The sequence below is a fragment of the Nonomuraea longicatena genome, assembly GCF_039525605.1.
Classification (GTDB): domain Bacteria; phylum Actinomycetota; class Actinomycetes; order Streptosporangiales; family Streptosporangiaceae; genus Nonomuraea; species Nonomuraea longicatena.
On sequence record NZ_BAAAHQ010000008.1, the window covers coordinates 200,453 to 257,607 of the forward strand.

The following is a 57,155-nucleotide window of genomic DNA, read 5'->3' on the forward strand; positions in this document are numbered from 1 at the left end:
GCGGAGTGGCCAGGCGAAGCGGCGGTCGACGATCCAGGCCAGGTGCGATTCGATGTCGGCGCGGCGCTCGGGTGGCGCGATCGCCAGGTCCGGTTCGACGGGCAGGCACCAGGTGTGATCGTCGAGTGCGAGGATTCTGCCGTCGAAGTGGTCGTAGACGTCGTCGGGGTGGAGCGGGAGTTCGGCGTCCGCTTCCCGCAGGAACGTGTAGTCGCCGATGGTTTCGCCGGTGTCGGCTCGCACGAAGCGCAGGACGGTCTTGCCCACCGCGACGATCACGTCGTCAGCGCCCCACAGGATCCCCTGCGTCCCGGCAGGGGTGGTCAGTGTGCACAGTCGTCGTGGCTCGCCGTCACCGAGCGACCAGACCTCGATGTCCCCGGCTGCCGTGAGGACGGCTCCCCGGTCTCCGGACGGTGCCCAGGCCCACACCGCGAAGTCCTTGTTCTCAACGGCCAGGGCTGTCTTCGCAGGGGTGACGGCCAGTCGGTGGCTGAGCCGTCCGTCGTCGTAGACGTCGATGCCGGGGTCGGCTGCCTCCTCGTTCAGTACGGTGGCGAGCCGGGCGGTGGAATCGCGCATACCCCAGTGCAGCGACAACTCCCAGCGCGACCCGGCGGTCCTCACCGGCTCGCCGGTCGGGCGGCCGGTGGTCGCATCCCGGAAGTGCAGCAGCCCGCGATGGACATGCGCGAGGTATCTCCCGTCCGGGCTCCACTCGGCCAGCCACGAGACCCTGGTGTGCCAGAGCGGCACGCCCGTGGGGACGTCGACGACGAACGCCTCAGCGCGGTTGGCGACGTACAGCCGGTTTCCGTCGGAGGACCAGGTGGGTGACCGATCGACTGCCAGTTCCTCCCCGCAGGACTCCTGGATCTCCGTCGGCAGGGGCCCCTTGGCCAGGATGTGTTCGTGCGACATCTCGGCCTGCTCTGCCAGCCAGTAGAGGGCGCCGTGCTCCAGCGGGGGAACGCACCCGTGCACACCGATCCGGTGCTTCGTGCCTGTCGAGACGTAGGCGCTGCGCCCGCCGGGGTGCAATGCCCAGTGGGGTGGGCGGGAACCGCCGTTGGTCACCTGAGCCTCCGCGCGTGGCTCGAAGGACTCGCCGAACGGGTCCCACACGCCGACTGCGTTGGTGCGGAAGGCGATGCCCAGGTGCAGGCCGTCGGCGGACCACTGCATGGTGCGTGCATAGCGGTCCCAGCCGACGCCGCCGTCGATCCACTCCAGGACGTTGACGCACCGCCCGGTCGTGACCTCCCAGACCTGCGCGGTGCCACTCTCGCCGTTTCCCCAGTCTCCGGTGGCCAGATGGGTGCCGGAAGGGCTGAGCGCCAGTGCGGTGAGCCTCGTACGGTGTCCGTACGGGCGGCTGAGCATCGTGCCCCGGACGCGGATCCTGTTCGTGGCGAGCCGGTGCGCCGGGGTGAGGCCGTGGTCGCGTTCGATCGCGGCCAGCCGGGCCCGCAACGGGGGCAGGTCGCGGGCGGGAACGAAGGATGTCCAGTCCACGTCCGTCAGCAGGTTCTCCAGTTCGGCCGGGCCGGCCTCGGCGAGGGCGGCGGAGTCCGCGAAAAGGCCCGCCAAGGGAGCAGGCTGGGAGTCATCCCTGCTCGCCGGGCCCTCAAACTCCGAGAGCGCCGCGAGGAGCGCCGCCTCGTCGTACGTCGGTATGCTTTGGACGTACGCCTTGTTGCGCTTGTCGTTCGTCGCCTCCCGCCCCATGAAGAACGCGGTGGTCGAGGGCGTGAGCTCATCCGTTATGTTCACGCCTGCGGCTTCCAAACGCCGTTCGGCCTCGCCCGGCCCGAGGGCGCCGAAACTACCGGAGAGCGCGATCACACGGCCTTTCAAGTCCATGAGCGGCGAGACTATCGGCCGGCACCGACCTATCTGCGTCACCAGCGCATGGCCGGGCTGAGCACCTCGTGGCCGAATCGGGGCTCTCCCGTCTTGCGCCACTTGGCCCGGGCGGCGTACTCCGATCTGGTGCCGACGGGCCCGCGCATCCTGACGCGGATGAGCATGCGACTGGCCTTCACCCGGATGCACGCCTCCAGCTCCACGTTCTGTCCCGCGTCGGTCCAGGGGCTGCACCGCTCGCCGTCGCCTGCACCGGGAGCATTGGTCGGTACGGTCTCCGCCGTGGACACCCCGCCGCTCGCGCCGCCGACCACGAAACCGCCCCCCGCCAGCAGGAGCGCCACCAACGCTGTACGACATCAGGCACTGGTCGGAGTTCGAGCGCGGGCGCCAGTCGTAGCCGGTGCGCCAGTGTTCGGCCAGCTCCCTGAGTCGCGCCAGCGGGTGCGCGAGAGCCGGTCGGTCAGGTCGTCGAGGTCGGCCTGGGGGACGTCGATGCGAAACGGTTCGATCATGGTCGTTGCACCTTTCGGGATGCGCTGCTGCCTGGACCCTAGATTTCCACTTCTCCAACTGTCAACATCACAACTATTTCCATATCAACCATCAGCCTGCTAACATCAGGTCAGGAGGTGGGGATCGTGCCCGATCAGGTGGTCGACGACGAGTCCGGTCCGCTGCATGCGTCCACCGGCCACCTGCTGCGCCGCGTGTTCACGGCCGTCACCGCCGATGCCGTGCAGGACGGGCCCCAGGCGCGCGAATTCGTGGTCCTCGACGTCCTGGCCGACGAGGACGCCTCGTCCCAGCAGGACCTCGCCCACCGGCTGGGCATCAACCGCACCATCATGGTCAGGCTGCTCGACCGGCTCCAGGAGGCGGGCTACGTCACCCGCACCCGCAACCCGGCCAACCGCCGTACCTATGTGCTGTCGCTGACCGAGGCGGGCCGCGACGCCCTGGACGGCATGCGCCGCGCCGTCGCCGACCGCGACGCCCGGCTGACCGGCGTCCTCACCACACCGGAACAGCGGCGACTCACCGTACTGCTGACCAAGCTCGTCGCCGGAGACGAGCCGTCGGCCATCCACAGCTTCGAGCACCTGGTCGCCCAGGCCCACTACCGGCTGCGCCGCCTCGGAGATCACCGGCTGGCGGCGTACGGCCTGCGCACCCGCCACTTCGCCCTGCTGCCCGCCCTGGAGCGGCTCGGCCCCTGCCCGCAAGAGCAACTGGCACGCTACCTGCACCTCACCGAACCGGCCACCGCGTCACTCATCGAGGAACTGGTGCAGGCCGGCGCCGTATCCCGGGGCCAGGACCCTCACGACCGGCGCCGCTACGCCCTGCGGCTCACCGACCTGGGCCGCGCCCGCATCCCCGTGGTGCGTGAGACGCTGGACAGCGTGGAGCGCGATGTCGACGACATCCTCGGCCCCGACGGCGCCGAAGAGCTTCGCACCCTTCTCGCCAAACTCCTGGCATAAGCGGAAAAATCCTGGCATAAGTGGACCGATGTGCCCGCGGGTCGGAGAATCATGGCCACGCGGCGTGCATCGCGCGGACTCCCGACCCGCCAGACGTGTTCAAAGGCCGGATGCCGTCGTGTCCCTGGTCCTGAGCGAAGCCGAAGCGCGGTTCGGAGCGGGTGAGCGTCGCGGTGACCCGGATCTCACCGATCACACCCGCCGGCGAGGTGATGCCCCGACGTGCTCCGCACTTGCCCTGACGCCATCATCACGATCGCCCGGCGCGGCCTGATCGGATCCCTCGCCGCCCGGGTGGTTCACGACCCTCCTTCATCGGGAGTGGGGTTCACTGCGTGAACTGGGTCAGGGTGGGCGGTGGGACGGGGAGCGGGTGCGCGGCCTGCGGACGTAGGCCGTCGAAGATGACGCCCAGGTAGCGTCGCCACAGCCCCGGCGTGTCCTGGCCGACGCTGAGCACGGCCTGTGAGGCGGCGGTGAGCAGCAGCACGACGTCCAGGCCGGTGATGTCCTCGCGGACGGCTCCCGCCGTCCGCGCCCGCTCCACCAGTGTGTCGGCCACCTCCACCAGGCGTTCACGCCAGGCGCGGACGCTGGGCTCGCTGCGGGACAGGACGGCCGCCGCCTGGCAGAAGGAGCGGTCGTGCGCCTGGAGTTCCACGCCGATCGTCATGAACTCCAGCAGGGCGGCCTGCGCGTCGTCCGAGCCGGACAGGCGCACACCGGCGGTGACCAGTTCCTCCAGCCGGTCGCTGAAGACGGCGGCCAGGAGTTCGTCCTTCGTGTCGAAGTGGCGGAACACCGTGCCCTTGCCCACTCCGGCGCGCGCGGCGATGTGGGTGATCGACACGTCCATCCCGTTCTCGGCGAACTCCGCCGCGGCGGCTTCCATGAGCAAGCGCCTGTTGCGTGTCGCATCGGCTCTCATCGTGACTCCCATCACCCTAAGCGGACCGTACGGTCATATTATGCTATGGTCAGAACATGACCGCGTGGTCCGCTTGTTCGGCGGGCAGACGGGAACACCGTGTGATGGTGGCCCGCCTAGCTCGTTCGAGAGCCGCAACCGCAGCTTTTTGACCAGCGCCGGAACGGTATGGCGAGCAGCGGTTCGAGTTACGGGAATCGGCCTGAGCCGACCTGGGCCGTGGGGTGGCGGCCGTCCCAGCCCTCAGGGGCGACGGCGACGCAGACCCACGCCCCAGGCCCCGCGCTGCCAGGCGCCACGGCGCCCTGCGGACCGACCCGTGAGAACAGCAGAGCCGGACGCGTGAACCAGCGTGATCCGGTCCACCATAGAAAGGAAGACGACCATGGACGTCCGTGGTTACAGCACCGGCCCGATCCAGGCCGAAGCGGCATTCACCTCCGACTTCCCCCTGGACGGGCGCTACTCCACCCAGGACCTCGTCGACATGCTGGAGCACGAGCGTCCCAACATGGACATCCGCCCCGGCATGCGGCACAAGTACACGCCGCTGCGCTTCGACCCGGCCACCGGCACCATGTACATCGGCGGCCGGTACCTGTTCGACACCTGGGACAACGTCCTCGACTACAACCACTTCACCAACGAGGAGCTCTTCCCCGAGCCCGGCGTGAAGTTCTGGTCGCGCTTCCCCGGCGTCGACAAGCACTACTGGAAGGTCACCGGAGCGCACGACTTCCAGCCGATGGCCACCTCCCACCACGTCAACCGCTTCGAGCGCTACTCCTATACCGGAGCGGACGTCGCGGAGGCGCTGAAGCGGGGTGTGGCCGGCCGTCCGCGACGACGCCGAGGCTCACGGCCTGTCCAGCGTCTGGCTGATGTACCAGCCGGAGGAGAAGCAGATCGGCATCCTCACCGTCGCCGCCAAGACCGACGACGCCGACCCGGCCGTCGCCGTCTCCCGAGGTCTGGAGCGTCTGGAGCGCCTCGCGCCCTTCGGCCGATTCCTGCCCGAGCAGCTCGGCACCGAGCAGCTCATGGACCGGACCAGCCTGATCATCTCCTCGTGGCTGCCCGAGTCCCGCGCCCTCGGCGGAGCCCACTCGTCCTTCGACGTCTCCCCGCCGCACCCGCAGCCGCAGGTGTGACCACCGCCCAACGGCGCCCGGCCGTGACCCGACCGGTCACGGCCGGACACCGACGGGGGCACACCCGACCGCCCGCGCGACGCCACCCACGACACGGCCACCGCCCGAGGCGGCGGCCACCCTGACCCCACCACCGCGACCCTGCCCCCGCCCGAGGCGGTGGCCGTAAGGAGGACGATATGCGTGCCCTGACCATCGACCGCTCCGACCCGAGCGGCCTGCGCCTGGCCGACGCGCCCGACCCGGTGCCCACGTCCGGCCAGGCACTGATCCGGGTCCAGGCGATCTCCCTCAACCCCGCCGAGTTCCGCTACGTGCTGCCCGGCGCACCGGACGGCGCCGTCATCGGCTGGGACGCGGCCGGCGTGGTCGAGCGGGCCGCCGCCGACGGAACCGGGCCCGCCGTCGGCACCCCTGTCACCACGCTCGGGCTGAGCGGTGCCTGGGCGGAGCTGCGCGCCGTCGACACCGGCCTCATCGGTACGGTCCCCACCACCGCCGACCCCGGCGCGATGAGCACGCTCCCCGTCGCCGCCGGGACCGCGCTGCGCGCCCTGCGCGAGCTGGGCCCGATCCTCGGCAGGCGAATCCTCGTCACCGGCGCCTCGGGCGCGGTCGGTCGTTTCGCCGTCCAGCTCGGCCGGCGCGCCGGAGCCCACGTGATCGCCGTCGCCCGCGACCCGGCCGCCGCCGTGGAGCTGCGGGACCTCGGCGCCGCCGAGGTCGTCACCGACCCCGCCGAGGTCACCGCCCCCGTGCGCGGAGCCGTGGACCTGGTCGGAGATACCTGGCTGCCGTCCGCTTTCGCCGCGCTCGGCGAGGGCGGCACCCTGGTGACGGCCGGTGCCGCCGCCTCGGCCGCCGCCGCGTTCGATCCCGGTGCCCTGCTGGCCGACCCGCTGCGCCATACCCGCTCGATCGTCACGTTCTTCCTCATGGGCGGCGACGGCATCGACACCGACCTCACCTGGCTCGCCGGAGAACTCGCGGCCGGGCGGTTGCGGACCCGCATCGCCTGGCGAGGCGACTGGGCCGACGCCACCCCGGCAGTCGCTGCCGTACGCGACAGCCGCCTGCCGGGCAAGGCCGTCCTCGACCTGACCTGACGACTCGGCAGTCGCCTGCCGGGCCGACCTGAGCCGGTGGGACAGGTCGGTTGGCCGGCGGATCGTGAACGCAGGGGTTAACGCCGCTTTCATGAACCGCCGTTGCTCCATCCATGCGGTGGAGTGGAGGCTTGGAGCACGAGGACGGGCCCGGTCCACGCTCCAAGATCCAGCCATATCAGGAACGGTGTGATTCAGCATGACCAGCAACATCAGCGTGACCAGCCGGCAGGCCACGAAGGACCGCGCCGAAGACCTCGCCCGCTGGCAGACGCGGCTGAACGAGTTGCGCGCCGCCCACCATGTACCGGGCGCCACCTTGAGCATCCTGGTGGACGGTGAGATCCACGAACTCGCCTCGGGTGTGCTGCACCAGGGCACCGGCGTGGCGGTGACGCCCGACTCGGTGTTCCTGTCCGGATCCGTCGCCAAGATCTACACCGCCACTCTGGTCGTGAAGCTCGCCGGCGACGGCAAGATCGACCTGGACCGGCCGGTGGTCGAGGTGCTGCCGGAGTTCGCCACCCCCGACCCCGAGGCCACCCGGGTCATCACCCCGCGCCAGCTGCTGTCCCACACCGGCGGTGTCACCAACGACTTCAACTACGACTCCGGGCGCGGCGACGACTGCCTGGCGAAGTACGTCGAGGCCGCCAGGAAGGTGGCGCTGGACTGCCCGCCCGCCACCGCCGTCTCCTACGGGGGCCTGGGCTACGTCGTACTCGGCCGCCTCGTCGAGGTCGTCACCGGGCAGACCTGGGACGCGGCCCTGAAGACCCATCTGTTCACCCCGCTCGGGCTGGAGCGGTCGATGACGCTGCCCGAGGAGGCGCTCAGCTTCCGTACGGCCATGAGCCACCTGGGCGCCCCCGGCGGCTACCCCGACCCGGCGCCCGCCTGGGACCTCATGCCGCGCGCCATGGGCCCCGCGGGCCGGGTCATCGTCTCGGCGGGCGACATGGTGCGCCTGGCCCGCCTGCACCTGGACGGCGGACTCGCGCCCGACGGCACCCGCCTCATCCCCGCCGATCACGTCGCCCAGATGCAGCGGCGCGAGGTCGACGTCCCGGACAAGTGGACCGTCAGCGCCGACGGGTGGGGCCTGGGCTGGACCCTCTACGACTGGGACGGCATCGCGGGCTACGGCCACGACGGCGCCGCCGTCGGCCAGTACTCCTACCTGCGGGTCGTCCCGCAGGCGGGATTGGCGATCGCGCTGATGACCAACGGCGGCAGCGCCCGCATGCTCTACGCCGACCTGTTCCGCGAACTCCTCGCCGAACTGGCGGGTGTGACGATGCCCGCCCCCTTCGCCCCGGCGGCCGAGCCGCCCGCCGTCGACTACGGCCCGCTGCTCGGCACCTACCGCAGGGAAGGCGTCCTCATCACGGTCAGTCGCGACGGCGACGGACCGGCGCACATGCGCTACGAGTTCGTGGACGACATGGCGCACCTGTCCCCGCCGCTGGAGATGGACCTGCTGCCGGTCACCGACACGGTGTTCGCGGCCTCGGGTGCCGGCCCGTCGTTCAGCGAGGACTACATGCCGGTGGTCTTCGCCACGCTCACCGGCCGCCAGTACGTCTACGTGGGCATGCGGGCCACCCCCAAGTCCGCCTGACCCGGCCCGTCCGGCCCCCGGCCTCGGCCGGGGGCCGGTCCGGTGGGGCGGCAGGGGCACGGTCGCAAGCTTTCCGGTGACTTGACCCGCTTGGCGGGGCGGTGCGGTGGGCGCGCGGGAAGGGGGATGACCATGGCGGTCGACAACATCGTGCTGGTCCACGGTGCCTGGGGGGACGGGTCGCACTGGCGTGGGGTGATCCCCGTGCTGGCGGCCGAGGGCTACAACGTCACCGCCGTGCAGAACCCGCTGACGTCGCTGGCCGACGACGTCCACCGGACCGCCACGCTCGTGGCCGCCCAGGGCGGCCCCACCCTGCTGGTGGGCCATTCCTACGGTGGGTCGGTCATCAGCGGCGCGGGCAACTCGCCCGACGTGGCCGGTCTGGTGTACATCGCGGCCTTCGCCCCGGACGAGGGCGAGAACCTCGCCGGACTGCTGGCGCGCGACGGCCAGGGCCTGCCGGAAGGGCTGGTCCGGCCGGACGCCGACGGCTTCCTGTGGCTGGACTTCGACGCCTACCAGCAGGGCTTCGCACAGGATCTCACCGGCACGGAGGCGCTGATCCTGGCGCGTACGCAGAAGCCGATCGCCGCCCGCTGCTTCGAGGACGCCGCCGGCCCGCCCGCCTGGCGGCGCAAGCCGACCTGGTACCAGGTGTCCGCCCAGGACCGGATGATCCCCCCGGCGACCGAGCGGTGGATGGCCGAGCGGATGGAACCGAGGGGCACGCTCACGCTGGAGGCGGGGCACGCGTCGCTCATCTCCCACCCCGACGAGGTCGCCGCCCTTGTCGTGGCAGCCGCGCAGGCCCTGTGAAAGCGGGGCCGTGTGAAAGCGGGGCCCTGAAGAAAGCGGGCCCTGAAGAAGGCGGCTCTGTGAAAGCAGGTCCCTGTGAAACGGAACAGACCTCGCCGGGGCGGATCCGGCGAGGTCTGCGCTCATTGCCCGGCCGCGGTCAGACGGCCGCCTTCCGGCGGGCCACGAGCCTGCGGAACAGCGGCGTCAGCAGCGCGAGCGCCGACAGCACCAGCAACGAGACCGCGATCGGGCTCTTGACCAGCACGGTGATGTCACCCGCGCCGATGGCCAGCGCCCGGCGCAACTGGATCTCGGCCATCGGGCCGAGGATCATGCCGATGACGGCGGGGGCGACCGGCAGGCCGAAGCGCCGCATCGCCCAGCCCAGCAGGCCGAGGACGAACAGGACGACCAGGTCGACGGTCGAGCCGTTGAGCGCGTAGACGCCGAGCGCGGCGAACATGACGATTCCGGCGTACAGGTACGGCCGGGGCACGTGCAGCACCTTCGCCCAGAGCGGGGCGAGGGGCAGGTTCAGCACGAGCAGCATCGCGTTGCCGACGAACAGCGAGGCGATCATCGCCCACACCAGCGCCGGGTTGTGGTCGAACAGTTGCGGTCCCGGCTGCAGGCCGTACTGCTGGAAGGCCGCGAGCAGGATCGCGGCCGTCGCGGAGGTCGGCAGGCCCAGGCTGAGCAGCGGCACCAGCGTGCCCGCCGCCGAGGCGTTGTTGGCGGCCTCGGGGCCGGCGACGCCCTCGATGGCGCCCTTGCCGTACTCCTCCTTGGCCACGCCCTTGGCCAGCTTCTTCTCGGTCGCGTACGACAGGAAGGTGGGGATCTCGGCGCCGCCGCCGGGCAGGGCACCGAACGGGAAACCGAGCGCGGTGCCGCGCAGCCACGGCTTCCACGAGCGGCCCCAGTCGGAGCGGCCGAGGTAGGCGCGGCCGACGGGGATGACCTCGGGCGGCGCGTGCCGCAGCCGGGAGGCCACGTAGAGGGACTCGCCGAGCGCGAACAGTCCCACGGCGACGATCACCACGTCGATGCCGTCGAGGAGTTGCGGCAGGCCGAGGGTGAGCCGGGCCTGCCCGGTCTGCTGGTCGATGCCGACCAGGCCGATGGCCAGGCCGAAGCCGAGGGAGGCGAGACCGCGCACGACCGAGCGCGACATGACGGAGGAGACCGCGGTGAAGGCCAGGATGGCCAGCGCGAAGTAGTCCTCGGGGCCGAAGGCGATGGCGAAGGCGACGACGGCGGGCGCCGCGACGACCAGCAGGCCGGTCGCGATCGTGCCCGCGACGAACGAGCCGATGGCCGCCGTGGCGAGGGCCTGCGCGGCCCGGCCGCGTTTGGCCATCTTGTTGCCTTCGAGGGCGGTGATCATCGACGACGACTCGCCGGGCGTGTTCAGCAGGATCGAGGTGGTGGAACCGCCGTACATGCCGCCGTAGTAGATGCCGGCGAACATGATGAACGCGCTGGCAGGCGGCACCGTGAAGGTCACCGGCAGCAGCAGCGCCACGGTCATGGCCGGGCCGATGCCGGGCAGCACGCCGACGAGCGTGCCGAGGGTGACGCCGATCAGGGCGTACATCAGGTTGACCGGGGTGAGCGCCGAGGCGAAGCCGTCCATCAGCAACTGGAAGGAGTCCACGTCAGATCACCCCTTCCAGCAGCCCGGCGGGCAGGGTGACGCCCAGGCCCTTGACGAACGCGAGGTAGGTGCCGAGGCCGAGCACCACACTGATGATCGCGGCCCGGACGCGGTGCTCGGCGCCGAGTGCGAGGGAGAGCCCGAAGAACAGCAGGCTGCCCGCGATGACCCAGCCGAGCGTGGACAGCAGCGCGGCGAAGGCCAGGAAGACGCCGCCGACCAGGCCGACGCGCTTGAGGTCGGCGGGGGCGTCGGCGTCGATGTCCTCGCTCTCCTCCGGGTCGCCGCGCCCGCCGCGCAGTACGTCGGCGACGTAGAAGACGCCGACGACCGTGATGGCGCCGCCGACCAGCATCGGGAAGAAGCGGGGGCCGATACCGATCGCGGAGGAGGCGGCCGAGACGTCCAGGGTGCCGACGATGACGAGAACGCCGACGGCGAGCAGCGCCAGTGCCAGCCCGAGTTCGGGCCGCCACCAGCGATTCTTCTTCTTACCTGGGTGGTGCGGGGACGCCGGAACGGCGTCGCCAGTGGCGGCGCCGTTCGGACGTTCTTCGACGGACATCAGGAGACGAGCCCCATTTCGGCGATGATGGCCTTGACGCGGGTCTGCTCGGCGGTGAGGTAGTCGGCGAACTGCTGCCCGGTCTGGAAGGCGTCGATCCAGCCGTTCTTGGCGACCGCGTCCTTCCACGCCTGCGAGGCGTGCATCTTGGTGACCAGGTCGGTCAGCGACTGCTTGTCGGCGTCGGACAGGCCACCGGGGGCCACCATGCCGCGCCAGTTGGCGATCTCGACGTCGAGGCCGCCCTCCTTGATGGTGGGCGCGTCCACTGCGGGCAGGCGCTCCGGCGAGCTGACCGCGAGGGCGCGCAGCTTGCCCGCCTTCACCTGCTCGGCGAACTCGCCGACGCCGGAGATGCCGATCGTGGCCTTGTTGCCGAGCAGCAGGTTGAGGGCCTCGCCGCCGCCGGAGTTGGCGACGTAGTTGATCTGCTTGGGGTCGACGCCGGCGGCCTTGGCCATGAGGCCGGCCAGGATGTGGTCGGTGCCGCCGGCGGAGCCGCCCGCGATGGAGACGGTCTTGGGGTCGGCCTTCCAGGCGGCGACGAGGTCGGCGATGGTCTTGAGCTTGGACTCGGCGGGTACGACGACGATCTCGTACTCCTCGGTCAGCTTGGCGATCGGCGTGGTGTCGGCCAGCGTGACCTTGGACCGGTTCTGCTCGATGGCGCCGACCATGACCAGGCCCATGGTCATGAGCATGCCGCCGTTGCCCTTCTCGCCGGCGAGCTGGGCCAGGCCGATGGTGCCGCCCGCGCCGGGCACGTTGAACACCTCGACCTTGCGCGCGGGGTCGGCCTGCTTGATGGCCTGCTCGGCGGTGCGGGAGGTCTGGTCCCAGCCGCCGCCGGCGTTGGCCGGAGCCATGATCTTCAACGTGCCGGCCGAGGCGGTGCCGCCGCCGCCCGAGCCGTTGCTGCCACAGGCGGTCAGTGCCGCCATCGACAAGGCCGCCAGGGCGGCGAGTACGCGGACGCGCATGATCACTCCATATGGGGGGTTCACATCAGTGAAACTGGATGGTGAGCCGAGGCACCCCCTGCGGTCGAGCCTTCTGCCAGTTGCCGTCTTTTAGGTCGTATTGGTCGCGCAGGTGACCTGTCCGGCACGTCGCGACCCGGCCGTGACCTGCGCCTGTTTCCATGAGTCTGGTGAGGAGTGTGACGAACGCCTCGCTCGGCACCCAGTTGTTCGTCCTGCAGATGGTGATCGTGTTGCTCGCCGTCGGGGGCACGGCGGCCGTGTGGGCCGGGCACACGCGTACCCAGTTGAACCTGCGCTACCAGCAGCGTGCTTTGGCCATCGCCGAGTCGGTGGCCGGGATGCCACAGGTCCGCGCGGCCTTTAACACGAAAAATCCGGAAAAGGTGTTGCAGCCGCTGGCCGTCAGCGTCCAGCAGTCCACCGGCGCCGACTACGTGGTCATCGCCAACCGCGAGCAGACCCGATACGCCCACCCGAACTCCACCCTGATCGGCCGGAAGCTCTCGACCGACGGCAGCGGCGTCATCGAGTCCGGCCGCACCTGGGTCGGCACGGAGACCGGCACGGTCGGCACCACCGTGCGCGGCAAGGCTCCCATCTTCGACGAGTACGGCATCGTCATCGGCCTGACCTCGGTGGGCGTGCTGGAGGCCACCGTCCACGGGGAGCTGTCCGACGCGCTGCCGCCCCTGCTGTGGACGGCGTTCGCCGTCCTGCTGGCCGGGTCGGCCGCCGCCGCGCTGATCACCGCCCGGGTGCGCAGGCAGACCTTCGGCCTGGAACCCCGCGAGATCGCCGCGCTGCTCGAACAGCGCGAGGGGGTGCTGCACGGCGTGAAGGTGGGCGTGCTCGCCCTCGACCTGACCGGCCGGGTCACGCTGGTCAACGACGCCGCCCACGAACTGCTGGGCGAAGTGGGGGACGTGGGCACCGACCTCACGCAACTGCCGGTCTCCGAGCGGATGCGCGACGTGCTCGGCGGCGCCGACCCCGGCGAGGACCGCATCGTCCTGCACGGCGAACGGGTGCTGGTGCTCAACCGCACCCCGGTGTCCGTACGCGGCCAGCAGCGCGGCTGGGTGATCACCCTGCGCGACCGTACCGAACTGGTCCGCCTGGCCCGCGACCTCGACGACGCCAGCAGCGCGACCGACGCGCTGCGCGCCCAGGCCCACGAGTTCGCCAACCGGATGCACACGGTCGTCGGGCTGCTGGAGCTGGGCGAGCACGACGCGGCCGTCGCCTTCATCACCAGGACCACCCGCAGCACGTACGCGCTGGACATCCGGGACCGGGTGCAGGACCCGACGCTGGCGGCGCTGCTGCTGGCCAAGTCGGCGGAGGCGGCCGAGCGCGGCGCCACGCTGGTGCTGGCCGACGACTCGGACGTGCCGGACGGCCGGCTCGGCGACCCGCAGGACGCGGTGCTGGTGGTCGGCAACCTGGTCGCCAACGCGATCGACGCGCTCGACGGCGCGGCGGGCACGATCGAGGTGTCGGTGCGCGCCGACGAGAGCGGGCTGCACGTCCGCGTCGGCGACTCCGGCCCCGGCATCACCCCCGGCCTGGTGGAGGAGGTCTTCAGGGAGGGCTTCACCACCAAGGCCGCCCGTTCCGGGCAGCGCGGGCTGGGCCTGGCCCTGACCAGGCAGGCGTGCATGCGCCGGGGCGGCTGGGTCAACGTGCGCAACGAGGGGGGAGCGGTCTTCACCGCGCTACTGCCATGACCGCGAGAGAGCAGAACGTGCGCGTGCTCGTGGTGGACGACGACTTCATGGTCGCGCGCATCCACAGCGGGTACGTCGCCCGCGTGCCCGGCTTCGAGGTGGTCGCCACCGCGCACACGGGCGCCGACGCGCTGGAGGCAGTCCGGCGGCTGAGCCCCGACCTGGTGCTCCTGGACATCTACCTGCCCGACATCTCCGGCCTGGAGGTGCTGAAGAAGCTGCACGACGTGGACGTCCTGATGGTCAGCGCCGCCCGCGACCTGCCCACGGTGCGGGAGGCGATGCGCGGCGGGGCGGTCAACTACCTGCTCAAGCCGTTCACGGCGGTGGCGCTGGCGGAACGGCTGCAGCAGTACGCGCGCTCGCGCCGCAGCCTGACCGGGCTCGGCCCCGAGGTCGGCCAGGACGAGGTGGACCGCCTGTTCGGCACGACGAAGACACCACTGCCGAAGGGCCTGTCCACCGCGACCTGCGACCTGGTGGCCCAGACGCTGCGGGAGGCGGGCCGCGACCTGTCGGCGGGGGAGGCGGCGGAACTCGCCGGCCTGTCGCGGGTGAGCGCCCGCAGGTATCTGGAGCACCTGTGCGCGGTGGGCAAGGCGGAGCTGCGCCCCCGGTACGGCACAGCCGGCCGCCCCGAACACCGCTACCACTGGATCGAATAACTCGTTTCTCGTGACATATCCGATTGGCCGTGCCTTACTGTTGCCTGAGGAAAGGCAGCTGAGCAGGAGGAGACAGGGGCGTGCGGCGCGCCGGACCCATCGATTCACCGACCGACCCCTTCGCCTCGGTGCCCTTGCCGAAACGCGGCAAGAAACCGAAGGTGGACGGACTGCCCCCCGGTGTGTCCAGGGACATTTTCGGCCCGCAGGACAGACCCGACCCGGAACCCGCCCCGGCGAGCGGCGGCACCGCCGCGCTCCCGCCCGTGGCCCCGCCGCCCCAGCCGTGGCCGATGCAGGACCAGGCGCAGCCGCCCGGCCCTCCGGAGCCGCAACCCGCCCCCGCTTATGAACCGGACACCCCGCGCCGGGGGTTACTGCCGACGCTGCTGGTGGTGGCGGTCGTCCTCGGCCTGGCCGCCTACCTGGTTCCCGCCGTCGCCATGTCGGGGCAGGTGCTGCCGGGCACCCGCGTGTCCGGCATCGACATCGGCGGCCTGACCATCAACCAGGCGGCCGACAGACTCCGCGCCCAGCTCGCCTCCCGGCTCGAACGGCCCGTCACCGTGAACGTGGGCGGGCGCGAGGAGGTCATCCAGCCCGACGAGGCCGGGCTCGAACTCGACGTGGTGGCCACGCTCGGCGAGGCCTCCAGCGGCTTCCCCGGCCCCGGCCAGGTCTGGCAGGCGCTCACCGGCACCACCGAACTGGAACCCGCGCTCACCGTCGACTCCTCGCAGCTCACCAGGAGCGTCGAAGGGCTGGCCGAGATCGTGGACCGGCCGCCCAAGGAGGGCCGCGTCGCCTTCGTCGGGCTGCGCCCCCAGGCCCTCATGCCACAAGAGGGCGCCCTGCTCGACCGGCAGGCCGCCGTGGAGGCCATCGGCGCCGCGTTCCTGCGCTCCCACGACAACATCTCGCTCTCGCTGGCCCCGGCCGCGCCGAAGAGCTCGGAGGAGACCGTACGGCAGGCGCTGGCGGACGCGCGGCGGGCGGTGGCGGCGCCCCTCACCCTCACCCACGCCGGCCGCTCGGCCACGCTGACGCCCGCCGCCGTCGCCGCCAGCCTCTCGTACGTCTCCGACGCCTCCGGCGGGCTGCAACCCCGCTTCGACGCCGAGAAGGCCCTGAAATCCGTGGAAGGCGGACTCGTGGGCGCGGCCAACCGCCCGCGCGACGCCACCTACCAGATCGTCGGCGACCGCCCCGTGCTCGTGCCCGCCCGCCAGGGGCGCGGCGTCGACGCCGACCGGCTCTCCCGCGACGTGGTCGAGGCCCTCGGATCCCCCTCCGCCCGTACGGTCCCCGTCACCCTGGCCGCCGCCCGCCCCCGGCGTACCACCGGCGAGGTGAGCGGCCTCGGCATCAAGGAGAAGGTCGCCGAGTTCACCACCGCCTTCGCCTGCTGCCAGCCCCGCGCGGGCAACATCCGGCGGATGGCCCAGGCGCTCGACGGCCACCTGGTGCTGCCGAAGCAGACGTTCTCCTTCAACACCGCCGTGGGCGAGCCGACGGCGGAGGCGGGCTACGTCGAGGCGCCGCAGGTCGTCGGCGGACGCCTGGTCAACGTGGTCGGCGGCGGCGGCTCACAGTTCGCCACGACCCTGTACAACGCGGTGTTCGCGGGCGGGTACGAAGGGGTCGAGCACACGCCGATGGACTACCACACGCCGCACTACCCGATCGGCCGCGACGCCGCCGTGCTCTTCCCCGGCCGCGACTACAAGTGGCTCAACGACTCCGAGCACGGCGTGCTGATCAAGACCACGTCCACGGACACGTCGGTGTCGGTGACGCTGTGGAGCACCCGGCGCTACGACAAGGTCGAGACCGTCGTGTCGGATCGCCGGGAGGTGCGCTCGTTCCGGCGCGAGGTCAGCAAGGAGGCCGGATGCCTGCCCACGGAGGGGCAGGCGGGCTTCACCGTGGACGTGACCCGCGTCTTCTTCAAGGGCGGCGAAGAGGTCAAGCGGGACGAGAGGCAGGTCACGAAGTACCGCCCGCAGGCGCAGGTGACCTGCGCTAACGGCCAGGGATGACGGCCAGGATCCGGTCGTCGTCCTGGCTGGGCGAGCCTCTGCCGTCCTTGTTGCTGGTGCCGACCCACAGCGTGCCGTCGGGGGCGAGGGCGACCGCGCGCAGCCTGCCGTAGCCCTCCTCGAAGTGGGCGACCGGCGTGCCCGCCCGGCCCTGGGCGTCGAGCGGGATCTGCCACAGGCGGGCGCCGCGCAGCGCGCCCATCCAGAGCGAGCCCCGTGCGTAGGCCAGGCCGGACGGCGAGGCGTCGGCGGTGCTCCAGGTGGCGACCGGGTCGGTGAATCGGGGGTCGTCGCCCCGGCCCTCGACCTCCGGCCAGCCGTAGTTGCGGCCCTTCTCGATCAGGTTGACCTCGTCGCTGGTGTTCTGGCCGAACTCCGAGGCGTACATACGGCCCTGTTCGTCCCAGGCGATGCCCTGGACGTTGCGGTGGCCGAGCGAGTGGACCTCGGCGCCGCCGTCGGGGTTCACGCGCAGGATCTTCCCGGCCAGGGAGTCCGGGCGCTGGGCGAGGCCGGGGTCGCCGACCTCGCCCGTGGCGGCGTACAGGGAGCCGTCGGGGCCGAAGGCGAGGCGGCCGCCGTTGTGGATGGCGCCCTTGGGGATGCCCTCGACCAGCACCTTGGGCTGATCCAGCCGGCCGCCCGCCAGGCGGTAGCGCACGACCCGGTTGTCGGCCTCGGCCGTGTAGTACAGGAACACCAGATCGTCCCGGACGGCGACGCCCATCAGGCCGCCCTCGCCGTCCGGGCGGGCTTCGGCGATCTTCGCGACCTCGGTGACCCTGCCCTTCGGGGTGACGCGCAGCAGGCGGGCGCTGTCGCGCTCGGTCACGAGCGCATCGCCGCCGGGCAGGAAGGCGATGCCCCACGGCACGGCCAGCCCGGTCGCGACGACGCGTGGTGCGGGGGCCTCCGGCGCGGTCGGGGCCGTGGCGGGTCCGGTGGCCGCCACGTCGGCGGACGGGGGAGTCGTGTCTGCGGCCGAGCAGCCGGTCAGCACGAGCAGAGCGATCAGCCAGAGTCTCCTCATGACATCCATAGTGCCGCCCGAGTCGTAAGGTTCTCGGCATGAAGATCTGGGTCCCCTCGGATGCGATGGCGGATGTCCTGTCCGACCTTCCTCGTGTCGAGTGCGTGGTTTATGAAGGCAAGGGCGAGATGCCGGACGACGTGGACGAGGTGGAGGTCTGGGTGCCGCCGCTCGTCCCCGTGCCCGACACGCCCGGCCATCTGGCGCGGATGACCGCGTTGCGCCTGGTCCAGACCGTGACCGCGGGGGTGGAGCCGTACCAGCCGCACATGCCCGCCGAGGCGGTGCTGTGCAACGCGCGCGGCGTGCACGACGCGGGCACCGCCGAGTGGGTCGTCGGCGCGATGGTCGCGGTCCTGCGGGAGTTCCCCGGCTTCGTGGACGCCCAGCGCGCGGGCGAGTGGGCCTACCGTCACACCGGCGTGCTGGCCGACTCCCGGGTGCTGATCGTCGGCCACGGCTCCATCGGCCAGGCGCTGGAGCGCCGCCTGGACGGCTTCGAGGTCGAGGTCGTCCGGGTCGCCCGTACGGCCCGCGACGGCGTCCACGGCATCGGCGAACTGCCCGCCCTGCTGCCGGAGGCGGACGTGGTGGTGCTCCTCGTGCCCGCGACCCCGCAGACCACCGGACTGGTGGACGCGGAGTTCCTCGGCCGGATGAAGGACGGCGCCGTGCTCGTCAACGCCGCCAGGGGCTCGGTCGTGGACACCGGCGCGCTGGTGGCCGAACTCCGCACCGGCAGGCTGCGCGCCGCCCTGGACGTCACGGACCCCGAGCCGCTGCCGCCCGGCCACCCCCTGTGGGACTGCCCCAACCTGCTGCTCACCCCGCACGTCGCGGGCAGCACCCCCGCGTCGGGGCGCCGCATGCTGCGCCTGGTCAGATCACAGATGCTGCGCTACCTGGCGGGCGAGCGCCTCAACAATCTGATCTCCGACACGTATTGAGAGGAATCCGGAACGTGGCTGGCCCGTGACCTTCAGTGCGTACGGTTGTCGTCTACCGGGGTCTCTTGACTCCCAGTCAAGGTGAAACCGGGACCAACTGGTCTGTGTGGTTATCAGATCGGTGACGACATCGGGGTTGTCACCACCCGCGCACCCGACACCACACACACTGTCGATGTGAGGGCAAGCACTGTGATCCGCTGGCGAGACCCACGAACGCCGCTGGCAGCAGCCGCGGCGATCGGTGCTGTGGGTTTCGCCGGCGCTACGGCGGCCGGCTGGCCCGCCCTGACGACCGGCACGATCGCCGGGCTCAGCGCGGCGCTGCTGGCCTCGGTCTCCCTCTTCCTCACCGCCGGCCGCTTCGGCGGCACGGGCGCGCGCTGGCTCGGTTCGGGCGCGCTGGTGTGGTCGGCGGGTCTCGGGCTGCGCTCGGTCGCCGACAGCTCCGGCGTCTTCGTCAGCGTCTCCGACCTGCTCGTGCCCGCGGGCACCCTGCTCATGGCAGCGGGCGCGCTGATCTGCGCCGGGCGGGCGCCCACGCCCAGATCGGCCGTCCGCCACCTGCTCGACGCCTACCTGTGCACCGCCTCCCTGGTGCTGGTCGGCTGGGTGCTGGCGCTGCGCCAGCTCCTCGCCGACGCGGGCGGCTCCTCCTCCCTCGTCTTCACGCTGCTGCCACCGGCGATCTGCCTGCTGGCGACCTTCGCCGCCGCGCCCGCCGTCGCCGGCGGGGCCGTACGTACCTGGCCGCTCGGCCTGGCCGGGGTCGGGGTGCTGGCCGCCACGACCGTCGCGGAGGCCGCCTCCGCCGTCGCCAGGCTCGGCGAGAGCACCCCGCCGACCTGGAGCCTGGTGCTCGCCCCCGTGGCGTTCATGCTGCTGGCGGCCGCCGCCTGGAGCAGGCGGCGGGAGGAGGACGAGCGCCGCCTGCGCGGCGCCGCCTACGCCTCCCAGTTGCTGACGGTGATCCCGCTCGCCCTGGTCGTGGTCGCCACCCTGGTCTACGCGGGCTACTTCGCCGGAGGGCCCGAGCACCGGCCCGCCGGTGGCGTCGTGCTGATCGTCGCCTCCGTCGTCATGGTGCTCGTGCTGCGCCTGTTCGCGCTCGTGACCGCGTACGCGCGGATGCGCAGGCTGGTCCGCCTCGGCGACCGCCAGCTCCGCCAGCTCGCCGAGAGCACCGGCGACGTGGTCCTCATGTGCGACTACGACGGCGTGATCACCGAGATCGGCGCGGGCGTCGAGGTCATCTACGGCTACCGTCCCGAGGAGGTCGTCGGCCGCTCCCTGTTCGACTACCTCCACCCGGAGGACACCCCCGGTATCCAGGCCGCGCTGCACGCCATGGGCCCCGACGAGGTCGAGGACGACCCCGGCGCCTGCCTGGTCGAATGCCGGGTGCTGGCCAGCGACGGCACCTGGCGGCCGTCCGAGTCCGTCGCCACCCGCCACGTCGGCGGCGAGGACCTCCTGCTCATCACCACCCGCGACGTCAGCGACGAGCAGGCCCTGCGCGACCAGGTCGCCCACCTGACCTTCCACGACGGCGTCACCGGGCTGCCCAACCGCTCCTACTTCGCCGAGCGCACCCGCGAGGTGCTCGACGGGCGGGCCGTGGTCCAGGCTGCGGTGATCTTCCTCGATCTCGACGGTTTCACCTCCGTCAACGACTCCGTGGGCCACGCGAGCGGCGACTACCTTCTCGGCCAGGCCGCCAGGCGGCTGCGCGGCGCCGTACGGCCCGACGACACGCTCGCCCGCTGGGGCGGCGACGAGTTCGCCGTCCTGGTCGACACCGGCGGCGAGGCGCAGGTCGCGGTCGACCTGGCCGAGCGGCTGGTGCGCGCGGTCTCGCAGGAACCGTTCCGCGTCGCCGACCGCGACATTGCGCTGACCGCCAGCGTCGGCGTCGCCTTCGCCGAGGACGACACACCGGCCGGCGACCTGATGCGCAACGCCGATGTCGCGATGGCACGCGCCAAAGAGCTGGGCGGGCGGCGCGTCGAGGTGTTCGCCGCGCACATGCACGCCGACGTCGTACGCCGCCTGGAACTCGCCGCCGACCTGCAGCGGGCGCTCATCGAGCAGCAGTTCGCCATCGAGTACCAGCCGGTGGTCGACCTCGCCACCTCCCGGGTCACCGCCGTCGAGGCGCTGGTGCGCTGGTGGCGCGGATCGGTGTTCGTGCCGCCGGAGCAGTTCCTCGGCCCGGCCGAGGACACCGGCCTGATCGTGCCGCTCAGCGAGTGGATCCTGCGCGAGTCCTGCCGCGAGGTGGCCGCCTGGCGGGCCTCCTCCTGGGACATCGGCCTGTCGGTCAACCTGTCGGCCCGGCAGATCACCGCGCCGCGCTTCGTCGAGACCGTCGCGGAGGCGCTGGAGGACAGCGGGCTGCCCGCCTCCGCGCTCACCCTGGAGGTCATCGAGGAGATGCTGGTCGAGGACGCGGAGGAGACCATCTCGCGGCTGTCGGAGCTGCGGGCCCTCGGCGTACGGCTGGCCATCGACGACTTCGGCACCGGTTACGCGTCTCTGGCCTTCCTCAGGCAGTTGCCCGTGGACATGATCAAGATCGATCCGTCGTTCGTCGAGGGGCTCGGCCGCGACGACACCCTGACCCTCCTGACCCGCACCATCGTCCGGCTCGGACACGACCTGGGCCTCATCGTCGTGGCCGAGGGCATCGAACGCCCGGAGCAGCTGGAGCAACTGCGCGAGATGGGATGCACGCGCGGGCAGGGCTTCCTGGTGGCGCGGCCCATGGCGGCCAAGGGTGTGGACTCCCTCATGAGGACTAGTCTGCAGTCCGCACTCTGAGACGACTGTCCAGCAATTTGACACCCATGCCCTGAGAGCGGCTATGGTGTCAGCATGCTTCGCAGTGGGATTCTCGTAGTACTTCGCCGGCGCGCAGGCCGTTAGCGAAGCACGACGACCTGCGCGCCGCCCCAGACCCACCCCCGGTGGGCGGGGCATTTTTTATGTCCTTCAAGAGTCACTCTTTCGAGGAACGAGCCGATGACCGAACGGATGACAGGTGCACAGGCCCTGGTCAGGGCACTGGAGCACGTGGGAGTCGACACCGTTTTCGGGATTCCGGGCGGAGCCATCCTCCCCGCCTACGATCCCCTCTACGACTCGACCAAGGTCCGGCATGTGCTCGTACGCCACGAGCAGGGTGCCGGCCACGCCGCCGAGGGCTACGCCCAGGCGACGGGCAGGGTCGGCGTGTGCATGGCCACCAGCGGTCCCGGGGCGACCAACCTGGTGACCCCGATCGCCGACGCGTACATGGACTCCGTTCCGATCGTGGCCATCACCGGGCAGGTGGCGAGCGCGGCGATCGGCACCGACGCCTTCCAGGAAGCCGACATCTCCGGCATCACCATGCCGATCACCAAGCACAACTTCCTGGTGACCGACCCGGCCGACATCCCCCGCACGATCGTCGAGGCCTTCCACATCGCCTCGACCGGCCGTCCCGGCCCGGTCCTCGTGGACATCGCCAAGGACGCGCTCCAGTCCGACACCGAGTTCCACTGGCCGCCGGTCATGCAACTGCCGGGCTACCGCCCGGTCACGCGGCCGCACTCCAAGCAGATCCGCGAGGCGGCCAAGCTCATGGCCGAGGCCAGCCGCCCCGTCCTGTACGTCGGCGGCGGGGTCCACAAGGCCCGCGCCTCCGAGCAGTTGCTGGCGCTGGCCGAGCTGACCGGCATCCCGGTCGTCACCACGCTGATGGCCAGGGGCACCTTCCCCGACAGCCACCCGCTGAACCTCGGCATGCCCGGCATGCACGGCACCGTCGCCGCCGTCGGCGCCCTGCAGAAGGCCGACCTGCTCATCGGGCTCGGGGTCCGCTTCGACGACCGGGTGACCGGGAAGCTGTCGTCGTTCGCGCCCCACGCCAAGATCGTCCACGCGGACATCGACCCGGCCGAGATCTCCAAGAACCGCCACGCCGACGTGCCCATCGTCGGCGACTGCAAGGAGGTCATCGGCGACCTCATCACCGCCGTCAAGGCGGGCGGCACCGGTTCCTACGAGGAGTGGACCGAGCAGCTCTCCGACTACAAGCGGACCTACCCGCTCGGCTACGAGGAGTTCGCCGACGGGTCGCTGGCCCCGCAGTACGTCATGGAGCGCCTGAGCGCCATCGTCGGCCCCGACGCCTACTACGTGGCCGGGGTCGGCCAGCACCAGATGTGGGCCTCCCAGTTCATCGGCTACGAGAACCCGGGCAGCTTCATCAACTCCGGCGGCCTCGGCACGATGGGCTTCGCCGTACCGGCCGCCATGGGCGCCAAGATGGGCCGACCCGACGCCACCGTCTGGGCGATCGACGGCGACGGCTGCTTCCAGATGACCAACCAGGAACTGGCGACCTGCGCGATCGAGGGCGTGCCGGTGAAAATCGCGGTCATCAACAACGGTAACCTCGGGATGGTCCGCCAGTGGCAGACGCTCTTCTACGATGAGCGTTACTCCAACACCGACCTGAAGACCGCGCGCCGGATCCCGGACTTCGTGAAGCTCGCCGAGGCCTATGGTTGTGTCGGCCTGCGGTGCGAGCGTCCGGAGGACGTCGACGCGACCATCAAGAAGGCCATGGAGATCAACGACGTGCCCGTCGTGGTCGACTTCGTGGTCCATCAGGACGCGATGGTCTGGCCGATGGTCGCGGCGGGCACCAGCAACGACGACATCAAGATCGCCCGGGACATGGCCCCGGTCTGGGAGAGCGAGGACTAGGAGCAATGAGCAGGCACACGCTCTCCGTGCTGGTGGAGAACAAGCCCGGCGTACTCGCCCGCGTCTCCGCGCTGTTCAGCCGACGAGGATTCAACATCGACTCGCTGGCCGTCGGGCCCACAGAGCACGACGACATCTCCCGAATGACGATCGTGGTAAGCGTGGAAGAACTCCCGCTGGAGCAGGTCACCAAGCAGCTCAACAAGCTGGTCAACGTCCTGAAGATCGTCGAGCTGGACTCCTCGCAGTCCGTGCAGCGCGAGCTCATGCTCATCAAGGTCAAGGCCGACGCCGACAGCCGCTCGCACGTGCTCGAACTCGTCCAGCTCTTCCGCGCCCGCTGCGTGGACGTCGCGGCGGACGCCGTGACCATCGAGGTCACCGGCACACCGGACAAGCTCGAAGCCTTCGTGAAGGTCCTTGAGCCGTTCGGCATCAAAGAACTCGTCCAGTCGGGCATGGTGGCCATCGGCCGCGGCGCCCGCTCCATCACCGACCGGTCCCTCAGGGCACTGGACCGTACCGCCTGAAAGGTTTGCAACGCACGTGACCGAGATCTTCTACGACGACCAGGCCGACCTGTCGATCGTCCAGAACAGGGTCGTCGCCGTCATCGGGTACGGCTCCCAGGGCCACGCGCACGCCCTGTCCCTGCGCGACTCCGGCGTCGACGTCCGCGTCGGCCTGCCCGAGACCTCCAAGAGCCGCGAGCTCGCCCAGGCCGAGGGCCTGCGCGTGGTCACGCCCGCCGAGGCCGCCGCCGAGGCCGACCTGATCATGATCCTCGCGCCCGACCACCTGCAGCGCGACATCTTCGCCAACGACATCGCGCCCAACCTGCAGGAGGGCGACGCGCTCTTCTTCGGCCACGGCCTCAGCATCCGCTACGGCCTCATCGAGGCGCCCGAGGGCGTCGACGTCGCCATGGTCGCCCCCAAGGGCCCCGGCCACCTCGTGCGCCGCCAGTACCAGGCGGGTCGTGGCGTCCCGTGTCTGGTCGCCGTCGAGAAGGACGCCTCCGGCAAGGCCATGGACCTGGCCCTGTCGTACGCCAAGGGCATCGGCGGCACCCGCGCGGGCGCGCTGAAGACCACCTTCAAGGAGGAGACCGAGACCGACCTGTTCGGCGAGCAGGCCGTGCTGTGCGGCGGCGTCTCCGAGCTGATCAAGGCCGGGTTCGAGACCCTGATCGAGGCGGGCTACCAGCCCGAGGTCGCCTACTTCGAGTGCCTGCACGAGATGAAGCTGATCGTCGACCTCATGTACGAGGGCGGCGTGTCCAAGATGTACTGGTCGGTCTCCGACACCGCCGAGTACGGCGGCTACACGCGCGGCCCGCGCGTGGTGACAGAGGAGACCAAGAAGGAGATGAAGCGCATCCTGGCCGAGGTCCAGGACGGCACCTTCGCCCGGCAGCTCGTCGAGGAGTTCGACGGCGGCCAGAAGGAGTTCGGCAAGTACCGCGAGGACCTCGCCGAGCACCCGATCGAGAAGACCGGCGCCAAGCTGCGCCCGATGATGAGCTGGCTGAAGGCCTGAGCCGAGCCTGTGACGGGGTGATCGCCGAGCGCGGCGGTCACCCCGTCGGCGTCACGCGGTAGCCCACGCCCGGAGTCGTCGCGATGACCTGCGGTTCGCGAGCTTGCCGGGTCGCGCGGTCGTCATCGCCGGATGCTGGGGACGGGCTGGGCGGTCACCGTCTCCTCCTTCCGGCGGGGGTGCGAGGAGCCGAGCACGACCGCGCCGAGCACGGCGACGGCCCCGACGAGCTGGCCGAACGACAGCGACTGCCCGAGTACGGCCCAGCCGAGCACGGCGGCGACGACCGGGCTGAGCAGAGCGAGTACGGTCACCCGCGTCGGCGCCAGCGTGGTGACCCCACGGAACCAGAGAAGGTACGCGAAGGCCGTACCGATCAGCGTGAGGTATCCGAAGCCGCCCAGGTTGAGCACGGTGAGCTCCGGCGGCGCCCCCTCCACCACGAACATGATCGGGAGGATGACCAGGCCGCCCACCGTCAGCTGCCAACCGGTGAGCGCGAGCAGCGCGGTCGGCCGGCGATCGAAGCCCTCGGGGGTGCCCCAGCGACGTCCGAAGACGGTGCCGACCGACATCACCACCATGCCGCCGGCCGCTGCGGCCAGCCCGAGCGGATCCAGGGCGACCGTCGAACGCAGCACCAGCAGGGCCACGCCGACCACGCCGATGACCGCGCCGAGCAGCGCGCGTCCGCCCGGCCGTTCGCGCAGAAGGAGGAAGGCCAGCCCGGCGACCACGAACGGGCCGAGTGCGCCGAGCACCGCCGCCACCCCGCCGGGCAGCCGGTAGGCGCCGAGGAACAGCAGCGGGAAGAACAGTCCGATGTTGAGGGTTCCGAGCACCGCCGCCCGCCACCACCACTGGCCGGTGGGCAGCGCGGGCCGTCCGGCGAGCAGGGCGACCACACCGACGAGCAGCAGTCCTGCGGGCAACGCGCGCAGGACTCCGGCCAGGAGGGGACGGTCGGGCGGGAGGAACTCGGTGGTCACGAGGTAGGTGGTGCCCCACAGGGTGGGCGCGATGGCGCTGGTGGCGACAAGCCGAACATCTCTCATAGCTAAGTAGCTTACTGCTAAGCTAATTATATGCAAGGTAATATGAGGCCCGTGCAGACCGAGGACGCCGTCGACCGGATCATCCAGCAGTGGGCCCGAGAGCGGCCCGACCTGGAGACCGAGGCGATGGCGGTGTTCGGCCGCGTCTACCGCATCGCGGCGGCCATGGGCGCCAGGCAGCAGGAGGCGTACGCCGCCTTCGGTATCAGCAGGGGCGAGTTCGACGTGATCGGAACCCTGCGGCGCTCCGGCGAGCCGTTCCAGCTCTCGCCGAAGGAGCTCACCTCGATGCTGATGCTGACCTCCGGCGGGATGACCGGGCGCCTCGACCGGCTCGAACGCGCCGGGCTCGTCACCCGCTCACCCGACCCCGGCGACCGGCGGGCACTGGTCATCACGCTGACCGAGCGGGGTCGCGAACTGGCCGACGAGATGGTGGGGGCGGGCCTCGCCATCCAGCGTGAAGCGCTCGAACGGCTCCCCGAACCCGCCCGCCACCACCTCAACGGCCTCCTCCGCGAACTGCTCGCCGTCGTCGACTCCTGAGTCCGCCCCAACGCGAGCCGCTGCCCCTCTGCGAACTGCGGCCCGCCCTCTCGACGGGCTGTTCGCCGTCGTCGGCTGCTCAGAAGGCCCCTGCTGGACGACGCGCGGGAGCCGTGCTGCTGTCAGGCTTCGAGGGTCTTGCGCAGCAGCTCGTACGTCGGGGCCAGGCGGTGCAGGATCTCCACCAGGCTCCGGTCGTCGCCCTTGACCAGCGGGTACTGCATGCTGCCGAGGGTCCTGGCCAGGTCGCGGGCGACCGCGGCGGCGTCGGTCAGTCCGATCAGGTCCAGGCAGACGGCGGCGTCGGCGGCCCGCCTGGTGCCGACGCGCAGGGAGAAGAACTTCATCAGCTCCCGCACCTTCGGATCCAGGCCACCCTCCACCAGTGCGGCCAGCGCGGTCACCGCCTCCGCGCCGTTCAGCGTCCCGCGCGGCATCCGCCGGTCTTCGCGACCGGCCAGCCACCGAACGGCCCCCGGCACCGACGCCCGCAGCGCCTCCAGGGGGTCCACCACGCGGACCCGGCGGAACGCCCGGCGCATCCCGTAGCCCTCGGAGAAGTACTCGACGGTCTCGCCGCGCCACGCCGCCATGAACTCCGCCACCGGGAGCGTGGCGAACGGCTGCCCCTCCGGGTCGTGCATCAGCACGGTGTCGCCCTCGACGCCGAGCACCACGATGTAGTGGTCGCCGGCCGGCAGGTCCAGGTAGGTGAGCAGGCCCATGTCCACCGGCCCGATCAGCACCGGGCCGTCGGCCGCGCGCAGCCGGGCCAGCGCCTGCTCGGGGGTGCCGCCGGTGGTGTGCTCGCAGGTCCAGCCGAGGGCGGCGATGGCGTCGTCCAGGCCGATCTCGGGGTCCCAGCCGTACGGGTCGAACCAGGGCGTTCGACCCCGCACGAGCTGCACGCCGAACGGCGATCCGGTGAGTGTCTCGATGACGGCGGTGGGCGGCGCGGCGGCGCCGAGCATCATCGCCAGTGAGTTGCTGTAGCAGTACGGCCCTGAGCCGGTGTAGTCGACCATGTCCGGCAGTGAACGCGCTGACACGGTGTGAGAGTCAAGCGGTGTGAGAGTCAAGCGGTCCGCGCCGAGGCCGTCCGGAGGGGGTGTGGACGGACGTCGGCGCGGACCGCTTCTCGGCGGGCCGGCCCGGTGACCTCGGTGCGGACGAAGGTCGCCGGGCCCGGCTCGCCGGGAGGGAACGCCGTGGCGGGGTGGATCCGGCGCACTCGGCGCGCGGAGGAGGCCAGGCGTTCCGCGAGGTCAGCTGCGGGCGAACACCTGGGTCCAGTGCGGGCCCTTCGCGTCGTGGCCGACGCCGATGTGGGTGAAGCCGCAGTTCATGATGTTGGCCTTGTGCCCGGGGCTGTTCATCCAGCCGTCCACGACGGCGGCGGCGGTGCGCTGGCCCATGGCGATGTTCTCGCCCCAGGCGCTGACGGGGGAGAAGCCCGCGGCCCTGATGCGGTCGGCGGGGGAGCGGCCGTCCCTCCCGGTGTGGTCGAAGTAGCCCTTCGCGGCCATGTCGGCGGAGTGGCCCTCGGCGGCCTTGTGCAGCTTGGCGTCGTGGACGAGCGGCTTGCAGCCGCCGGAGGCCCGGGCCGCGTTGGTCAGCCGGACGACCTCGTCCTCGATGTCGGAGCCGGGACCGGCGGTGGGGGTGGCGCTGGAGGTGGGCGTCGGGGTGGCGGTCGAGGTCGGCGCCGGCGTCGGGACCGAGTCGCACGACAGGCGGACCGGCTGCGAGCGGTGGGTGTTGCCGGTGGAGTCGATCGCGACCGTGTAGTAGGTGCGGGGGGTCGGGCTGCACCGGGTCCAGGCCACGATGTCGCCGCTGGCGATGCGCTGGGAGCCGCTCTTGAGCGTGCGGTCGATGCCGGGGCCGGCCGCCTTGATGCGTACGCGCAGGAGGGCGGTCTCGTCGCAGTCCGCCCGCTTGGCAGCGCCGCGAACCAGGCCCTGGGAGTCGAGGTACGGCGCGGCCGCGATGACGCGGCACTGCTCGCGCTCTGTTGTCGCTTGGGCGGTGGCGGGGATGGCCAAAGCCGCCAGACCGCCGAGGCAGGAGAGTGCCAGGAGCTGTCTGCGCACGTTGTCCTCCGATGTGGTGAGACGCTGCTTTCGACCCCGAATTCTGGTGTGCCCACTCCCGGAATGTCACGAAAAATCGCCCGATATCTGGAGTACCAGGTGTCCCATTCGTAACACTCTTCTCTTTGATCTAGGTAAACCCGCACCGCCTCTCGTGCGTCGTGGATCATCCACAGCCCCTGTGGGGCCGGGCGATCCGCACCCCGCGCCCGACGTGCGGGCGGCCGTTTCGAGAGATCGACGGCGGCCGGTCGTCACCGGACCTGTTGTCCAGCATTTGAGACAGATTGCGCGGTCAGTTGCCGGGCGCGCGCTCCTGTCTGTGGCGGGCGAGCAACTGGCCGCCGACCTCGACGTAACCGCTGAACAGTCCGATCACGTCGTGCAGCCGTTCCCGCGCCGGACCGTCGGCCACCAGGGCCTCCCCCTCGCGGAGGGCGGCGATGAGGGTCCGGGCCTGCGCGTGGCCCGCCTCCAGGAGCGACTCGATCCCGGCCGCCGCCTCGACCAGCAGCCTGCGGCTGCCGGGCTGCGGGATCGTCCTGGCCAGCCCCCATGAGCCGAGCTGCCGTACGGCGGTGCTCACCGCGCCCTTGCTCAACGCGAGTTCGGCGGCGATGGCGTCCAGGGTGACCGGCTCCTCGCTCACCAGCAGCAGCCCGTAGACGCGGCCGGTGGCGTGCGGCAGGTGCCACGACGCCAGCAGGTCGCCCACCGAGCCGATGAACGCCCGCCGCCTGTCGTCGCTCATCGCAGCCCTCCCAGGAAGTTCTCGATCGCCGCGTTCACCGCGTGCGGAGCGTCCTGGGTGGACAGGTGCCCCGCATCGGGGACGACCACCTCCGCCACGCCCTCCGCCCGCGCCCACCGGGGCATGGCGGAGGCGATGTTGCCGGTTCTGTCGCGTTCACCGCGTATGAGGCACAGGGGCACCGGCGTACGGTATCCGGGATCGGGTGCGAGCAGGTCCAGGGTCGCCCGCCAGATCTGGACGAACTCCCGCTTCGGCACCTGCGCGAAAGCGCGCCGCGCGTCCGCCCGTGCCTCCGGGGTGACGGCGGAGGCGTCGGCCATCAGCGCGGGAAGCCGTCCGGCGGGGACCGCCGACAGCATGGGCGCGGCCGCCTTCAGCAGGAGCCGCTCCGTCCAGGACAGCGCGGCGGTGTTCCAGGTCGAGTCGATGACGATCAGGGCGCGGGCCAGATCCGGATGCCGTTTCACGACGGCCTGCCCGAGGTTGCCGCCGAGGGACTGGCCGACGAGCACCGGGCGTTCCAGGCCCAGCTGCCCGATGAGGGCGAGCAGGTCGGCGACCGCCCGCCGCGCGGTGAACGGCGCACCCGCTGGGCGCGACAGCCCGTGGCCGCGCAGATCCCAGCCGACGACGCGGTATCCACGCCCGGCCAGGTGCCGGAACTGGGCGTCGAACATCACGTGATCGGCCCCGGCGCCATGGGTGAACACCACCGGCACGCCATCGCCGCCGCTGTCGCCGTAGCGCAGGTCACAACCGTCGAGCGAGAGCACGGACGTCAGATTCAGCATATTCACAAAATACTAAATATCGCGCCTGTTGGCACCGGGAGTGCGGGCCCGATAGGCGACAGGGGCAGGCCCGGGAGCCGTACCGTCTTGTCTCATCAGGGCGGGTTACGCCCGCCGCCACGAGGCGGCGGGCGTCAGGCCGTCAGCAGGTGGCGGGCTTCAGCCACGAGCACTCCAGGTCGGAGCCCTCGATGGCAGGGGCCTCGGCGCGCAGGGCGGCCGACACCGGGTTCGTGCGCGAGAACTGCGCCAGCCGAACCGCGATCTTGTCCTCCAGGTCCTTGGGCGACCCGGACAGGTACTGGTTGAGCATGATCGAGAACACCAGCGGCTCGCCGTCGGCGCTGGTCACATACCCCGACAACGCGGTCACTCCGGTGAGGGAGCCGGTCTTGGCCCGGACGTTCCCGGCAGCGGGCGTGCCGCGCATCCGGCTCCGCAGTGTCCCGCCCACGAGCCGGTCGGGGTCGCCCGCGACCGGCAGCGAGTCGTACCACGCGGGGAACCACGGCTTGTCCCGCACCGCCACGAGCAACTGCGCGATCGACGCCGCCGTGAACCCGTCGCGCCGCGACAGCCCGGAGCCGTCGCGCATGTTCAGGACCTGCACCCCGTTGGCGCGCGCGAAGTCGGTGCTGACCTTGAGCCCGGCCGCCCAGGTGCCCTGTCCCGCGACCTTGCGGCCCATCGCCTTGGTGAGGATCTCGGCGTGGATGTTGTTGCTGAGCTTCATGAACGGCACCAGCAGCTCCTTGAGCGGCATCGACTGCCGCTCGGCGAGCCGGCTCGCCCCCTCGGGCGCGGCGCCGGTCGTGGTCCGTCCGACGACGCGCACGCCGTGCTTGGCCAGCGACTTCCGGAAGAGCGAGGCCGAGTACGCCGTGGGGTCGTCCACCGACACCCACTCCTGGTACGGCGTGGCCACCGTACCGGTGACGACCACGGTCCTGGTGCCGTGCTGTCGTTCGATGAGCACGTCGGTCTTCGCCCCGACGGTGGCCTTGTTGACGATCGTGAGGTAGTCGGTCTCCGGCTTGGTGGTGACCTTGACCTCGGACCCGGCGACGGCGGCCGACACGATCACAGAGCCGGCGTCGTAGTCGCGGTCGGGCGAGGCGGTCAGCGCCGAGATGGGCGCCGCGTAGTAGGCGCTCTCGTCGTCCCAGGCCCAGTCGAGCCCGAGGCGTACGTCGTCGAACCAGGTGTCGTCGGCGACGAGCCTGCCCGTGACGACCTTGACGCCCTGGGCGGCGACGTCGGCGGCCAGCCGGTCGTAGTCCTCGGCCAGCATGGTCGGGTCGCCGGTGCCGCGCAGGACGAGGTCGCCGCCCAGCACGTGGCCGGTCTTGCGCCCGGCGCCGAGGACGCTGGTGGTGAACCGGTAGTCGAGGCCGAGGGTCTCGGCGGCGGCCGCCCCGGTGAACAGCTTGGTGTTGGACGCCGGGAGCATGAGCTTGCCCGGCGAGGTGGCGTACAACTCCTCACCGCTCTCGGCGTTCCTCACCTGGACGCCCGCCTGGGCGATGGTGAGCCGCGAGTCTGACAGGATCCGGTCGAGGTCGGCGGCCAGGTCGGCGACCCCTGGGCTGGGGTCGAGCGCGTTGGCGGGGGTGGCCGGCCCGGACGCCCAGGCGAGGGCCGCGACGAGCGCGCCCGTGGCGAGGGTGGCGGTGGTGCGCCGCATGGGTTCTCCAAACAGAGCTGGGGGACTCGTTCGGATCATCGACCAGCAACCACACCCTGTAATCCGCAAATATCCGTATTTTTGGGACCTACTGGTGCAGGGGCTGGGAACTCACCATAAATCCACAGTCCCCGAACGAGACCTCGTCACCCGAGCGTACGCGCGCGGGCCCGACCAGCCGCCAGCCGTTCAGCCGGGTGCCGTTGAGCGAGCCCAGATCGACCAGCAGCCACTCGCCGTCGTCCTCGCGCCGCAGTTCGGCGTGCACCCGCGACACCGTCAGGTCCGACAGCACCAGGTCGCAGGCCGAGCCCCGGCCGACCACGAACCGGATCCGGCTGTCGTCCGGCAGCGCCAGCCGGGGCAGCCGAGGGCGCCGCCACGCCGACTGCAGGCGCGTGGTGAACTCCGACACCGCCGAGACGGCGTCCGTCAGCCGCTGCCTGACCGTGGGTTTGCGCGGGAAATCGGCGACCAGCTCGCTCAGCTCGTGGCTGTTCTGCGCGCGCAGCGCCTGATCCACCCGGCCGACGAAAGTGTCATGGGAGATGCGTCCTTCGGCGGCACGCTCACGGAGCTCGTCGATCGCGCGATCACGTTCCCCGTCGGACGCGCGAAACGGGGGATTCGTCGAGCTCATTCCCCGAGTATCTGCCGCAGGAGCGGGTCGTGTCCAGAATACGGTGATCTCTTGCGAAGGGCATACTCGGTATGCATACTCAGTACGCATGTCGATCAGACACGGAATGCTCGCCCTCCTGAGCCGAGGCCGACGGTACGGCTACCAGCTCCGCCAGGAGTTCGAGGCGTCGACGGGGGCGACCTGGCCTCTCAACATCGGCCAGGTCTACACGACGCTCTCCCGCATGGAACGCGACGGTCTCGTCGAGCCGGGAGCCGCCGACGAGCAGGGCCGTGTCGTCTACACGATCACCGAGGCCGGTCGGACCGAACTGGCGCGATGGTTCAGCACCCCCGTCGGCCAGTCCGACCGGCCTCGGGACGAGCTCGTCATCAAAGTCGCCATGGCCGTCGCCTCGGGCGAGGCGGACGTGCGCGCGGTCATCCAGGCCCAGCGCCGTGCCACGATGCGCGCCCTGCAGGAGCTGAACCGCGCCAAACGCGCGGAAGCGGCCGGAGCGGCGCAGCGGCTCGTCCTCGATTCCGCCATCTTCAAGGCCGAAGCGGAGCAGCGCTGGCTGGACCACTGCGAGGCCGTACTCAAGGAGAACAACGCATGACTGTGGTGGTGAGCCTGCACGACGCCGGACGCGTGCACGACGGAGTCCACGCCCTGAAGGGGGTGAACCTGGAGGTGTCGGCGGGAGAACTCGTCGCGGTGATGGGTCCTTCCGGCTCGGGGAAGTCCACGCTGCTCAACCTCGCGGGCGGGCTCGACCGGCCCACCTCGGGCACCGTCCGCATCGAGGGCGAGGACCTCGCCGGGGTGAAGGACCTCGCAGTGGTACGGCGCGGCCGCGTCGGCTACGTCTTCCAGGACCTCAACCTGATCCCGTCGCTGACGGCGGCCGAGAACGTGATGCTGCCCCGCGAACTCGACGGCGTCTCGGCGGGCAAGGCCAGGAAGGAGGCTCTGGCCGTCCTCGCCGAACTGTCGCTCGGCGACCTCGCCGACGACTTCCCCGAGGAGTTGTCCGGCGGCCAGCGCCAGCGGGTCGCCATCGCCCGCGCCCTGGTCGGCGAGCGGCGCCTGCTGCTGGCCGACGAGCCGACGGGCGCGCTCGACACGGCGACCGGCGACGGCATCCTCGGGTTACTGCGCGGTCGCTGCGACGCCGGTGCGGCGGTGTTGCTGGTCACCCACGAGCCCAGGTACGCGGCCTGGGCCGACCGGGTGGTGTTCCTGCGCGACGGCGAGATCGCCGACTCGACCGACGTACCGCTGGAGAGCGCCCGATGAGCGCCTTCCGGGCCGCGCTGCGCCTGTCCCGCAGGGACGCGCTGCGCGCCAAGGGCCGCACCGCCCTGATCCTGCTCATGATCGGGCTGCCGGTCCTGGTCGTCACCGGGGCGCTGACGCTCTTCGCGACCGCCCAGGTGGACTTGCGCGAAGAGCTGCCGTACCGCCTGGGCGCCGCTGACGCCCACATCGACGCCCTGCACAACGGCCGCCCCGTCAAACAGACCGTTGAGGGAGCGGGCGCAGGTCGCGTGCACATGAGTGACCCCCTGTGGACCACGGAGGCGGTCGCGGCGCTGGTGAAGGGCCGGGTGATCCCCAATAGCACAGTCTGGGTCGACCTGCTCGTCGATGGTGTGCTCAAGGCGGTCGTCGGTTTCGAGGTGGACCTGCGCGAGCCCATGACCAAGGGCATGCGCACCCTGGTCGAGGGCAGGTTCCCGGCGTCCACCGGCGAGATCGCCGTCTCCTCCTCCTTGGCCGAGGCGGGCGGCCGGATCGGTGAGACCTTGAAGGTCTCCCGCAAGGGCGTCCCGCTCAAGGTCGTCGGCATCACCGAGAATCCGGTACGCCCCACCGAGGACGAAGTCTTCGCCCTGCGCGGCGCGATGATGGACAACAACGGCAACGGCGGTGGTACCGGCTGGCTCCTCGACGCCACCGAACCGGTGACCTGGGAGCAGGTGCGGCGACTGAACGCCGTGGGGCTGGTCGTTCAGTCCCGTGCCCTCATCGAGAACCCGCCGGCCTCGGCGCCGGGGGCCCTCCGCTCGGACACTTCGATCACGGCAGATTACGTGGTCATCCTCGGCGTCATGGTGGTCATGGTCGTGATGGAGATCGTCCTGATGGCCGGGTCCGCCTTCGCTGTCGGGTTGCGCCGCCGCAGACACGAACTCGCCGTGCTCGCCGCGCAGGGCGCCTCACCGGCACATCTGCGGCTGGTCGTGGCGGCAGACGGCCTGGTACTCGGCGGGGCCGCCACCCTGGCCGGTACGGTGATCGGCGTACCTGCCGGCCTCGCCGTGCTTTCGCTGCTGAGCCCTTCCGGCCTCGCGCAGGGGCCCGCTGACGTGCCCTGGGGGCAGGTGGTGTCCGTGGCCGCCCTGGGTCTGGTCAGCGGTGTCGTCTCCGCGCTGATCCCCGCCTTCCAGGCGGGCAGGACCGCGCCGGCCCAGGTCCTCGCGGGGCGGGATCCCGCCGGCAGGGATCGTGCGGGGTGGCCCGTTCTCGGGCTGCTTCTCGTGGTCGCCGGAGTCGGCCTCATCGTGAAGCTGTTCGGTGGCAGAGTTCAGTTCGTCATCGCCGCGTGTGTTCTCGTCATCTTGGGGGTCGTCGTCCTCACACCGTGGCTGGTCCGGCGCACCGCCGGGCTCGCGAGCGGGCGGGCGCTGGCGGTCAGACTGGCGGTGCGCGACGCCGTGCGCCATCGGGGGCGCACGGCTTCGGCGGTGGCCGCCGTCATGGCCGCCGCTGCTGCGGTGGTCGCGCTCTCCATCACTCTGCACAGCAAGGGCCAGAACCTGGCCGCCGACGGCAACGACCTGCCCGACGGCGTCTTCACTGTCTCCGGCGCTCTGCTGGATGAGTCGTCGTGGACGCGGGCGCGCGCAGAGGTGGAGCGACGGCTCCCGACAGTCAGGACGGTCGGGGGGTACGCGGTGGTGAACGGCAAGGACGAGTTCACGCTCTCACTCATGCAGGGCCGGACCGGTTACGCGGTCGAGCTCAATCCGGTGGTCGGCGATGGGGAGGCGCTGGAGTTGGCCATGGGCGGGCAGGACGAGCGAGCCGTTCAGGCGTTGAGCGCGGGGAAGGCGGTGGTCTTCAGGCCCGGAGTCGTCAAGGACGGGCGGGTCGGGCTCGGCTACGCCGCCAAGCACACCGGGAAGGGCAAGGTCGTCGAAGTCGAGGCGGTGGAGATCCCGATCGAGGATTCCCATTGGATCTCCGTGATCCCGCCGTCCGCCGTGCGGAAGATCGGGCTCAGCGCGGTTCCCCGGGTGTTGTACGGCCTCCATGACGTGCCGGATCCCGAACGGTTCGCCGGGCAGATCAAGGCGGTCGTCTGGGACGCCGAAGTCCGCTTCCCCTGGGGCGACAACCGTTCCATGGCGATCTGGATCATGGTCGGCGCGGCCGCGTTCCTGATGCTGGGCGGCACCTTCGTCGCCACCGGTCTGGCCGCCGCCGACCTGCGCCGCGACCTGAACACGATGGCGGCGGTCGGCGCCGCACCCCGCACCAGGAGACGGATCGTCGCTGCCCAGGCCGGCTACATCTCCGGGCTCGGCGCGCTCATGGGACTGCTGGTCGGCCTGCCGATGGGACTCGCGCTCGCCTGGCCGGCGGGCGCCGTCACCATCCCAGGCCCGAGCGGGTTCCAGGTGATGTTGCAGGAGCCCACGATCGCGATTCCCTGGTTGCCGCTGGCGCTCGTCGTCGTCGGTCTGCCGCTGCTGGCCGCCCTGGTCGCGGGCCTGTTCGCCCCGACCAGGATGCGGCTGGCGCGCAGGCTCACCTGAGCGTGAGGCGGATCTTCGACTGCTTGTGCGGAAGCTGCTCCCAGTCGTCCATGAGGACCGCGTCCAGGCCATGGCGGTCGGCGAGGGCGAGGAGGGTGTCCGTCCGGTAGTAGAAGTCCTCACGCAGGACCTGGTGCTCCTTGCCCTCGGTCCTGTCGAAGGTGAAGTCGAACCACCCGCCCGGCTTCATCACCCGCCCGACGTGCGCGAAGCACTCCTCGATCACCCCGATCGGGGAGTGCGAGAAGACGCTGTGCGCGTGCACGACGTCGAAGTGCGCGTCGGGCAGGAACGCGAAACGCAGGTCGTGCACCGGCGTCAGGTGCGGCAGCCGCCCGCCCAGGTTGTAGCGGACGAGCGTGTCCTGGGCGGCCAGCAGGATGTCGGGGGAGATGTCCACCCCGTAGTAGTGGCCGCCGTGCAGGTACTCGATGAACAGCCGGCCCGCCCGCAGGTTGCCGCAGCCGATCTCCAGCATCCGGTGCTCGGGCTGCAGCCCGTGGGCCACCAGATAGTCGAACTGCATGCGGCCGACGGCCAGCCAGCGTTTGTGCGACTTGCTGCCGACGGCGGCGCGCGCGCCTCTGGCGGTGTCCGAACGCATGACGGCCCGGTAGTAGCCGACGTGGTCGCTGGTGCGCATGCGCAGCCAGCTGTCGCGGGCCAGCCGCCGCAGGTGCGGCAGCACCCTGCCCGGATGGTTCACGGCATAGCGGGCCTGGTGGATGAGGCTTGATCGGTCGTCCATGGGGTGTCCCTGGGTAGGCGGTACTGCAGCGTCATCAGCACCGACAACACGATGATGACGGCGGGCACGACGGTCTGCCCGACGAGGACGGCCGTCACCGCGCTGTCCGGTTGTCTCACCGGACTACTCGGGTCGGACTCCAGGAAGCCACCGATGGTCAGCACCGCGCCGAAGGCCAGGGCTCCGAAGGAGGAGACGGCGCTCTCGATCGCCGTCCACAACCCGGTGAAGACTCCGGCCCGCCGCTTTCCGGTCATGCCCGCATCCACAGCTATCACGTCGGCCAGCATCGAGAACTGCAGGAGCTGGACGCCGGCGATTCCCGCGCCTACCAGGAACATTGTGGCGTGAGCGTACAAGCTGCCCAGGAGGGGGGTGGCGGCGCCCAGAGCGGTGCCGCCGGCGTACACACAGGCGGCGATCACCATCGCGCCGCGCTTGTCGAAGCGGCGCGACAGCCGTACCCACAGCGGCATCGTCAGCAGCAGCGGGCCGACCAGGGCCGCGAACAGCGTGGACGTCGCGCCCGGGGTGTCCAGGGTGTAGGCGGCGAAGTAGGGGGCGGCGGCCAGCATCATGCCGACGGCCAGCATCTGCGTCGAGGACAGGACCAGCAGCCACCAGAACGGCTTGTTGTGCCGCACCTCCTTGATCTGGTCGAACAGCGTGCCGGGGTCGGGGTCGGGGGCGCCGGTCATGGGGGCGCGGGCCGTACCGAAGAAGGCGCCGAGCATCGAGGCGAGCATGATCAGCGCGATCGTGACGGCCATGAGGCGGTAGCTGCCCAGGGTGCCGTTGGCGCCTTCGGAGGCGACGATCGCGGGCGCGAGGATGCCGCTGATGCCGGTGGCGGCGCCGATGAAGACCATGCGCCACTGGAGCAGGGAGGTGCGCTCGTGGTAGTCGTCGGTCATCTCGGCGGGCATGGCCTTGTACGGGACCTCGAACAGGGCGTACGCGGTCGCGGCGAGCAGGAAGCAGACCCCCACGTAGATCGCGGCCGGTACGCCGCGCAGGGGCGGGCCGGCGAAGACGAGGGCGAAGGCGATCGGCAGCGTGCACGCGCCGGCCAGCAGCCAGGGGCGGCGGGGTCCCCAGCGGGAGGTGGTCCGGTCGGACCAGCGGCCGATGAGCGGGTTGACCAGCAGGTCCCAGACCTTGGGGGCGGCGACGATCGCGCCGGCCAGCCAGGGGGGGACGGCGAGGAAGTGGGTGAGGTAGTAGAGCAGGAGCAGACCGGGCACGGCGGCGAAGGTCGCCGTGCAGAAGGATCCGACTCCGTAGCCCAGCCGCACGCGTGCCGTCGGCGCGATCATGTCCTCATTGAACCCAGCCCGCAGTGGTTGGGGTAGGCCCAAGACTCTCCGCCACGGCCCCGGTGGTGGCTCTCTTCGGCACGCAGTGGTGGGTCGTCGAACTCTTCGCTACGGCAAGCCGCCCCCACGCCTCCAGCCGTACCGGGCGTAGGGCCTCCAGGGCGCCACTCGCCGCTCACGCTCCCCGCCGCGACGACGCCCTCTTTCCCGCCGAGCACGGCCGACGGAGCGCTGCCGTCAACCGATGGCGCCGGGCGGCGGTGTGTCGTCGGCGGTCAGTCGGCGACGCTGGCGCAGACCACGTGGGCGCCGATCTCGACCATGCGCTGCTCGCTGCGGGAGTCCGCCACGCGGGCCATCAGGATCGGGGCCCCGCTCGCCGCGAACTGCGGCAGGCGGGCGCGGGCGTCGCGATGGAGGTCGCGGACCACGTCCTCGGCGGCCGACATGTGGACCTTCACGTGCAGCATGATCCCCGGGGCGCCGGACGCCGTCCTGGCCTCGGAGATCCACACGTGGTGGACCAGCGGATAGTCGTCCAGGAGCAACGCGATCGCCCTTCTGAGCGCGGGCAGGATCGGGTGCGTGCAGCGCCGGTAGCCGGGATCGACCTGCTGCATCGGGCCCGACAGATGCGGACGCGGCGCGGGCACCCACGCCTGCGCCGGAGCCTGCGGCATCGCGGGCTGGGGCTCGGGGCGGTGGAACATGTCGCCGCCGTGCGACACGGTCGCCATCGCGCCGGTCGCGTACGCCGCCGGGATCGCCACCGACAACGCGGGCGTGGGGCCGGTGCGGGTGGTGGTGAGGAAGCGTTTGAGGTCGTCGATGGGCACGGCGGCCGCTGCGGGGCCGGCCGCGTCGATCACGATCTCGCGGACGCCGGTCACGCGCTGGATGTCCAGGATCGTGTCGGCGTCGCAGGCGGACAGCGAATGCGTGCCGCGATGGCGGGCATAGGTCATGGGGCTGGTGTAACCGAGCAGCACCCGGTCACCGGCTTGGGTCGTGCCGAGCACGACGGAACGGTCGGGGCGCACCGCGACCAGGACTCCGCTGTCGGCCAGGGCGGCCAGCAGACGGTGCGGGCCGCCGTGCTGGACGAGCACGTCGGCAAGGGCGGGGTTCCCGATGCTCATATGACGAACCATAGGTAGTCGGCCACGGCTTATCAGGCTAATAGCCAATAAACGTCCCGATCAAGACCGACTTTCCACGCCTTGAGGTAAGCGCCCTTACCCACCTCCGAACATAGGACCATCCCATGCGCGAGGGGCGCGAGGGGCGCGAGGGGCGCGAGGGGCGCGAGGGGCGCGAGGGGCGCGAGGGGCGCGAGGGGCGCGAGGGGCGCGAGGGGCGCGAGGGGCGCGAGGGGTGAGGCGCGTGGAGCGCCAGAGGCGCGAGGGTTGTGGCGGCGCCGGGCGGTCGGGAGTGGTGCGGCGAATGCGGCGCCGTCGTACGGCGGCCCGGCGTGGGCCGGGGCCGGGGGTAAGGGCGGAGTCGTAGCGGTGGGGAGCCGGCGGCGGGGAGGAGCGTGCCCCTGGAGGCCGGAGGGGAGGGCGGCGGATGGGGGGACGGCGGCCGGGCCGTAAGGGAGAGAAAGAATGAGACCCACATCTCAAATACCGACACCCTCGTGAACGCGTTCACAAGCGCGGATAGACTTCTCGGGTCTCAGCAGCCCGCCCTAAGGATCGCCAGTGAACAAGCCCGTCGTCCTGGTCGCAGAGGAGCTGTCGGCAGCCGGCCTCGCCGTGCTGGAAGCCGACTTCGAGGTCCGCCACACCGACGGCGCCGACCGTTCCCAGTTCCTGCCCGCCCTCGCCGGCGTCGACGCCCTGATCGTCCGCTCCGCCACGCAGGTCGACGCCGAGGCGATCGCCGCGGCACCCAAGCTGCGCGTCGTGGCCCGCGCCGGCGTCGGTCTCGACAACGTCGACGTCGAGGCCGCCACCAAGGCCGGCGTGATGGTCGTCAACGCCCCCACCTCCAACATCACCAGCGCCGCCGAGCAGACCGTCGCCCTCATCCTGGCCAGCGCCCGCAACACCGCGCAGGCCCACGCCGCCCTCAAGAACGGCGAGTGGAAGCGCTCCAAGTACACCGGTGTCGAACTCGACGAGAAGGTCGTCGCGATCCTCGGCCTCGGCAAGATCGGGCAGCTCGTCGCCCAGCGCCTGCAGCCGTTCGGTGTCGAGCTGATCGCCTACGACCCCTACCTGCCCCCGGCCCGCGCCGCGCAGATGGGCGTGCGCCTGGTCAGCCTGGAGGAGGCCCTCAAGCAGGGCGACTTCATCACCGTGCACCTGCCCAAGTCCAAGGAGACGCTCGGCCTCATCGGCGACAAGGAACTGCACGAGGTCAAGCCGAGCGTCCGCATCGTCAACGTGGCCAGGGGCGGCATCGTCGACGAGAGCGCGCTCTACTCCGCGATCAAGGAGGGCCGCGTCGCGGGCGCCGGCCTCGACGTGTTCGCCAAGGAGCCCTGCACCGACAGCCCGCTCTTCGAGCTCGACCAGGTCGTCGTCACCCCGCACCTCGGCGCCTCCACGCACGAGGCCCAGGAGAAGGCCGGCACCCAGGTCGCGCGCAGCGTGAAGCTGGCGCTCGCGGGCGAGTTCGTGCCCGACGCGGTCAACGTCCAGGGCGGCGCCGTCGCCGAGGACGTCAAGCCGGGCCTGCCGCTGGCCGAGAAGCTCGGCCGCGTCTTCACCGCGCTGGCCGGCGAGGTCGCCACCAAGCTCGACGTCGAGGTGCGCGGCGAGATCGCCGCCCAGGACGTGCGGGTCATCGAACTGGCCGCGCTCAAGGGCGTCTTCGCCGACGTCATCGAGGAGCAGGTCACCTACGTCAACGCCCCGCTGCTGGCCAAGGACCGGGGCATCACGGTCGAGCTGGTCACCAGCTCCGACAGCCCCGACTGGCGCAACGTGGTGACCGTGCGCGGCGTCCTCGCCGACGGCCGCCAGGTCTCGGTCTCCGGTACGCTCTCGGGCCCCCGCCAGGTCACGAAGATCGTCGAGGTCAACGGCTACGAGATGGAGATCGAGCCGACCGCCCACCTGTCGTTCTTCACCTACACCGACCGCCCCGGCATCGTGGGCGTCGTCGGCAGGCTGCTCGGCGAGCAGGGCATCAACATCGCCTCCATGCAGGTGGCCCGTGACGTCAAGGGCGGCAAGGCGCTGATCGCACTGACCGTCGACTCCGCGATCCCCGCCGACGTCGTCGAGCAGATCGTCCAGGAGATCGGCGCCGACAGCGGCCGCTCGGTGGACCTCGACGACTGACGTCTCGCCTGCGGATGTCCTGGCGTCTCATCATTTGAGATGCTAGGACATCCGAGGAAAACCTCGGGGTACCCTGACGAGTGATGCGCCAGGTTCTCGTACTCATTACCTGCCGCGGCGGGGCCTGTTAGGGCAGGTCGAGCTCCCGCCGCGGAGAGCGGTGTGGCGTCGGCCGGTAAGTCCCTTCTCGCCTGGTCCGCAACCCGGATCACGAGATCAGGCCCGGTCGGGTTCGCGACCGGGATCCGACACCTTCCATCGCCCGCTCATCCGAGACGAGAGATCACCATGTACGAGATGTATCCCTGGAACCGCGCCGACGAGCACGAGGACGAGGCCGCCGAGGCCGTCCAGTTCGCCCTCGACCGTCGCGACAACGGCGGCACGCCCGACCGCTGACCACTCACCAAAGCGCGCCGCGTCCATCACCACCGGCCACTACAGCGCCGCGTGCGCCAGCGCCAGCGCGCCCAGCAGGGGTGCGTCGTCGGTGAAGCGCGCCGGACGCACCTCGGGAGCGAACGGCACCGCCCGCTCCAACTCGGCCACCAGCCTCGGCATGATCAGGTCGGCGGCGCCCATCATGCCGCCGCCGACGACCAGGCGCTCAGGGTCGAGCATCACGCACAGGTTCGCCATGCTCATCGCCAGCGTCCGCAGCGCCGCGTCCACGAGCGGGCGCACCTGCGGCAGCGCGCCGTCGTAGCCCGACAGCACCTCGGCCGTGGTGACCTCCCTGCCGAGCAGCGCGCTCGCCCGCCGCGCCAGGCCCGAGCCGGAGATCCGCTCCTCCAGCGGCACGTGCCCGTCGGCGAAGGCCGGCTCGCCCGGCTCGATCTGCAGGTAGCCGATCTCGCCCGCTGCGCCGTGCGCGCCGGGCACCACCCGGCCGCCGACGACCAGCGCCGCCGCGAGCCCCGTCCCGAGATTCAGGTACAGGCCCGTGGAGACGCCGCGCAACGCGCCCCACCGCAACTCGGCCATGGCCGCGGCGTTCACGTCGTTGTCGATGGCCACCGGGATGTCGCCGAACTCCTCCGCCAGCAGCCTCGGCAGTTCGAGCCCGTCCCACCCCGGTACGTTCGGCGACAGCCGTACCGCGCCCTCCCAGATCACGCCCGTGGTGGAGAACCCCACGGCGGCCGGGGCCGGATCGAGCCGCCGCGCCACCGCGAGCGCCCGCGCCAGCGTGTCCGGCCCGGTGCTGAGCCGCTCCCGTACGGTCACCGTCGGCCCGTCGGAGTCGGAGACACCGATCGCTACCTTCGTGCCGCCGACGTCGATACCGAGGACCTGGCTCACCTGGTGGCGCCCTTTCTGGCGAGGGAGTCGATCGCGACCGCGAGGGCGAGCACCGCCGCGGTCACCATGAGGCGGACGGAGGAGTCCACGCTGAGCAGGAACATACCGTTGGTGATCGACTGGATCACCAACACCCCCAGCAGCGCCGCGTAGGCCCGCCCACGCCCGCCGAACAGCGAGGTGCCGCCGATGACGGCCGCCGCGATGGCCATGAGCAGGATGTCGCTGCCGCCCGACTGCTGGTTCACCGCCGACAGGCGGCTGGCCGCGAGGATCCCGCCCGCCGCGACGAGTGTCCCGCCGAGCGTGAACGCGAGGATCCGGATGCGGTTCACGCCGATGCCCGCCCGCCGCGCGGCCTCGGCGTTGCCGCCCACGGCGTACAGGTGCCTGCCGAAGGCGGTGTGCCGCAGTACGAGGTCGAACCCCACCACCAGCACACCGAAGATCACCAGCAGCAGCGGTACGCCCCGGTCGGCCGACATCACCACCACGGCCGCGCCGAGCACCACCGCGAGGCCCGCCGCCCTGGCGGGGGCCCACCACACCGGCGACACCGGCAACCCGGCCGAGGCCCGCGCCCGCCGTACGGCGAGGCCCGCCCCGGCCGTGCCCGCGACCAGCGCGAGCACGATCGCCCAGGCCAGCCAGCCGGGCAGCCAGGTGTCGCTGAGGCCGGAGACGAACCCCGAGAACGGCAGGTTGATCGTGCCGCCGTCGCGCAGCAGGAACAGCAGCAGTCCCAGCCAGCCGATGAACCCCGCCAGGGTGACCACGAACGACGGCATCCGCAGCCGGGTCAGCATCAGCCCGTGCAGCAGCCCGACAGCCGCGCCCGCCAGCAGCCCGGCGCCGATGGCGAGCACCGGCGGCCACGCCTGCTTCACGTGCAGGATGGTCATCACCGCCGCGCACAGGCCGCTCACCGACCCGGCCGACAGGTCGATCTCGCCCAGCAGCAGGACCATGATGATGCCGAGCGAGATGGTCCCGGTCGCGGCCATCTGCAGGGCCAGGTTCGTCAGGTTCTCCGGCGACAGGAAACGGTCGTTGAGTGTGCTGAACACGATCGCGATCACGACCAGCCCGCCGACGACGGGCCACGCACCGACGTCTCCCTGCCGCAGCCGGTCGAGCGCCACCCTCGGCGTGTACGGCACCAGCGTGTCCGCGCTCATCGGCGCCCTCCGATCGTCATGCCGCCGCACCCGTGATCGCGGCGACGATCTGCTCCTGCGTCGTCGTCGCCATGTCGAACTCCCCGGCGTTGCGGCCCAGCCGCAGCACCACGACCCGGTCGCCGACCGCGCGCACGTCGGCCAGGTTGTGCGAGATCACCAGGACGGCCAGCCCGCGTTCGCGCAGGCGCCGGATCAGCGCCAGCACCTGGGCGGTCTGCTCGACGCCGAGCGCCGCCGTCGGCTCGTCGAGGATCACCAGCCGGGGCGAGCCCAGCAGCGCCCGCGCGATGGCGACCGACTGCCGCTGCCCGCCCGACAGCATCGCGACCGGGACCCTGATGTCCCTGATGCGTACGTCGAGCTGGCTCAGCAGCTCACGGGCGGCGCGTTCCATCCGCACGTGCCGCAGGATCCGGCGTTCGGCGCCGAGGTGGAGGTTGGCCACCACGTCGAGGTTCTCGCACAGTGCGAGGTCCTGGTAGACGGTCGCGACGCCGAGCGCCTGGGCGTCGCGCGGACCGGTGACGCGGACGGGGGCGCCGTCCACGCTGATCGTGCCGGCGTCCGGGATCACGACCCCGGCGATGGTCTTGACCAGCGTGGACTTGCCCGCCCCGTTGTCGCCCATGAGCGCGACGACCTCGCCTGGGCGCAGTTCCAGGCTGACGCCGTCGAGCGCCTGGACGGCGCCGTACCTCTTGGTGACGCCGGTGACGGAGATCATTTACTGGATGCCGTTCTTCTCACAGGCGGCCTTGACCTCGGGCACGCAGATCTGCTCGGGCTTGTAGAAGCCGTCCTTCACGATCGTGTCCTTGACCTTGTCCGCGGTGACGGCGATGGGATCGAGCAGGAAGGCGGGGATGTCGGCGGTGCCGTTGCCGACCTTGGCGGGGGCGGTGGGGGCTTGGCCGTTGACGATGGCGACGGCGAGCTCGGCGGCCTGCTCCGCCTCCGCCCTGATGTCCAGATAAATGGTCATGTACTGTTCGCCGGTCAGGATGCGCTGCACGGCCGCGAGCTCGGCGTCCTGGCCGGTGATGGGCGGCAGCGTGGCGTACCCCGCGCGTTTCATGGCCGCGATGGCGCCGCCCGCCATCCCGTCGTTCGCGCTCAGCACGCCCACCACCTTGTCGCGGCCGAGCGCGGTGATGGCCTGCTCCATCTGCTGCTGGGCCTTGTCCGGGCTCCAGTCGGGGGTGTCGAACTCCTTGGTGACAGTGACCTTGCCGTCGAGGACGCTCTTGGCGCCCTTCTTGTAGTCGGCCGAGCTCGGGTCGGTGGGGGAGCCGTGGATCATCACGACCTCGCCCTTGGCCGTGGTGCCCCTGGCGTTCAGCGCCTCCAGCAGGGCCTGGCCCTGCATCTCGCCGACGCGCACGTTGTTGAAGGAGACGTAGTAGGCGTAGTCGATGCCGGAGATCAGCCGGTCGTAGGCGATGACCGGGATCTTCTTCTGCTTGGCCTGGTTGACCAGCGGGGCCACCGCACTCGCGTCGACCGCGTCCAGCACCAAGACGTCCGCGCCCTGGGTGATGGCGGCCTCGACCTGCTGTTGTTGTTTGGCGGCGTCCTGGTCGGCGTTGCTGTACAGGACCTCGCAGACCGCGCACAGCGCCTTCACCTTGGCCTCGAACAGCGGCCGGTCGAACGCCTCGTATCTCGTCGTCTTGGACTCGGGCAGGAACAGCGCGATCTTCTTGCCGGTCTCCTGCGTGGTTGAGGCGGCCGTCCCCTGCCCGGTCCCGCCGCTGCCGCATCCCGCCGCGAGCATCAGCAGGGCGGCGACGGGGACCATCACTCTTCGGTGCACCGCACATCGTCCTCTCGAAGTGCCATCCCCCCGATCAGTTGGTAAGAAAGGTAATTTACTATCAGTCGGTTGGCTAGAGTCTTCCTGGAACGGGGAGGTCATCGTGCGGAACGAGCTGGGGAACCCGCGGCTACTGCGGATCATGAACGAACGGCGTCTGCTCGACCAGCTCCACCGCGACGGGCCCACCTCCCGCGCCGACCTCGCCAAGCTCACCGGCCTGTCCAAACCGACCGTCTCGGCCGCGCTGGCCGGGCTGGAGGAGGACGGCCTGGTCCACCTCGTCGGCGAAGTGTCGGGCCGGCCCGGCCCCGTCACCTCCCTCTACGACGTCAACGCCGGCTCCGCCCACCTGGCGGGCATCGACATCGGCCGCGACTGGATCCGCGTCGCCGTCGCCGACCTCAGGGGAGCCTTCGCCGGCCGTACCGACAGCAGGAACACCGCCCGCACCTCCGCCGAACTCGGCACCCTGGTCGGCGACCTGGCCAGGACCGTCGCCGCCCAGGCCGAGATCTCCTGGGCGTCGGTGCTCTGCGCCGTCGTCGGCTCGCCCGGCGTCTACGTGCCCGGCGAGGGGCGGCTCGACTTCGCGCCCAACCTGCCCGGGCCCGACCTCGCCGTACCCCTGCGGGCCGCGCTCGGCGTCGACCTCGTGATCGAGAACGACATCAACCTCGCGGCCGTCGGCGAGCACGCCTACGGCGAGGGCCGCGACCACGACAGCTTCGCGCTCGTCTCCGTCGGCACCGGTGTCGGCATGGGCATCGTGGTCAACGGCGAGTTGTACGTCGGCGCGCGCGGGGCCGCCGGCGAAGTGTCGTACCTGCCCGTCGCCGACGACGCCGTGCTCCTTGCCGACGCCCGCGTCCACGGGGCCACCGAGGCGGTCACGGCCGCCGAGGGCGTGGTCCGCGCGGCCCGCGCGGCCGGGCTCGACCTGAGCACCGCCAAGGAGGTCTTCACCTCGGCGGCGGGCGGCAACCCGGCGGCGCTGTCGGTGGTCGAGGGGGAGGGGCGCCGCATCGGCGGGCTGCTCGTGGCGGTCGCGGCCGTGCTCGACCCGGAGCTCATCGTGCTGAGCGGGGGAGTGGGGCGCAACCTCGACCTGCTGGGCGGCGCCATCCAGCGCCGCATCGCCGAACTGGGCCCGCTGCGGCCCCGCATCGTGGCCAGCGCCCTGGGCGACAGCGGTGTCCTGCTGGGCGCGGTCGCCCACGCCCGCGCCCGCGCCTGGGAACTCATCTTCGCCGCCCGCAAGTAGGATCGCCGCCCGATAGATGAGATAACGTGCTCGGTAGGCGAGACACCCGGTAAGGTGGCCGCATGGAGTCGCGCAGCATCCGCCTCGCCGTCATTCCCGGCGACGGCATCGGCACAGAGGTCGTCACCGAGGGTCTGAAGGTTCTTGAGGCCGTGGGCCCCAAGTTCGACATCACCCACTACGACCTCGGCGCCGACCGTTACGCCCGCACCGGCGAAGTGCTGCCCGACTCGGTCCTCGCGGAATTGCGCGGCTTCGACGCCATCCTCCTCGGCGCCGTCGGCGACCCCCGCAAGGTGCCGCCCGGCCTCCTGGAGCGCGACCTGCTGTTGCGCGTCCGCTTCGAGTTCGACCACTACGTCAACCTGCGCCCGGTCAAGCTCCTGCCCGGCGTCAAGACCCCGCTCGCCGACACGCCCGCCGAGAACGTCGACATCGTCGTGGTCCGCGAGGGCACCGAGTCCCTCTACGCGGGCACCGGCGGCACCATGCGCAAGGGCACCCCGTACGAGGTCGCCACCCAGGAGTCGATCAACACCGCCTACGGCGTCGAGCGGGTCGTCCGCTACGCCTTCGCCAAGGCGCAGGCGCGCCCGCGCAAGAAGCTCACGCTCGTCCACAAGACCAACGTGCTCACCTTCGCCGGCGACCTGTGGCAGCGCACGTTCGACCGCGTGGCCGAGGAGTACCCCGAGGTCACCACCGACTACGTGCACATCGACGCCGCCACCATCTTCTTCGTCAACCAGCCCGAGCGCTTCGACGTGATCGTCACCGACAACCTCTTCGGCGACATCATCACCGACCTCGGCGCGGCCGTGGCCGGGGGCATCGGCCTGGCCGCCAGCGGCAACATCAACCCCGAGCGCACCACGCCCAGCATGTTCGAGCCGGTGCACGGCAGCGCGCCCGACATCGCCGGGCAGAGCAAGGCCGACCCGACAGCCACCATCCTGTCGGTCGCCATGCTCCTCGACCACGTCGGCCTGGGCGAGCAGGCGGCCCACGTCGAGCAGGCCGTCGCCGCCGACCTCGTCGAGCGCCTGGGCGGGGCCGGTGACCGTACCACTCGGCAGATCGGCGACGACATCGCCGCACGAGTAGCCGGCGGCGCCTGACGCCGGAGGCACCACCCTCACGGCCCCGGGCGCCCTCAGCGCCTCGCGGCCGCCCGGACACCACCGAACGCCTGGTGGCTCGCGAGAGCCACCAGGCGTTTCCTTATTTGGGCTGACCTAACAGTTGTCCAATTGGATGCAGTAAGTTCCCGTTACCCGGTCCGGCGCAGAATGGATGCAGGGTAGTCCTCACGAAAGAGAAGGATCTCTGTCATGACCACCGCTCAGAAGCTCAGCTTCGACGTGCAGCTCACCGACCACGCTCGCACCGCGGCAGAGCGCGAGCAGGTACTGGCGAACCCGCGATTCGGGCAGAGCTTCACCGATCACATGATCTCGATCGACTACACCGAGGGCGCCGGCTGGCACGACGCCCGTCTCGAACCGTACGGTCCGCTCAGCCTCGACCCGGCCACGTCGGTCTTCCACTACGCGCAGGAACTCTTCGAGGGCCTGAAGGCGTATCGGCACGCGGGCGGCACCATCGTCACCTTCCGCCCGTACGCGAACGCCGCCCGCTTCAACCACTCCTGTGTGCGTATGGCCATGCCGGAGCTGCCCGAGGAGACGTTCGTCGAGTCGATCGAACGGCTCGTCCAGACCGACCGGGACTGGGTGCCGACCACCGAGGGCCACAGTCTCTACCTGCGCCCCTTCATCATCGCCACCCAGGTCGGCCTCGGCGTCAACTACCCGTCGAAGACCTACCGCTACATGGTCATCGCCTCGCCCGCCGGCCCCTACTTCACCGGTGGCGTCAAGCCGGTCAGCGTGTGGCTGTCCACCGACTACACGCGCGCCGCCCCCGGCGGCACCGGCGCCGCCAAGTGCGGCGGCAACTACGCCGCCGCCTTCGTCGCCCAGCGCGAGGCCGTCGAGCAGGGCTGCGACCAGGTCGTCTGGCTCGACTCCGCCGAACACAGGTACGTCGAGGAGATGGGCGGGATGAACCTGTTCTTCGTCTTCGGCGACCGCCTCCTCACCCCCGCCCTCACCGGGACCCTGCTGCCCGGCATCACCCGCGACTCCCTCCTCACCCTCGCCGCCGACCTCGGACTCAAGGCGGAGGAGGGCCGGTTGTCGATCGAGGAGTGGCAGGCGGGCTGCGAGTCCGGCGAGCTGACCGAGGTCTTCGCCTGCGGCACGGCGGCGGTCATCACGCCGGTGGGCTCGGTCAAGGGCCGCGACCGCGCCTGGACGATCGGCGACGGCACCCCCGGCGCCGTCACGACCCGCCTGCGTGAGGAACTCGTCGGCATCCAGTACGGCACCCGCCCCGACCCCCACAGCTGGATCCACAAGATCGGCTGATGCCCACCCGTCGTCTCCCGGGCTCGATCGGCCCGGGAGACAGGCTGCGTCCGTCGGTCTCCGCCATGATGAGCCGTTCAGCGGCCTCCGTGACAATGAGGCCGTTCGGTGTGCGTCGCCCCGATCAGCGAGGGGATGACCGCAGCCGTGCGCCGGGCGGTACGGGGTCCGGGGCCGCTGGGAGCCGGGACGCCGGCGGCGGCCCTCGGCGGGCTGCTGCGGCCGTCTCGGGTCAGGACTTGCGGATGAGGGTGAGGCCGTCGGCGACCGGGAGAATGGTGGTGGTGACACGAGGGTCCTCGGCCACGAGGTCGTTGAACTCCCTGATCGTCCGCGTCGTCTCGTCGTCGTGGGCCGGGTCGGCGACCCGGCCGCTCCACAACGTGTTGTCCACCAGGATCAGTCCGCCCGGCCGGAGCCTGTCCATGAGGATCTCGTAGTAGGCGGGGTAGTTCTGCTTGTCGGCGTCGATGAAGGCCAGATCGACGGGGCCGTCGAGAGCGCGCAGGGTCTCGGTCGCGGGGCCGAGCGTGAGGGTGATCCGGTGGGCTATGCCCGCCTTGTCCCAGTAGCGGCGGGCGATGGACGTCCACTCCTCGCTGACGTCGAAGCAGTGCAGGTGCCCGCCGGACAGGCCGCGTGCGATCGACAGCGACGAGTACCCGGTGAACGTGCCCACCTCCACCGCGACCTGCGGATCGACCAACTGGGTGAGCATCGTGAGGAACCGGCCCTGGCCGGGCGAGATCTGCATCCGGGCCGAGTCGCCCGTGCTGCTTGAGGTCTCCAGCGCGAGATCCTCAAGGAGCGGGTCGGGCCCGGTGGTGTGGTCGGCGATGTAACGCGCCAGCCGCGGGTCGAGTGCGAAGTCTTTCATGCAGGCATTGTCGTCACTTACCCCCGCGCGACGTCGGATGCCGCGCAGGACGGGAACAGCATGTCATCGGGGACGGCCTCAGGAGACCGGTACGGGTTCCTCTCCGGCCGGGGCCTGATCCCCGGCCGAGGGGGCAGAGTCGGTGGGCTCCGGTTCCTCCGCCACGGCCGCTGTGGTCGCGGGCTCCGGCGAGGGCGCCGCCGGGGCGTCGAGCAGTGCGCCGGTGTCGAGGACGATGCCCCAGGGGTCGGGAAGCTTCAATTCCGTGCCGAGGCTGACGATGTTGTGTCCTTCGTAACCGTCTTCGCCGGGAATCGTGTAGAGATGGGCACGTCTCTCAAGGGGGTCGATGCAGAGGAATGCCGGAACCCCCGCCCTCCCGTATGCCAGCGGCTTGATGAGGTGGTCATCGTTGACGCTACTCGGCGAGACGACCTCGACGACGAGGATCGTGTCTTCGGCGTAGACCGCGTCCTCGCCCCACATGCGGGGATGTGGCGGGGCAACGGTCAGATCGGGGATGTAGCGATCAGCCTGCGGGCCGAGAAACAGCAGGGTGTTGGTAGCCAGTTCCCAGCCCTCTTCGACGGTGATCGTGATGATCTGCTTCAGCAGCCGTGAAACGATCTTGTTGTGATCCCAGGTTGGCACCTCGTTCACCACGATCCGGCCGTTGACGACCTCGACCCGGAGGTCGGGGAACAGCGCACATGCCGCTCGATAGCGGTCAAGCAGTGAGGGCTTGAGCTCGGGCACGCGCTCTGGCTCCGGCGCGGGAGTGGGGGCGAACTTGGGGTCGGGTGCGGGCGCACGCTTCGGTTTGGTCTGGCGGCCCAGGACTTTGGCCATGCCTTCATCATCTCTTCCAGCGAGAGAAACGCAAAGTGTTTGAGGCGCGACTCAAAGTAGTGCCTTCGCTCAAGATTCGCTCAGAGTTTCGTAAAAATCATGCGCGTCAAATGTTGGGTAAAGTCCGTTGTGATGAATAAGAGGCATGTGGCGGCAATCGTGGTGGCCTGTATGGTCATAGGCGTGTTCGGGGCCATCGCCGTCGCCGGCACCGGCGGCACCACGCAGGGCTCCTACCAGGTCACCCGCCAGCCGGACGGCTCGATGATGCTCGCCGCCCCCGGCACCTCCGCGCCCGTCCTCCAGGTGTACGAGGACTACGACTGCCCGGTGTGCAAACGCCTCCACGACACCGTGGACGCCACTCTCCTGCGCCTGGCGAAGGAGGGCAGGGTCAGAGTCGTCTACCACCCGGTGACGATCTTCCAGGACGAGCCGATGCGCTCCAACAGCGTCCGCGCGGCCGCCGCCGCCCGCTGTGTGCCCCCGGCGAACTGGCTGGCCTTCCGCGACGCGCTGTACGCCATCCAGCCCGAGCCGCACGGCACGGCCACCGGCTTCACCGACGCCGAACTGATCGCCGCCGCGCGCAAGGCGGGCGCGTCGGTGGACGCGTGCGTCACCGACCAGACGTACGTCAAGCAGCACCTCGCCGAGAACGTGGGCAGTCGCCTCCAGGGCACCCCGACGGTGCTGTTCAACGGCCAGATGCTGGGCGACGAGGTGTTCGACGCCGAGGCGCTGGAGAAGCTCGTCACCGGCGGTACGGGCATCGCGGTCTGAGGGGAATATCCCAGAACGTGAGATCAATGTGCCAGATGGTGAGTCCGTATGGCAGACTCGTGAGCACCATGTTCTACGGTCTGCTCATTATCGGCAGGCGCGCTGGCTGACAAAGGACACCGCCAGCGCGCAGACCTCTCACGTCCGTGAGGGGTCTTTTTCTTTTCCACAGGAGACCTCAGATGGCCGACGACCGCTTCCACGTCTACGACACGACGCTGCGTGACGGCGCCCAGCAAGAAGGCCTGAACCTCACGGTGGCCGACAAGCTCGCCGTCGCCCGTCATCTGGACGGCCTGGGCGTCGGTTTCATCGAAGGGGGCTGGCCGGGCGCCAACCCCAAGGACACCGAGTTCTTCAGGCGGGCTCGAACAGAGCTCGACCTGAAGCACGCGCAGCTTGCCGCGTTCGGCGCGACCCGCCGGGCCGGTATGAAGGCAGCCGACGACCCATTGGTGGCCGCACTGCGCGAATCCGGCGCGCCGGTCGTGACCCTTGTCGCCAAGAGTCACGACCGGCACGTGGAGCTGGCCCTCCGCACGACCCTTGATGAGAACCTCGCGATGATCCGCGACACGGTCTCCCATCTCAAAGCGGAGGGCCAGCGGGTCTTCCTGGACGCCGAGCACTTCTTCGACGGCTACCTGTCCAATCCAGCCTACGCGCTCGAAGTGCTGAGGACGGCGGCCGAAGCGGGCGCCGACGTCGTCGCCCTGTGCGACACCAACGGCGGCATGCTCCCCGACGAACTGGCCGACGTCGTCCACGCGGCCGTGCAGACCAGCGCCAGGGTCGGCATCCACTGCCACGACGACACCGGCTGCGCGGTCGCCAACACGCTGGCCGCCGTCAAGGCGGGCGCCACGCACGTCCAGGGCTGCGCCAACGGGTACGGCGAGCGCTCCGGCAACGCCAACCTGTTCACGGTGGTCGCCAACCTGCAGCTCAAGCGGGGCTTCGACCTCGTGCCCCCGGAGGCGCTGGCCGACATGACCCGCATCGCGCACGCGATCACCGAGGTCACGAACGTCACGCCCAACTCGCACGCGCCGTACGTCGGTATGAGCGCCTTCGCGCACAAGGCGGGCCTGCACGCCAGCGCGATCAAGGTGGACCCCAACCTCTACCAGCACATCGACCCCGCCCAGGTGGGCAACGACATGCGGATGCTGGTCTCCGACATGGCGGGCCGGGCCAGCGTCGAGCTGAAGGGCCGCGAGCTCGGCTACCAGCTCACCCCGGAGAACTCCAAGCTGCTCGTCGAGCGGGTCAAGGACCTGGAGTCCAAGGGCTACACCTTCGAGGCCGCGGACGCCTCCTTCGAACTGCTGCTGCGCGACACCGTCCAGGGCGAGCGCAGGCGGCACTTCGAGGTGGAGTCCTGGCGGGTGATCGTCGAGCGGACCAAGGGCGGCGAACTGGTCAGCGAGGCCACGGTCAAGCTCCACGCCAAGGGCGAGCGCATCGTCGCCACCGGCGAGGGCAACGGCCCGGTCAACGCCCTGGACAGGGCTGTACGCCACGGGCTGGAGAAGCTCTACCCCGAACTGGCGGCGGTCGAGCTGATCGACTTCAAGGTCCGTATCCTGGAGGGCACCCACGGCACCGACGCCGTCACCCGCGTGCTGATCACCACCAGCGACGCCACGGGCGAGTGGGCCACGGTCGGCGTCGACGAGAACATCATCGAAGCCTCCTGGCAGGCCCTGGAGCAGGCCGTCACCTACGGCCTCCTACGCGCGGGCCGCGACCTCTGAGCGTGGATCCGGCCGGTACGGCGCCGTACCGGCCGGATGAAGGCGAGGTACGGCGGGGTGCCGTACCGGCCGGGTGACGAGTGGACTACCTGCTGATCCGGACGGCGTCGGCCACGACGAGCCCGGTGCCGCCGGTCCAGCGGCTCACGCCGACCACGTCCTGGTCGCCCGCGTTGAGTGAGAACGTGCCGAGGCTGTGCCAGCCGCCTCCGCCGGAGCGCTGGTCCACGTAGACGGTCTGGTTGCCGCCGGAGGCGGCCACGATGTACGGCGCCGAGCTGTTGTAGCCGGCCAGCGCCGGATACCAGACTTCCACCTTGTACGTCCCCGCGCTGGGGATGTTCGCCTTGTACCACGCCACGTCGCTGGAGGCGACGGGCTCGGCGAAGCGGTAGTCGGCGCCGTAGCGCTGGGCGGAGTAGGTGGAGGTGCCCCAGTTCGCGCTGGCCGTGAAGCGCCCGCCGGTGCCGTTGTCCACGATGGTGGACCAGGTGGTGCCGCCTCCGCCGGTGACGTACTGCATGTACTTGTTCCAGTCCCAGTGCCGGCCGGGGTCGGTGTGGGTGGCACCGGGCACCTCGTTGTGCCCGATGATGTTGGCGCGCGTCTTGGCGATGCCGTACTTGTTGCACAGGTACGCCGTGAGCGCGGCCGACGAGCGGTACATCGCGTCGGTGAACCACGACGCCTGGTCGACCCAGCCCTCGTGCTCGATGCCGATGGAGCGGGTGTTGTAGTTCCAGTTGCCCGCGTGCCAGGCGACGTCCTTGTCGCGGACCATCTGTGTCACGGCCCCGTCCGAGGAGCGGATGACGTAGTGGGCGGAGACGTTGGCGGAGGGGTTCTGGAACCAGGAGATGGTGCCCGCGTACGACCCCTGGGTGACGTGGACGATCACCTTGTCGATGTTGTAGCTGGTCTCGCGGCTGGAGGCCGTGTAGTTGCCGGAGTTCGCGGCGACCCAGGCGGCGGGCGGGTAGTCGGGGCTGAGGGCGGCCATGGCGGTGAGATCCTGTGCTTCGGCGTAGGAGCCGCGCTCGGCTTCGGCGGGCTGAGCCGGTACGGTCACCCGCTCGCCGCCCGCGTCGCCGGCCAGGCCCTTGTTGAGCATGTCGTAGACGGTGTCGGCGTACAGCCGGGCGACGGAGGGGTCGGCGGCGTTGCTGTACTTGGCGACGACGGGGTACCACTTGCCGATCGCCGCGCCCTTGTCGAGGCCGAGTTCGTCGGCGTAGGCGCGCAGGACGGCGGCGCCGCCCCTGATGTTGGCGGCGGTGTCGTGCCGCAGGGTCCGCTTGGACAGGCCGGTGAGGTCGGCGGCCTTCTCCAGCACCTTGGCGGTCGGGTTGCTGACCAGGTGCATCACGCCGTAGCCGCCGCTGGCGCTGGGCTCGCCGGCGTGCCCGTCGAACCGGGTCTCCGAGTAGGAGACGGCGACGAGCAGGTCGCGGGGCACCTGGTACGTCTCGGCCGCCTGGGCGAAGGCGTCGGTAAGGGGGGTCTCGGCGGTCCGGGTGGCGTGCGCGGCGGGTGTGACGAGGGCGAGCGCGGTGAACGCGCTCGCGATGAGAAGCGGTAATCGGGGGATTCGTGATGCCCTCATGACCGCAACGTACGACTTAACGTGACTGATGTCGATAATTGACATTAATCAGGCTTTGGTTGAAGATTTCCGTCTTGCGGGCGCCGGATGGCACGTCGCCTCAGGTCGCCGGGTGGCCCGAGCACCTCAGGTCAGAACGCCACCGACACGCCGTTCACCTTGATCTTCCCGCCCGAGCAGGACACCTCGGGCGAGTCGGTCTCCGGCACGATCACCGTGACCAGCTCCTTCGCGGTCGGCGAGACCACCAGGTTGGTCGGCTGCTTCGACAGGTACGTCGGCGACACCCACCCCCGCCTGCCGCCCCGCTCGACCTTCTGCCCGCCGATCGGCTTGCACCCGGACAACTGCACCAGCGTCACCCGGAACTTCCCGTCGCCCAGCACCACGCGCCCACCCTGGTTGGAGATCACCCGCAACGACGGGTCGAACCGCCACAGACTGCGCACCTCGCGCCCGCCACCGGCGGTGTCGCGCACCGCCATCACATCCTCGCCGTGGTTGACGAACAGCGCCCTGGTACGGCTGACGCCGTAGGCCCGGTCCGTCGCATGGAAGGTCTGCCGCCCCTTGGCGTACTTCTTCTTCGACAGCTTGGTCGCGGTACGCGGCCGGAAGCGCTCGCCCACCACGATCGGGATGTTGTGCGCCTCGGGCGACATCGTCCAGTAGCGGTAGGCGCTCTTCTCGTAGGAGTGGAACCCCGTGTCGACCAGGATGTCGCGCCCGCTCGCGTAATAGGTGAGGCCCAGGTGGTCCTCGTGCCCGTGGAACTTGGTGCCCGGCCCGAACCGCATGGAGTAGTACGCGGCCTCCTTGGTCCAGTCGGTCCGGCCGTAGACGTAGCCCGCGTTGTAGACCTTGACCGTCTCCTTCGGGGTGCCCGTCTCCATCCTCGGCTCGGTCTCGGCGCTGCCGTCGCCGATCGGCACCATGTACCCGCTGGGCTCGGTGGAATGGGCGACGAAGGACTTCATCGCCTCGGCCCGCCGGGAGATCTCGCCCGGCACCTTGCGCCCGCACTCGCGCATGTTGGTCATGGCCACCTGGAGCCTGCCGTACACGTAGACGGCGTAGCGCGGCGCCTGCTCCATGAGCGCGCCCTGCGAGTCGACGTCCAGCTTGACCGTGCCGGTCAGCCGCCGCGTCGCCAGGGACGTCCAGTCGCGGCGGTCGAGGCGGCAGCCGATCGCCATCAGCGCGATGTCCTGGTCGATGCCGTGGTTGTGGCCCTTCTTGTACAGGGCCGGGTCGGACAGCAGCTTGGCGTGGTCGTTCAGGCTGCCCCTCAGCCAGCCGTCCTTGACGTGCATGCTGAGACACACCAGCGCCTGCGTGCGCAGGGAGGTGGGGTGGTCCTTCCAGACGTACGGCCGGGTGCCGCGCCCGCCCTGCGGGTTGCTGGCCACCCAGTCCCGCGTGATCTCCTCGGCGCGCTTGAGATAGCGGTCCTCGCCGGTGTTCTCGTAGGCGACGACCAGGGTGCCGACCCAGCGCAGCGAGTGGAAGACGAACTCCCACGACCGGTTGCGGTACGGGCTCGCCGCCCAGTCGATCTTCTTGCCCAGCTTGTGGGCGGGCTGCCCGACGAGCGAGATCTCGCCCCTCATGACGTCGTCGGCCGTCGGCGTGCCCGGGATCCAGTCGCCCTGGCACTGCGCGGTGCGTTTGACCTTGTCGGCCGCCTGCGCGGGGAGCCCGATCCCG

At 70.7% G+C, this 57,155-nt stretch carries 47 protein-coding genes and 2 pseudogenes (2 of these 49 running past the window's edge); 23 read left to right on the forward strand and 26 right to left on the reverse strand.

Annotation, left to right across the window (positions count from 1 at the left end; translation table 11 throughout):
* The 3 genes and pseudogenes from ABD120_RS10125 to ABD120_RS10135 form a co-directional block, all read right to left on the reverse strand.
* A protein-coding gene (locus ABD120_RS10125; RefSeq protein WP_343949682.1) for a WD40 repeat domain-containing protein crosses the window boundary here: on the reverse strand, positions 1-1,773 show its 5' portion. It extends 111 nt beyond the left edge of the window; 1,773 of the gene's 1,884 nt are visible here — the first part of the coding sequence; the start codon lies at positions 1,771-1,773; its stop codon lies beyond the left edge, outside the window.
* A gap of 128 nt (positions 1,774-1,901) precedes the next feature.
* A complete protein-coding gene (locus tag ABD120_RS10130; RefSeq protein WP_343949683.1) occupies positions 1,902-2,213 on the reverse strand; it encodes a hypothetical protein in 312 nt (103 codons plus the stop codon).
* A 40-nt stretch (positions 2,214-2,253) separates the two neighbouring features.
* Positions 2,254-2,381 (reverse strand): annotated as a pseudogene (locus tag ABD120_RS10135) (epoxide hydrolase N-terminal domain-containing protein); the annotation flags it as partial.
* 126 nt (positions 2,382-2,507) lie between these two features.
* Here ABD120_RS10135 and ABD120_RS10140 point away from each other — a divergent pair.
* Complete coding sequence (locus ABD120_RS10140; RefSeq protein ID WP_343949498.1) at positions 2,508-3,353, forward strand: MarR family winged helix-turn-helix transcriptional regulator; 846 nt, start codon at positions 2,508-2,510, stop codon at positions 3,351-3,353.
* Between the two features lie 328 nt (positions 3,354-3,681).
* Here the strand turns inward: ABD120_RS10140 and ABD120_RS10145 are convergent, their stop codons facing one another.
* Entirely contained in the window at positions 3,682-4,245 is a 564-nt protein-coding gene (locus tag ABD120_RS10145) for a TetR/AcrR family transcriptional regulator (RefSeq protein ID WP_343949499.1), read from the reverse strand.
* A gap of 860 nt (positions 4,246-5,105) precedes the next feature.
* On the opposite strand from ABD120_RS10145, the gene ABD120_RS10150 reads away from it, so the two are divergent.
* The 4 genes from ABD120_RS10150 to ABD120_RS10165 all read left to right on the forward strand — a co-directional run bounded on the left by ABD120_RS10150 (position 5,106) and on the right by ABD120_RS10165 (position 8,978).
* The gene (locus ABD120_RS10150) at positions 5,106-5,432 is read left to right on the forward strand and encodes a hypothetical protein (RefSeq protein ID WP_343949500.1); all 327 of its coding nucleotides are present in this window, start codon (positions 5,106-5,108) and stop codon (positions 5,430-5,432) included.
* Between the two features lie 179 nt (positions 5,433-5,611).
* Positions 5,612-6,538 carry a zinc-binding dehydrogenase gene (locus tag ABD120_RS10155; protein WP_343949501.1) on the forward strand — a complete coding sequence of 309 codons (927 nt, stop codon included), beginning with the start codon at positions 5,612-5,614 and terminating at the stop codon, positions 6,536-6,538.
* Positions 6,539-6,737: 199 nt separating this feature from the next.
* Complete coding sequence (locus ABD120_RS10160; protein ID WP_343949502.1) at positions 6,738-8,159, forward strand: serine hydrolase domain-containing protein; 1,422 nt, start codon at positions 6,738-6,740, stop codon at positions 8,157-8,159.
* A 132-nt stretch (positions 8,160-8,291) separates the two neighbouring features.
* Positions 8,292-8,978 carry an alpha/beta hydrolase gene (locus tag ABD120_RS10165; protein ID WP_343949503.1) on the forward strand — a complete coding sequence of 229 codons (687 nt, stop codon included), beginning with the start codon at positions 8,292-8,294 and terminating at the stop codon, positions 8,976-8,978.
* 139 nt (positions 8,979-9,117) lie between these two features.
* Here the strand turns inward: ABD120_RS10165 and ABD120_RS10170 are convergent, their stop codons facing one another.
* Genes ABD120_RS10170 through ABD120_RS10180 form a run of 3 tightly spaced genes read right to left on the reverse strand, consistent with a single transcriptional unit; the run spans position 9,118 to position 12,162 of the window.
* Positions 9,118-10,617: a tripartite tricarboxylate transporter permease gene (locus tag ABD120_RS10170; RefSeq protein WP_343949504.1), complete on the reverse strand. Its 1,500-nt coding sequence runs from the start codon at positions 10,615-10,617 to the stop codon at positions 9,118-9,120.
* Between the two features lies 1 nt (position 10,618).
* A complete protein-coding gene (locus ABD120_RS10175; protein ID WP_343949505.1) occupies positions 10,619-11,182 on the reverse strand; it encodes a tripartite tricarboxylate transporter TctB family protein in 564 nt (187 codons plus the stop codon).
* Positions 11,182-12,162: a Bug family tripartite tricarboxylate transporter substrate binding protein gene (locus ABD120_RS10180; RefSeq protein ID WP_343949506.1), complete on the reverse strand. Its 981-nt coding sequence runs from the start codon at positions 12,160-12,162 to the stop codon at positions 11,182-11,184. Before ABD120_RS10180 ends, ABD120_RS10175 begins: the two co-directional genes overlap by 1 nt.
* Positions 12,163-12,323: 161 nt before the next feature.
* Between ABD120_RS10180 and ABD120_RS10185 the strand changes: the two genes are divergently transcribed.
* From ABD120_RS10185 to ABD120_RS10195, 3 genes are all read left to right on the forward strand, one after another.
* Complete coding sequence (locus ABD120_RS10185) at positions 12,324-13,892, forward strand: ATP-binding protein (RefSeq protein WP_425563950.1); 1,569 nt, start codon at positions 12,324-12,326, stop codon at positions 13,890-13,892.
* A complete protein-coding gene (locus tag ABD120_RS10190) occupies positions 13,889-14,557 on the forward strand; it encodes a response regulator (RefSeq protein ID WP_343949508.1) in 669 nt (222 codons plus the stop codon). The genes ABD120_RS10185 and ABD120_RS10190 overlap by 4 nt, the downstream gene beginning before the upstream one ends.
* Positions 14,558-14,718: 161 nt before the next feature.
* Positions 14,719-16,596: a VanW family protein gene (locus ABD120_RS10195; protein WP_343949509.1), complete on the forward strand. Its 1,878-nt coding sequence runs from the start codon at positions 14,719-14,721 to the stop codon at positions 16,594-16,596.
* On the opposite strand, the gene ABD120_RS10200 is transcribed toward ABD120_RS10195, so the two are convergent.
* Positions 16,580-17,626, reverse strand: a complete 1,047-nt coding sequence (locus tag ABD120_RS10200) for a PQQ-dependent sugar dehydrogenase (RefSeq protein WP_343949510.1) — start codon at positions 17,624-17,626, stop codon at positions 16,580-16,582. The genes ABD120_RS10195 and ABD120_RS10200 overlap by 17 nt on opposite strands.
* A gap of 38 nt (positions 17,627-17,664) precedes the next feature.
* Between ABD120_RS10200 and ABD120_RS10205 the strand changes: the two genes are divergently transcribed.
* The 5 genes and pseudogenes from ABD120_RS10205 to ilvC all read left to right on the forward strand — a co-directional run bounded on the left by ABD120_RS10205 (position 17,665) and on the right by ilvC (position 24,867).
* The gene (locus ABD120_RS10205; protein ID WP_343949511.1) at positions 17,665-18,573 is read left to right on the forward strand and encodes a 2-hydroxyacid dehydrogenase; all 909 of its coding nucleotides are present in this window, start codon (positions 17,665-17,667) and stop codon (positions 18,571-18,573) included.
* A 249-nt stretch (positions 18,574-18,822) separates the two neighbouring features.
* Complete coding sequence (locus ABD120_RS10210) at positions 18,823-21,393, forward strand: putative bifunctional diguanylate cyclase/phosphodiesterase (RefSeq protein ID WP_343949512.1); 2,571 nt, start codon at positions 18,823-18,825, stop codon at positions 21,391-21,393.
* Between the two features lie 192 nt (positions 21,394-21,585).
* A pseudogene (locus ABD120_RS10215) lies at positions 21,586-23,328 on the forward strand (acetolactate synthase large subunit); the annotation flags it as partial.
* A 5-nt stretch (positions 23,329-23,333) separates the two neighbouring features.
* Complete coding sequence (gene ilvN / locus ABD120_RS10220) at positions 23,334-23,858, forward strand: acetolactate synthase small subunit (RefSeq protein WP_343949513.1); 525 nt, start codon at positions 23,334-23,336, stop codon at positions 23,856-23,858.
* Positions 23,859-23,883: 25 nt separating this feature from the next.
* Positions 23,884-24,867 (forward strand): ketol-acid reductoisomerase, encoded by a 984-nt coding sequence (ilvC, locus tag ABD120_RS10225; protein WP_343949674.1) that lies wholly within the window; start codon positions 23,884-23,886, stop codon positions 24,865-24,867.
* Positions 24,868-24,989: 122 nt separating this feature from the next.
* On the opposite strand, the gene ABD120_RS10230 is transcribed toward ilvC, so the two are convergent.
* Complete coding sequence (locus ABD120_RS10230; RefSeq protein WP_343949514.1) at positions 24,990-25,922, reverse strand: EamA family transporter; 933 nt, start codon at positions 25,920-25,922, stop codon at positions 24,990-24,992.
* Positions 25,923-25,964: 42 nt separating this feature from the next.
* Here ABD120_RS10230 and ABD120_RS10235 point away from each other — a divergent pair, with 42 nt between their 5' ends.
* Positions 25,965-26,468 carry a MarR family winged helix-turn-helix transcriptional regulator gene (locus tag ABD120_RS10235; protein ID WP_343949515.1) on the forward strand — a complete coding sequence of 168 codons (504 nt, stop codon included), beginning with the start codon at positions 25,965-25,967 and terminating at the stop codon, positions 26,466-26,468.
* Positions 26,469-26,590: 122 nt separating this feature from the next.
* Here the strand turns inward: ABD120_RS10235 and ABD120_RS10240 are convergent, their stop codons facing one another.
* The 6 genes from ABD120_RS10240 to ABD120_RS10265 form a co-directional block, all read right to left on the reverse strand.
* Positions 26,591-27,517 carry a cysteine peptidase family C39 domain-containing protein gene (locus ABD120_RS10240; protein ID WP_343949516.1) on the reverse strand — a complete coding sequence of 309 codons (927 nt, stop codon included), beginning with the start codon at positions 27,515-27,517 and terminating at the stop codon, positions 26,591-26,593.
* Positions 27,518-27,733: 216 nt separating this feature from the next.
* The gene (locus ABD120_RS10245; protein ID WP_343949517.1) at positions 27,734-28,561 is read right to left on the reverse strand and encodes a CAP domain-containing protein; all 828 of its coding nucleotides are present in this window, start codon (positions 28,559-28,561) and stop codon (positions 27,734-27,736) included.
* 295 nt (positions 28,562-28,856) lie between these two features.
* Positions 28,857-29,312, reverse strand: a complete 456-nt coding sequence (locus tag ABD120_RS10250) for a GbsR/MarR family transcriptional regulator (RefSeq protein WP_343949518.1) — start codon at positions 29,310-29,312, stop codon at positions 28,857-28,859.
* Positions 29,309-30,106: an alpha/beta fold hydrolase gene (locus ABD120_RS10255; protein WP_343949519.1), complete on the reverse strand. Its 798-nt coding sequence runs from the start codon at positions 30,104-30,106 to the stop codon at positions 29,309-29,311. The genes ABD120_RS10250 and ABD120_RS10255 overlap by 4 nt, the downstream gene beginning before the upstream one ends.
* A 142-nt stretch (positions 30,107-30,248) precedes the next feature.
* Complete coding sequence (gene dacB, locus ABD120_RS10260; protein ID WP_343949520.1) at positions 30,249-31,790, reverse strand: D-alanyl-D-alanine carboxypeptidase/D-alanyl-D-alanine endopeptidase; 1,542 nt, start codon at positions 31,788-31,790, stop codon at positions 30,249-30,251.
* 88 nt (positions 31,791-31,878) lie between these two features.
* Positions 31,879-32,430 carry an FHA domain-containing protein gene (locus ABD120_RS10265; RefSeq protein ID WP_343949521.1) on the reverse strand — a complete coding sequence of 184 codons (552 nt, stop codon included), beginning with the start codon at positions 32,428-32,430 and terminating at the stop codon, positions 31,879-31,881.
* Between the two features lie 88 nt (positions 32,431-32,518).
* Here ABD120_RS10265 and ABD120_RS10270 point away from each other — a divergent pair, with 88 nt between their 5' ends.
* Genes ABD120_RS10270 through ABD120_RS10280 form a run of 3 tightly spaced genes read left to right on the forward strand, consistent with a single transcriptional unit; the run spans position 32,519 to position 36,236 of the window.
* The gene (locus ABD120_RS10270; protein WP_343949522.1) at positions 32,519-33,031 is read left to right on the forward strand and encodes a PadR family transcriptional regulator; all 513 of its coding nucleotides are present in this window, start codon (positions 32,519-32,521) and stop codon (positions 33,029-33,031) included.
* Positions 33,028-33,711 carry an ABC transporter ATP-binding protein gene (locus tag ABD120_RS10275; protein WP_343949523.1) on the forward strand — a complete coding sequence of 228 codons (684 nt, stop codon included), beginning with the start codon at positions 33,028-33,030 and terminating at the stop codon, positions 33,709-33,711. The genes ABD120_RS10270 and ABD120_RS10275 overlap by 4 nt, the downstream gene beginning before the upstream one ends.
* The gene (locus ABD120_RS10280) at positions 33,708-36,236 is read left to right on the forward strand and encodes an ABC transporter permease (protein ID WP_343949524.1); all 2,529 of its coding nucleotides are present in this window, start codon (positions 33,708-33,710) and stop codon (positions 36,234-36,236) included. Before ABD120_RS10275 ends, ABD120_RS10280 begins: the two co-directional genes overlap by 4 nt.
* On the opposite strand, the gene ABD120_RS10285 is transcribed toward ABD120_RS10280, so the two are convergent.
* From ABD120_RS10285 to ABD120_RS10295, 3 genes are all read right to left on the reverse strand, one after another.
* Positions 36,229-36,984 carry a class I SAM-dependent DNA methyltransferase gene (locus tag ABD120_RS10285; RefSeq protein ID WP_343949525.1) on the reverse strand — a complete coding sequence of 252 codons (756 nt, stop codon included), beginning with the start codon at positions 36,982-36,984 and terminating at the stop codon, positions 36,229-36,231. The two genes, ABD120_RS10280 and ABD120_RS10285, sit on opposite strands and share 8 nt — an antisense overlap.
* Positions 36,939-38,300: an MFS transporter gene (locus ABD120_RS10290; protein ID WP_343949526.1), complete on the reverse strand. Its 1,362-nt coding sequence runs from the start codon at positions 38,298-38,300 to the stop codon at positions 36,939-36,941. Before ABD120_RS10290 ends, ABD120_RS10285 begins: the two co-directional genes overlap by 46 nt.
* 275 nt (positions 38,301-38,575) lie before the next feature.
* Positions 38,576-39,439 carry a hypothetical protein gene (locus ABD120_RS10295; RefSeq protein WP_343949527.1) on the reverse strand — a complete coding sequence of 288 codons (864 nt, stop codon included), beginning with the start codon at positions 39,437-39,439 and terminating at the stop codon, positions 38,576-38,578.
* A 561-nt stretch (positions 39,440-40,000) separates the two neighbouring features.
* Between ABD120_RS10295 and serA the strand changes: the two genes are divergently transcribed.
* A complete protein-coding gene (gene serA, locus ABD120_RS10300; RefSeq protein WP_343949528.1) occupies positions 40,001-41,590 on the forward strand; it encodes a phosphoglycerate dehydrogenase in 1,590 nt (529 codons plus the stop codon).
* A 438-nt stretch (positions 41,591-42,028) separates the two neighbouring features.
* On the opposite strand, the gene ABD120_RS10305 is transcribed toward serA, so the two are convergent.
* From ABD120_RS10305 to ABD120_RS10320, 4 genes are read right to left on the reverse strand one after another with little or no spacing between them, the layout of a single operon-like run.
* Positions 42,029-42,892: an ROK family protein gene (locus ABD120_RS10305; RefSeq protein ID WP_343949529.1), complete on the reverse strand. Its 864-nt coding sequence runs from the start codon at positions 42,890-42,892 to the stop codon at positions 42,029-42,031.
* Complete coding sequence (locus ABD120_RS10310) at positions 42,889-44,070, reverse strand: sugar ABC transporter permease (protein WP_343949530.1); 1,182 nt, start codon at positions 44,068-44,070, stop codon at positions 42,889-42,891. The genes ABD120_RS10305 and ABD120_RS10310 overlap by 4 nt, the downstream gene beginning before the upstream one ends.
* A 16-nt stretch (positions 44,071-44,086) precedes the next feature.
* Complete coding sequence (locus tag ABD120_RS10315) at positions 44,087-44,797, reverse strand: ATP-binding cassette domain-containing protein (RefSeq protein ID WP_343949531.1); 711 nt, start codon at positions 44,795-44,797, stop codon at positions 44,087-44,089.
* Complete coding sequence (locus tag ABD120_RS10320) at positions 44,798-45,886, reverse strand: sugar ABC transporter substrate-binding protein (protein WP_343949532.1); 1,089 nt, start codon at positions 45,884-45,886, stop codon at positions 44,798-44,800.
* A gap of 142 nt (positions 45,887-46,028) precedes the next feature.
* Between ABD120_RS10320 and ABD120_RS10325 the strand changes: the two genes are divergently transcribed.
* The 3 genes from ABD120_RS10325 (at position 46,029) to ABD120_RS10335 (ending at position 49,579) form a co-directional block, all read left to right on the forward strand.
* Positions 46,029-47,150, forward strand: a complete 1,122-nt coding sequence (locus ABD120_RS10325) for an ROK family transcriptional regulator (protein ID WP_343949533.1) — start codon at positions 46,029-46,031, stop codon at positions 47,148-47,150.
* A gap of 62 nt (positions 47,151-47,212) precedes the next feature.
* Positions 47,213-48,268: a 3-isopropylmalate dehydrogenase gene (locus ABD120_RS10330; RefSeq protein WP_343949534.1), complete on the forward strand. Its 1,056-nt coding sequence runs from the start codon at positions 47,213-47,215 to the stop codon at positions 48,266-48,268.
* Positions 48,269-48,481: 213 nt separating this feature from the next.
* The gene (locus tag ABD120_RS10335) at positions 48,482-49,579 is read left to right on the forward strand and encodes a branched-chain amino acid aminotransferase (protein WP_343949535.1); all 1,098 of its coding nucleotides are present in this window, start codon (positions 48,482-48,484) and stop codon (positions 49,577-49,579) included.
* Between the two features lie 232 nt (positions 49,580-49,811).
* On the opposite strand, the gene ABD120_RS10340 is transcribed toward ABD120_RS10335, so the two are convergent.
* Entirely contained in the window at positions 49,812-50,456 is a 645-nt protein-coding gene (locus ABD120_RS10340) for an O-methyltransferase (protein WP_343949536.1), read from the reverse strand.
* Positions 50,457-50,534: 78 nt separating this feature from the next.
* Positions 50,535-51,305: a Uma2 family endonuclease gene (locus ABD120_RS10345; protein ID WP_343949537.1), complete on the reverse strand. Its 771-nt coding sequence runs from the start codon at positions 51,303-51,305 to the stop codon at positions 50,535-50,537.
* Between the two features lie 183 nt (positions 51,306-51,488).
* On the opposite strand from ABD120_RS10345, the gene ABD120_RS10350 reads away from it, so the two are divergent.
* Both ABD120_RS10350 and cimA read left to right on the forward strand, forming a co-directional pair.
* Positions 51,489-52,088, forward strand: coding sequence for a DsbA family protein (locus ABD120_RS10350; protein ID WP_343949538.1), 600 nt, complete (start codon positions 51,489-51,491; stop codon positions 52,086-52,088).
* Positions 52,089-52,270: 182 nt separating this feature from the next.
* On the forward strand, positions 52,271-53,845 hold the full coding sequence (gene cimA / locus ABD120_RS10355) for a citramalate synthase (protein ID WP_343949539.1): 1,575 nt from the start codon (positions 52,271-52,273) through the stop codon (positions 53,843-53,845).
* An 85-nt stretch (positions 53,846-53,930) separates the two neighbouring features.
* Here cimA and ABD120_RS10360 read toward each other — a convergent pair whose 3' ends face one another.
* Together ABD120_RS10360 and ABD120_RS10365 are read right to left on the reverse strand one after the other, a co-directional pair.
* Positions 53,931-55,448, reverse strand: a complete 1,518-nt coding sequence (locus ABD120_RS10360) for a golvesin C-terminal-like domain-containing protein (protein WP_343949540.1) — start codon at positions 55,446-55,448, stop codon at positions 53,931-53,933.
* 131 nt (positions 55,449-55,579) lie between these two features.
* A protein-coding gene (locus tag ABD120_RS10365) for a heparinase II/III family protein (protein WP_343949541.1) crosses the window boundary here: on the reverse strand, positions 55,580-57,155 show its 3' portion. Its footprint extends 44 nt past the window's final position; only the last 1,576 of its 1,620 coding nucleotides appear in the window; its start codon lies off the right edge, out of view — the gene reads right to left on this strand; it ends in the stop codon at positions 55,580-55,582.

Coding starts and splice junctions, on each gene's coding strand:
- ABD120_RS10185 (WP_425563950.1), top strand. CDS start 12,324: ATGAGTCTGGTGAGGAGTGTGACGAACGCCTCGCTCGGCACCCAGTTG.
- ABD120_RS10275 (WP_343949523.1), top strand. CDS start 33,028: ATGACTGTGGTGGTGAGCCTGCACGACGCCGGACGCGTGCACGACGGA.
- ABD120_RS10345 (WP_343949537.1), bottom strand. CDS start 51,305: ATGGCCAAAGTCCTGGGCCGCCAGACCAAACCGAAGCGTGCGCCCGCA.
- ABD120_RS10295 (WP_343949527.1), bottom strand. CDS start 39,439: ATGAGCATCGGGAACCCCGCCCTTGCCGACGTGCTCGTCCAGCACGGC.
- ABD120_RS10285 (WP_343949525.1), bottom strand. CDS start 36,984: ATGGACGACCGATCAAGCCTCATCCACCAGGCCCGCTATGCCGTGAAC.
- ABD120_RS10330 (WP_343949534.1), top strand. CDS start 47,213: ATGGAGTCGCGCAGCATCCGCCTCGCCGTCATTCCCGGCGACGGCATC.
- ABD120_RS10180 (WP_343949506.1), bottom strand. CDS start 12,162: ATGCGCGTCCGCGTACTCGCCGCCCTGGCGGCCTTGTCGATGGCGGCA.
- ABD120_RS10360 (WP_343949540.1), bottom strand. CDS start 55,448: ATGAGGGCATCACGAATCCCCCGATTACCGCTTCTCATCGCGAGCGCG.
- ilvN (WP_343949513.1), top strand. CDS start 23,334: ATGAGCAGGCACACGCTCTCCGTGCTGGTGGAGAACAAGCCCGGCGTA.
- ABD120_RS10255 (WP_343949519.1), bottom strand. CDS start 30,106: ATGCTGAATCTGACGTCCGTGCTCTCGCTCGACGGTTGTGACCTGCGC.
- ABD120_RS10270 (WP_343949522.1), top strand. CDS start 32,519: ATGTCGATCAGACACGGAATGCTCGCCCTCCTGAGCCGAGGCCGACGG.
- ABD120_RS10250 (WP_343949518.1), bottom strand. CDS start 29,312: ATGAGCGACGACAGGCGGCGGGCGTTCATCGGCTCGGTGGGCGACCTG.
- ABD120_RS10265 (WP_343949521.1), bottom strand. CDS start 32,430: ATGAGCTCGACGAATCCCCCGTTTCGCGCGTCCGACGGGGAACGTGAT.
- ABD120_RS10230 (WP_343949514.1), bottom strand. CDS start 25,922: ATGAGAGATGTTCGGCTTGTCGCCACCAGCGCCATCGCGCCCACCCTG.
- ABD120_RS10160 (WP_343949502.1), top strand. CDS start 6,738: ATGACCAGCAACATCAGCGTGACCAGCCGGCAGGCCACGAAGGACCGC.
- ABD120_RS10190 (WP_343949508.1), top strand. CDS start 13,889: ATGACCGCGAGAGAGCAGAACGTGCGCGTGCTCGTGGTGGACGACGAC.
- ABD120_RS10280 (WP_343949524.1), top strand. CDS start 33,708: ATGAGCGCCTTCCGGGCCGCGCTGCGCCTGTCCCGCAGGGACGCGCTG.
- ABD120_RS10310 (WP_343949530.1), bottom strand. CDS start 44,070: ATGAGCGCGGACACGCTGGTGCCGTACACGCCGAGGGTGGCGCTCGAC.
- ABD120_RS10335 (WP_343949535.1), top strand. CDS start 48,482: ATGACCACCGCTCAGAAGCTCAGCTTCGACGTGCAGCTCACCGACCAC.
- ABD120_RS10235 (WP_343949515.1), top strand. CDS start 25,965: ATGAGGCCCGTGCAGACCGAGGACGCCGTCGACCGGATCATCCAGCAG.
- ABD120_RS10205 (WP_343949511.1), top strand. CDS start 17,665: ATGAAGATCTGGGTCCCCTCGGATGCGATGGCGGATGTCCTGTCCGAC.
- ABD120_RS10145 (WP_343949499.1), bottom strand. CDS start 4,245: ATGGAAGCCGCCGCGGCGGAGTTCGCCGAGAACGGGATGGACGTGTCG.
- ABD120_RS10325 (WP_343949533.1), top strand. CDS start 46,029: ATGAACGAACGGCGTCTGCTCGACCAGCTCCACCGCGACGGGCCCACC.
- ABD120_RS10290 (WP_343949526.1), bottom strand. CDS start 38,300: ATGATCGCGCCGACGGCACGCGTGCGGCTGGGCTACGGAGTCGGATCC.
- ABD120_RS10165 (WP_343949503.1), top strand. CDS start 8,292: ATGGCGGTCGACAACATCGTGCTGGTCCACGGTGCCTGGGGGGACGGG.
- cimA (WP_343949539.1), top strand. CDS start 52,271: ATGGCCGACGACCGCTTCCACGTCTACGACACGACGCTGCGTGACGGC.
- ABD120_RS10155 (WP_343949501.1), top strand. CDS start 5,612: ATGCGTGCCCTGACCATCGACCGCTCCGACCCGAGCGGCCTGCGCCTG.
- ABD120_RS10340 (WP_343949536.1), bottom strand. CDS start 50,456: ATGAAAGACTTCGCACTCGACCCGCGGCTGGCGCGTTACATCGCCGAC.
- ABD120_RS10175 (WP_343949505.1), bottom strand. CDS start 11,182: ATGTCCGTCGAAGAACGTCCGAACGGCGCCGCCACTGGCGACGCCGTT.
- ABD120_RS10315 (WP_343949531.1), bottom strand. CDS start 44,797: ATGATCTCCGTCACCGGCGTCACCAAGAGGTACGGCGCCGTCCAGGCG.
- ABD120_RS10200 (WP_343949510.1), bottom strand. CDS start 17,626: ATGAGGAGACTCTGGCTGATCGCTCTGCTCGTGCTGACCGGCTGCTCG.
- dacB (WP_343949520.1), bottom strand. CDS start 31,790: ATGCGGCGCACCACCGCCACCCTCGCCACGGGCGCGCTCGTCGCGGCC.